32 protein-coding genes (1 of these 32 only partly in view) are annotated in these 47985 nt (G+C 47.8%); 13 read left to right on the forward strand and 19 right to left on the reverse strand.

Going from position 1 to position 47985, the window contains the following annotated elements:
• Positions 1-864, forward strand: the 3' portion of a protein-coding gene (locus LVQ76_RS16505; RefSeq protein WP_232922075.1) for a LacI family DNA-binding transcriptional regulator. It extends 165 nt beyond the left edge of the window; only the last 864 of its 1029 coding nucleotides appear in the window; its start codon lies off the left edge, out of view; its stop codon occupies positions 862-864.
• Here the strand turns inward: LVQ76_RS16505 and lysA are convergent.
• Complete coding sequence (lysA, locus tag LVQ76_RS16510) at positions 837-2096, reverse strand: diaminopimelate decarboxylase (protein WP_232922076.1); 1260 nt, start codon at positions 2094-2096, stop codon at positions 837-839. The two genes, LVQ76_RS16505 and lysA, sit on opposite strands and share 28 nt — an antisense overlap.
• Before the next feature lie 112 nt (positions 2097-2208).
• Here lysA and LVQ76_RS16515 point away from each other — a divergent pair, with 112 nt between their 5' ends.
• A complete protein-coding gene (locus tag LVQ76_RS16515; protein ID WP_232905192.1) occupies positions 2209-3132 on the forward strand; it encodes a LysR family transcriptional regulator in 924 nt (307 codons plus the stop codon).
• Between the two features lies 1 nt (position 3133).
• Here the strand turns inward: LVQ76_RS16515 and LVQ76_RS16520 are convergent, their stop codons facing one another.
• Together LVQ76_RS16520 and LVQ76_RS16525 are read right to left on the reverse strand one after the other, a co-directional pair.
• Positions 3134-4300: an MFS transporter gene (locus LVQ76_RS16520; protein WP_232922077.1), complete on the reverse strand. Its 1167-nt coding sequence runs from the start codon at positions 4298-4300 to the stop codon at positions 3134-3136.
• A 207-nt stretch (positions 4301-4507) separates the two neighbouring features.
• Positions 4508-5203, reverse strand: a complete 696-nt coding sequence (locus LVQ76_RS16525; protein WP_232922078.1) for an aspartate/glutamate racemase — start codon at positions 5201-5203, stop codon at positions 4508-4510.
• Positions 5204-5367: 164 nt separating this feature from the next.
• On the opposite strand from LVQ76_RS16525, the gene LVQ76_RS16530 reads away from it, so the two are divergent.
• Positions 5368-5691, forward strand: coding sequence for a cupin domain-containing protein (locus LVQ76_RS16530; RefSeq protein ID WP_232922079.1), 324 nt, complete (start codon positions 5368-5370; stop codon positions 5689-5691).
• 61 nt (positions 5692-5752) lie between these two features.
• On the opposite strand, the gene wzz(fepE) is transcribed toward LVQ76_RS16530, so the two are convergent.
• Positions 5753-6862 carry an LPS O-antigen length regulator Wzz(fepE) gene (gene wzz(fepE) / locus LVQ76_RS16535; RefSeq protein WP_232922080.1) on the reverse strand — a complete coding sequence of 370 codons (1110 nt, stop codon included), beginning with the start codon at positions 6860-6862 and terminating at the stop codon, positions 5753-5755.
• 690 nt (positions 6863-7552) lie between these two features.
• Between wzz(fepE) and LVQ76_RS16540 the strand changes: the two genes are divergently transcribed.
• Genes LVQ76_RS16540 through LVQ76_RS16555 form a run of 4 tightly spaced genes read left to right on the forward strand, consistent with a single transcriptional unit; the run spans position 7553 to position 11795 of the window.
• Positions 7553-8443, forward strand: coding sequence for a carbohydrate ABC transporter permease (locus tag LVQ76_RS16540; RefSeq protein WP_064560709.1), 891 nt, complete (start codon positions 7553-7555; stop codon positions 8441-8443).
• The gene (locus tag LVQ76_RS16545) at positions 8436-9350 is read left to right on the forward strand and encodes a carbohydrate ABC transporter permease (RefSeq protein WP_232865776.1); all 915 of its coding nucleotides are present in this window, start codon (positions 8436-8438) and stop codon (positions 9348-9350) included. The genes LVQ76_RS16540 and LVQ76_RS16545 overlap by 8 nt, the downstream gene beginning before the upstream one ends.
• A 13-nt stretch (positions 9351-9363) precedes the next feature.
• Positions 9364-10491: an ABC transporter ATP-binding protein gene (locus tag LVQ76_RS16550; RefSeq protein ID WP_232865777.1), complete on the forward strand. Its 1128-nt coding sequence runs from the start codon at positions 9364-9366 to the stop codon at positions 10489-10491.
• A 14-nt stretch (positions 10492-10505) separates the two neighbouring features.
• The gene (locus LVQ76_RS16555) at positions 10506-11795 is read left to right on the forward strand and encodes an ABC transporter substrate-binding protein (RefSeq protein WP_232865778.1); all 1290 of its coding nucleotides are present in this window, start codon (positions 10506-10508) and stop codon (positions 11793-11795) included.
• Positions 11796-12571: 776 nt separating this feature from the next.
• Here the strand turns inward: LVQ76_RS16555 and kduD are convergent.
• Complete coding sequence (gene kduD / locus LVQ76_RS16560; protein ID WP_232865780.1) at positions 12572-13333, reverse strand: 2-dehydro-3-deoxy-D-gluconate 5-dehydrogenase KduD; 762 nt, start codon at positions 13331-13333, stop codon at positions 12572-12574.
• A 426-nt stretch (positions 13334-13759) separates the two neighbouring features.
• On the opposite strand from kduD, the gene LVQ76_RS16565 reads away from it, so the two are divergent.
• On the forward strand, positions 13760-14935 hold the full coding sequence (locus LVQ76_RS16565) for an oligogalacturonate lyase family protein (RefSeq protein ID WP_232905190.1): 1176 nt from the start codon (positions 13760-13762) through the stop codon (positions 14933-14935).
• Positions 14936-15116: 181 nt separating this feature from the next.
• On the opposite strand, the gene LVQ76_RS16570 is transcribed toward LVQ76_RS16565, so the two are convergent.
• The 12 genes from LVQ76_RS16570 to LVQ76_RS16625 form a co-directional block, all read right to left on the reverse strand.
• The gene (locus tag LVQ76_RS16570) at positions 15117-15812 is read right to left on the reverse strand and encodes an oligogalacturonate-specific porin KdgM family protein (RefSeq protein ID WP_064513498.1); all 696 of its coding nucleotides are present in this window, start codon (positions 15810-15812) and stop codon (positions 15117-15119) included.
• A gap of 422 nt (positions 15813-16234) precedes the next feature.
• A complete protein-coding gene (locus LVQ76_RS16575; protein WP_151993235.1) occupies positions 16235-17416 on the reverse strand; it encodes an acetyl-CoA C-acetyltransferase in 1182 nt (393 codons plus the stop codon).
• 39 nt (positions 17417-17455) lie between these two features.
• Complete coding sequence (locus LVQ76_RS16580) at positions 17456-18466, reverse strand: sensor domain-containing diguanylate cyclase (RefSeq protein ID WP_151993234.1); 1011 nt, start codon at positions 18464-18466, stop codon at positions 17456-17458.
• Between the two features lie 218 nt (positions 18467-18684).
• Complete coding sequence (locus LVQ76_RS16585; protein WP_232905188.1) at positions 18685-19044, reverse strand: hypothetical protein; 360 nt, start codon at positions 19042-19044, stop codon at positions 18685-18687.
• Positions 19028-19552 carry a chemotaxis protein CheW gene (locus LVQ76_RS16590; protein ID WP_232865783.1) on the reverse strand — a complete coding sequence of 175 codons (525 nt, stop codon included), beginning with the start codon at positions 19550-19552 and terminating at the stop codon, positions 19028-19030. Before LVQ76_RS16590 ends, LVQ76_RS16585 begins: the two co-directional genes overlap by 17 nt.
• Entirely contained in the window at positions 19549-21207 is a 1659-nt protein-coding gene (locus LVQ76_RS16595) for a diguanylate cyclase (RefSeq protein ID WP_226811984.1), read from the reverse strand. The genes LVQ76_RS16590 and LVQ76_RS16595 overlap by 4 nt, the downstream gene beginning before the upstream one ends.
• Before the next feature lie 33 nt (positions 21208-21240).
• Positions 21241-21609 (reverse strand): response regulator, encoded by a 369-nt coding sequence (locus LVQ76_RS16600; protein ID WP_232922081.1) that lies wholly within the window; start codon positions 21607-21609, stop codon positions 21241-21243.
• Positions 21610-21632: 23 nt separating this feature from the next.
• Complete coding sequence (locus tag LVQ76_RS16605; protein WP_232865786.1) at positions 21633-23777, reverse strand: hybrid sensor histidine kinase/response regulator; 2145 nt, start codon at positions 23775-23777, stop codon at positions 21633-21635.
• A gap of 8 nt (positions 23778-23785) precedes the next feature.
• A complete protein-coding gene (locus LVQ76_RS16610; RefSeq protein ID WP_232865787.1) occupies positions 23786-25210 on the reverse strand; it encodes a CheR family methyltransferase in 1425 nt (474 codons plus the stop codon).
• On the reverse strand, positions 25207-26292 hold the full coding sequence (locus LVQ76_RS16615) for a chemotaxis protein CheB (RefSeq protein ID WP_232865788.1): 1086 nt from the start codon (positions 26290-26292) through the stop codon (positions 25207-25209). Before LVQ76_RS16615 ends, LVQ76_RS16610 begins: the two co-directional genes overlap by 4 nt.
• A complete protein-coding gene (locus LVQ76_RS16620) occupies positions 26279-28378 on the reverse strand; it encodes a methyl-accepting chemotaxis protein (protein ID WP_232865789.1) in 2100 nt (699 codons plus the stop codon). The genes LVQ76_RS16615 and LVQ76_RS16620 overlap by 14 nt, the downstream gene beginning before the upstream one ends.
• Positions 28379-28508: 130 nt before the next feature.
• Positions 28509-30701 carry a sensor domain-containing phosphodiesterase gene (locus LVQ76_RS16625; RefSeq protein WP_370639864.1) on the reverse strand — a complete coding sequence of 731 codons (2193 nt, stop codon included), beginning with the start codon at positions 30699-30701 and terminating at the stop codon, positions 28509-28511.
• Between the two features lie 755 nt (positions 30702-31456).
• Here LVQ76_RS16625 and LVQ76_RS22395 point away from each other — a divergent pair.
• From LVQ76_RS22395 to lapD, 5 genes are all read left to right on the forward strand, one after another.
• Positions 31457-33652: a putative bifunctional diguanylate cyclase/phosphodiesterase gene (locus tag LVQ76_RS22395; RefSeq protein WP_232865790.1), complete on the forward strand. Its 2196-nt coding sequence runs from the start codon at positions 31457-31459 to the stop codon at positions 33650-33652.
• Positions 33642-34556 (forward strand): transporter substrate-binding domain-containing protein, encoded by a 915-nt coding sequence (locus LVQ76_RS16635; RefSeq protein WP_232922082.1) that lies wholly within the window; start codon positions 33642-33644, stop codon positions 34554-34556. Before LVQ76_RS22395 ends, LVQ76_RS16635 begins: the two co-directional genes overlap by 11 nt.
• Before the next feature lies 1 nt (position 34557).
• Entirely contained in the window at positions 34558-35424 is an 867-nt protein-coding gene (locus tag LVQ76_RS16640) for an amino acid ABC transporter substrate-binding protein (protein ID WP_232922083.1), read from the forward strand.
• An 82-nt stretch (positions 35425-35506) separates the two neighbouring features.
• Positions 35507-36145, forward strand: a complete 639-nt coding sequence (lapG, locus tag LVQ76_RS16645; protein WP_232865800.1) for a cysteine protease LapG — start codon at positions 35507-35509, stop codon at positions 36143-36145.
• A gap of 10 nt (positions 36146-36155) precedes the next feature.
• Positions 36156-38096, forward strand: a complete 1941-nt coding sequence (lapD, locus tag LVQ76_RS16650; RefSeq protein WP_232905184.1) for a cyclic di-GMP receptor LapD — start codon at positions 36156-36158, stop codon at positions 38094-38096.
• 269 nt (positions 38097-38365) lie between these two features.
• Here lapD and LVQ76_RS16655 read toward each other — a convergent pair whose 3' ends face one another.
• Positions 38366-38716: a tryptophan synthase subunit beta gene (locus tag LVQ76_RS16655; protein WP_232865794.1), complete on the reverse strand. Its 351-nt coding sequence runs from the start codon at positions 38714-38716 to the stop codon at positions 38366-38368.
• A gap of 59 nt (positions 38717-38775) precedes the next feature.
• A complete protein-coding gene (locus LVQ76_RS16660; RefSeq protein WP_232922084.1) occupies positions 38776-47979 on the reverse strand; it encodes an Ig-like domain-containing protein in 9204 nt (3067 codons plus the stop codon).
• Positions 47980-47985: the final 6 nt, after the last annotated feature.

The raw sequence follows: 47985 nt of genomic DNA on the forward strand, positions 1-47985 counted from the left end.
AATCGCAGCAGTAATAGCGTGGGTCTGGTGGTGTCTACTTTTGATGGCTTCTACTTTGGACGCCTGCTCCAGCAAGCTTCACGCCAGACTGAAGCCTGGGGTAAACAGCTGATTGTCACTGATGGGCACGACACGCCGCAAAAGGAGCTGGAAGCCGTTCAAATGCTGGTGGACAGGCATTGCGACGCTATTGTGCTGTACACCCGCTTTATGAATGAACGTACATTACTTTCACTCATGAATAGCATCAAAGTGCCACTGGTCGTCATTAACCGTGATGTAAGCCAGGCTCGCGATCGTTGCGTGTTCTTCGAGCAACAGGATGCTGCATTTCAGGCGACTGAATACCTCATTCAGCAAGGGCATCGCGACATTGCATGCATTACGGTGCCGATTTCCACACCAACTGGCCAGGCGCGCCTGATGGGTTATCGAAAAGCGCTCCAAAAGCATGGTATTGCCTTTAGTGAAGAGCGGGTCAAATATGGTGATTCAAGCATGGTGCTAGGTCATAAACTGTGTCAGGAATTGCTAGAAAGTCCCGTAGCATTTACCGCACTATTTGCCTGCAACGATGATATGGCATTGGGTGCATCAAAAGCTCTTCATCAGGCTGGTGTGCGAATACCACAGGATATTTCGTTGTTTGGTTTCGATGATGCGCCGAGCGCTCAGTGGCTGGAACCTGCGCTATCCAGTGTATATTTGCCTATCGACAGCATGATTACTACAGCCATCGACCAGGCGATAAAACTGGCAAACGGCGAGTCGCTTGAAGCAATCCCACCGTTTGTTGGCAAGCTGGTATTACGTGATTCAGTCGGCCCGGGCCCGTATTACATTTCCAGCGCCAGCAATTCCTGAATAGTCTGGCGGCGGCGAATCAGTCGCGCCGCGCCATTATCAAATAACACTTCAGGCAACAACGGGCGGCTGTTGTAGTTAGACGACATCGACGCACCATACGCCCCGGTATCGTGCAGTACCAGATAATCCCCCACCTGTACTGGCGGCAGCGCCCGAGTTTCTACTTTTCCGCCTTCCTGTTGGGTAAATACATCCCCCGATTCACATAATGGACCGGCAACGACAGTTTCGACTAACGGGAGCTCAGTCAACTCACGTCCATCACCCGCCAAAGCCGAAATATGATGGTAGCTGCCGTACATCGACGGGCGCATGAGATCGTTAAACCCGGCATCAATCAGCACAAAGTGGCGTGAGCCCATGTTTTTAACCGAACGCACCTGAGCCACCAGCACACCTGACTCCGCTACCAGGAAACGGCCTGGTTCAATTTCAAGTTTCACCGGATGCCCCAGACGCTGAGCAATTTTTTCACGTGCAGCATTCCACAATCCGTAATAGTGGTTAGTGTCGATAGTCTCTTCACCTTCACGATACGGAATAGACAAGCCGCCTCCCGCGGAAATCGCTTCCAGATCCTGACCAAAATCAATCACCTGCTGTACCATCGCACCACAAACACGCTCAAGGTGACCATAATCAACACCAGAACCAATATGCATATGGATACCGACTAAATGCAGTTTGTAGCGCTGGATAACTTCCAGTGCCTGCGGTAAATCTGCGTGCCAAATACCGTGTTTGCTGTTTTCGCCACCGGTATTGGTTTTCTGGCTGTGGCCATGGCCGAAGCCCGGGTTAACACGCAACCAGACGCGATGGCCTGGAGAAACCTCACCAAGCTGTTGCAACATATCGACGGAACCGGCGTTCACCGGAATCTGTTGTTCGGCGACCAGTTGCAGCGTCGGCTGGTCAATCATATCGGCGGTGAATACGATATCGTCGTGATTTTCCAGTGGCTTGTAACCTGCAACCAGCGCACGTTCAATTTCGCCCTGCGAAACGGAATCCACCTTCACGCCCTGCTCGCGCATCAGACGCAAAATATGAATATTGGAGCACGCTTTTTGCGCGAAGCGAATCACATCAAACTGACGCAGTTGAGCAATCTGCTGGCGAATAATTTCAGCATCGTAAACCCAGACTGGGCAGCCAAATTCGGCTGGCAATGCCAGCAGGTTTTGCGCATTCAAAGCAGTGTCGGTGTTATTCAGTGGGCGTGGCATGGTGGGCTCCGGCAACAATTTGTTTTTTGTATTACGCCACAGAGTGATGTGAAGAAAAAATATCGCTTTAGCAAGAGTCTATGCAAAACTGATATAGACAAAGGAGACCATCATGCCCTCAATAACTCTGCGCCATATTGAAATTTTCCACGCGATAATGACCGCCGGTAACCTCACCGAAGCTGCAGGGTTGCTTCATACTTCGCAGCCTACCGTTAGCCGCGAACTGGCAAGACTTGAGAAATTAATTGGTCTGCAATTGTTCGAACGTAGTCGTGGGCGTTTGCACCCGACAGTGCAAGGTTTACGGTTATTTGAAGAGGTGCAGCGCTCCTGGTACGGGTTGGACAGAATTCTGAGTGCCGCTGAGAGCTTACGTGAATTCCGCCAGGGCGAGCTCTCCATAGCCTGTCTGCCGGTGTTTTCACAATCATTCTTGCCAATGTTGATTCAACCTTTTCTGGCACGCTACCCGGAATTAAGTCTGAATATTGTGCCGCAGGAATCACCGCTGTTAGAGGAGTGGCTATCAGCCCAGCGCCATGATTTAGGGTTAACCGAAAACACCACAACACCTGCCGGAACGGAGCGCCAGACGTTACTGACGCTCAATGAAGTGTGCGTGTTACCCGCAGGGCATCGCCTCGCCGATAAAAAAGTACTCACACCGCAAGATTTCGCTGGGGAAAACTACATTAGCCTTTCACGCACAGACAGCTATCGCCAGTTGTTGGATTCACTATTTCAGGAGCACGACGTTAAGCGAAGAATGGTGATGGAAACACACAGTGCAGCCTCAGTTTGCGCGATGGTACGTGCGGGGGTGGGTGTATCGGTGGTCAATCCGTTGACCGCTCTGGATTATGCTTCAAGTGGCGTGGTCGCCCGCCGATTTAGCGTGGCGGTGCCGTTTACGGTGAGCCTGATTCGCCCACTTCACCGCCCTGCTTCCGCGCTCGTCAGCGCGTTTAGCGACCATCTGCAAAACAGTATGCAGATTTACATCGAGCCGCTGAATCAGCTGCTCGACACCTGAATTACTGCTCGGTTACCGGCTGATGGTGACCCGTTCCACTGCTAAAGTTAATCAGGCAAATGATAAGCCCGACAGCCGCAAGCCCTGCTGCCGCGACCGGAACGGCAGTCAGGCCAAAGCCGTGAGCAATAACTGTGCCGCCAACCCATGCACCGAGCGCGTTGCCAACATTAAAGGCCGCAATATTCAGCGTCGAAACCAGGTTTGGTGCATCTTTACCGTGCAACACAACGTTGATTTGCAGCGCGGGGACGGTTGCAAAAGCCGCTATTGCCCAAAGGAATAAGGTAATTTCCGCAAGCCACATTCCGTGGCTGGTCCAGCGAAACAGCAGAGAGAAGATAGCAATCAGGCTAAAACTCAGTATCAAACTAAAGGAAACTTTCCAATCTGCCAGACGCCCACCAAGGATATTGCCAACCGTTAAACCGGCACCAATCAAGAACAGTGTCCAGCTTACGCCTTGATGAGTCACTCCCGTCACCTGTAACAACATTGGGGCAATGTAGCTAAATAAGGTGAACATCGCTGCGGCAAAAAACACCGTCATCGCCAAAGAAAGCCAAAGCTTGCCATTAGCCAGTGCGCTGACTTCACGTTTAAGGTCGGTCGGCGCTTCCTCTTTCTGTGATGGCAGGCTGACAATCAGCGCAATAAAGGCAACCACACCGATAATCGCCACACCCCAAAACGTCGAACGCCAACCGTACAATTGCCCAAACCAGGTGCCAATCGGCACGCCCAACACATTGGCCAGCGTCAGACCGGTGAACATAAGTGCCACCGCTGATGCTTTACGATTAGGGGCAACCAGACTTGCAGCTACCACCGCGCCAATGCCGAAGAAGGCACCGTGGCACAGCGCGGTAATTATGCGAGCCAGCATCAGGAATTGGTAATTCAGCGCTAAGGCACACAGGATGTTACCGACAATAAAAATCACCATCAGTAGTACCAGTGAGAGTTTGCGTGGCAATCGTGCCGTAAGCAAAGCCATGATAGGTGCGCCAATCGCCACACCTAGCGCATAGCCACTAATCAACCAACCGGCTGTGGGAATAGAGATCGCCAGATCTCCTGCCACATCGGGCAATAGGCCCATAATAACGAACTCCGTCGTGCCGATGGCAAATGCACTCATCGCCAGCGCGAGTAAGGAAATAGGCATGGAATAACTCCAGGTTGCAGAAATAACAAAAGGCGGGAGAACTGTGTTCGACCGCCAGATTACGAGGATGTCAGAGGTGCAGCTTGTTTGGAAAAATGTGCGCTGCTTAACAAATTAATAACACAAAAAACGCCGGGGGTGACCCGGCGTACGCTAAGGATACTCTTTTTTATGGTTTAACCATTTGAAATACGAAATAAAAAAATATTACTCAGCCAGCATGAAATTCACCGCGTCGGCGGCGTGAATCGCTGCAGTATCGAAGACCGGGAGCGGGCAATCCTGTTGGTTTAACAGCAACCCGATTTCAGTACAGCCAAAAATCACACCTTGTGCACCCTGCCCTTGTAGCTTTTCAATTACTTGCTGATAGTAGCGTTTCGATTCTTTGGTGATTTTCCCAAGGCAAAGCTCTTCGAAGATAATCTGGTTGATACGCAAACGTTGAGGCTCTTCAGGGATAAGAGATTCGATACCAAACTCAACGTTCAGGCGGCCACGATAGAAATCTTGTTCCATGGTGTAACGCGTGCCAAGCAGCGCAACACGCTGCACATTTTGCGCAGTAATCGCACGGCCAGTTGCATCAGCGATATGCAAAAACGGCAGCCCACAGCGCGATTCAATATGGTGCGCGACTTTGTGCATCGTGTTGGTGCACAACACAATACCTTCCGCTCCGGCCTTCTGTAACCCTAACGCTGCCTGCGCCAGCATATCGCCAGCTAAATCCCATTCGCCTTTTGACTGGCAAGCTTCAATCTCATGAAAATCAACACTGTGCAGAACAATTTTCGCTGAATGCAGGCCGCCTAATCGTTCCTTAATGCCTTCATTAATTAACCGATAATAAGGAATGGTCGACTCCCAACTCATCCCGCCCAGCAAACCCATTGTTTTCATGACGTTTCACCTGTTAACTTTTATTACTTTGGTTATATCAGAGAGATTACCCGGCAGGAAAGCGTGATCTGCCTTACAAAACGCTGGAGTGAACTATCGTAAAAGAACTTTTCAAGATACGATTAATTAAATGAAACAACGTTTCACATAGAAAAGGATCGCGAATGTTCACTTTTATTAAAGATACCAAACTGGAAGATTTAGGTGCTGGCGTGAGCCGTCGTATTCTGGCGCACGACGGTAAAATGATGGGTGTGCAGGTTAACTTTGAAGCTGGCGCAATAGGCCCGATGCATAACCATCCACATGAGCAGTTGACCTACGTACTGTCCGGCGAGTTTGAATTCACTATCGGTGATGAAACTCACCGCGTTACAGCAGGTGATACTCTCTATAAAGCACCGCATGTGATGCATGGCTGCGTGTGCCTGAAGGCCGGTACTCTACTGGACACCTTTACCCCAGTGCGCGAAGATTTCCTGAAGTAAGATATAAAAAAAGCGGTGCCTGGGAAGGCACCGCTTGTGACTAAATCTAATTTAGATGTCTTCAATCAATGTGCATACGAGATGTGAATGCACCACGTACTAACACCACGCCTGAAGCGACAATCAAACCCACCAGTGTCGCCAATATGATAATCAGCGCTTTACCTGGACCATCTTTTTTCAGTGGCAACGAAGGCTGCATCTGGAATTGGTAAGGTTTGAAATCGATTTCGCCAAGCTTTATTGCTTCTAAGGAATTAAGAATGTGATCGCGGTTTTGTATTGATGCATTCAATTGAGCCACATCTTTAATCGACTGCTCAATCTTTAACTTTTCCGTAAGCCCTTTAGCGCCGAGCGCAACAGAGTAATCAGGGTCATCTTTTACCGCCTGCCCATTACTATATACAGGGTCTGTCAGGCCTGCAGCATTTGCTACCTGCAACGAATACCCCAAGCGCTCGAGGTTAACATTGTGCTGATTCTCAAGCGCAGCACGGTCCAATGCCAGTCTGTTTTTTTCAAATGCAATTTTCAGCTCAAGAGCATTTTTTACATTCGCGATAACGTCTTTGTTCACTTCAGCAGCAATAAACTCAACGTAACTTTGCAGCACCTGTTGAGCTGTTTCTGCATCTGGGGCGGTAAAACTTAGCGTCCAGGAAGTATAAGGGGCATTATCAGTTTTTTTCGGATCGATATTGTTTACTGCCTTGAATTTTTCAGAAACATTGGATATTGCGCGATATAGCGCACTCTTATCCACATCAGCATTTTCCACCAATGTCTGTACATAAGGAGATTTTGCCAGAAATTGCTCACGAAGTTCTTGCGATTCAAATTTCTTCAAAAACATATTATAGAGGCTACCCCCATCAATATTCGCATCCACACCAAGCACAGTAATGTCAACCATCGCACGGCGCAGCCCAATAACGTTTCTTGTTTCAGGCGGGGTGATAATCGCTTCGCTAGTCCATTTTTGCGGCAGTAGAAAACTGACAGCCAGCCCACAAAAGGCAAACAGTAGTGTAATGGTAATTATCTGTTTTTTTGCCGCATAAAGAGTGGACATCAGGCCTAGTAAATCGATCTCTTCGTGGCGAGGAGCCATAAGTGGGTATGGAGACGTGTTCTCTAATTGATTGGTTTTCATTTCTATAGAAGACATAACTGGCCAGTTTTTAAGTTATTGAGAAAAATACCCGTCTAACTTCCAGGAGCAGGAAATTAAGCAGCGCTTATGCCAAAGAATGAGAAATAGGTTGGGTTTTAAACCATAAGAAAGGCTGTTTATCTTTTCCTTGTGCATGTCACTGTCGATATCAAAAACTGACTTTAAATAACATAATTACCATCTGGTAACGCACTGATAACAAAGCCTTAACTCTGTAACGAAACGTAACTCTCTTTAATGAGGGGTCATTATTCCTAAGAATCAACTGAAAAACAACCACCAACTATTGCAGTTTAAAAACTAAGAATTACCTCCTTTCATTTTTCATCCAGAGCAAAACCTCGTTCATTTCACATTATCGAAACAGTGTTTCGACTTTGATCACATTTCCATCATGAATTGAATGACTCAGTTACAAATCGTAATAGGATTAATTAAAACGCTGTTTTACTAATCGGGAACCATGGTTCGCATGTTTATGAAATCTGGATGTAAATACAGAACACGAACAAACGACATGGATTTTTAATCTTTATTTATCAATCAATTATCAGGGAATGAATATGACAGGCACGCCCACCTCTTTCCGACCCATCCGTTTGGTTTCACGGGTGAGGCAATGAGTTTCGAGAACGATTTTTGCAAAAAACAATTTTTAAACCATTGATCGCCAGGTAGGTATGTATGAATGAAAACAAAATGCTGGGATTGGCATGGATTTCGCCCTACATAATAGGGTTGTTAGTCTTTACTGCCTTCCCGTTTGTTTCATCTTTCTTCCTCAGTTTTACTGAGTACGATTTGATGAATCCCCCGGTATTCACCGGTATTGAGAACTATCGCTACATGTTGACCGAAGATTCACTCTTCTGGAAATCCATGGGTGTGACTTTTGCGTATGTGTTTTTAACCATCCCGTTAAAACTCGCATTCGCACTCGGCATCGCGTTTGTGCTGAACTTTAAACTACGCGGCATCGGTTTCTTCCGTACGGCGTATTACATTCCGTCAATTCTTGGTAGCTCTGTCGCCATTGCCGTTTTGTGGCGCGCACTGTTTGCTATCGACGGCCTGCTGAACAGCTTTATTGGTGTGTTTGGCCTCGACCCGGTGAACTGGCTGGGTGAGCCGTCTCTGGCGCTTATGTCCGTTACGCTCTTACGCGTCTGGCAGTTCGGCTCGGCGATGGTCATCTTCCTCGCAGCACTGCAAAACGTTCCGCAATCACAATATGAAGCGGCAATGATCGACGGCGCGTCTAAATGGCAGATGTTCATGAAAGTGACCGTGCCTTTGATTACGCCGGTCATCTTCTTCAACTTCATCATGCAGACCACGCAGGCGTTCCAGGAGTTTACCGCACCGTACATCATCACCGGCGGCGGCCCTACTCACTACACCTACTTGTTCTCACTGTATATCTACGACACCGCCTTCAAATACTTCGATATGGGTTATGGCGCGGCGCTGGCGTGGGTACTGTTCCTGGTCGTGGCGGTCTTTGCCTCCATCGCCTTTAAGTCATCGAAATACTGGGTGTTCTACTCCGCAGATAAGGGAGGCAAAAATGGCTGATATCCAACCAAGCCAGCTAGCGGCTAAAAATGCGACGGACCTTGCAGAAGAAGAGATCGCGCGTACGTTGCGCCGTGAAAAAATCAGCCGCACCATCCGTTATGTCGTGCTGATTATTGTCGGTCTGTTGATGCTCTACCCGCTGGTGTGGATGTTCTCTGCGGCGTTTAAACCGAACCATGAGATCTTCACAACCCTCGGCCTGTGGCCGTCAAACCCAACTAGCGATGGCTTCGTCAACGGCTGGAAAACCGGTACTGAGTACACCTTTGGCCACTATATGTGGAACACAATGCAGTATGTGATTCCAAAAGTACTGCTAACCATTATCTCTTCAACGATTGTCGCTTACGGCTTTGCGCGCTTCGACATCCCGTTCAAGAAGTTTTGGTTCGCGACGTTGATTACTACTATGTTGCTGCCAAGCACCGTACTGTTAATCCCGCAATACCTGATGTTCCGTGAAATGGGCATGTTGAATAGCTACCTGCCGCTGTGGCTGCCAATGGCATTCGCAACCCAGGGATTCTTTGTCTTCATGTTGATCCAGTTCCTGCGTGGTGTGCCACGCGATATGGAAGAAGCTGCGCAGATTGATGGCTGTAACTCCTTCCAGGTGCTGTGGTATGTGGTGGTGCCGATTCTGAAACCGGCCATTATCTCTGTCGCCCTGTTCCAGTTCATGTGGTCGATGAACGACTTTATCGGGCCGCTGATTTATGTGTACAGCGTAGACAAATACCCAATTGCACTGGCGCTCAAAATGTCTATCGACGTGACGGAAGGCGCTCCATGGAACGAAATTCTGGCAATGGCGAGCATCTCCATTCTGCCATCGATCATCATCTTCTTCCTGGCTCAACGCTACTTCGTACAAGGCGTGACCAGCAGCGGAATTAAAGGTTAAGTGAGGGAATATCATGGCTGAAGTTATTTTCAACAAATTGCAAAAAGTTTACTCCAACGGCTTCCAGGCGGTTCATGGTATCGACCTGAAGATTGAAGACGGTGAATTTATGGTTATCGTCGGCCCATCTGGCTGCGCGAAATCAACCACCCTGCGTATGCTCGCAGGTCTGGAAACCATCAGCGGCGGTGAAGTCAGAATTGGCGACCGCGTGGTGAATAACCTGGCACCGAAATCTCGCGGTATCGCGATGGTGTTCCAGAACTACGCGCTGTATCCGCACATGACCGTGCGTGAAAACCTGGCCTTTGGCCTGAAACTCAGCAAGCTGCCAAAACAGCAAATCGAGTCCCAGGTGAATGAAGCGGCCAAAATCCTTGAGCTCGATGAGCTGATGGACCGTCTGCCGCGCCAGTTATCCGGCGGCCAGGCACAGCGTGTGGCTGTAGGCCGTGCGATTGTGAAAAAGCCTGACGTGTTCTTGTTCGACGAACCGTTATCTAACCTTGATGCCAAGCTGCGTGCGTCGATGCGTATTCGTATCTCCGACCTGCATAAGCAACTGAAGAAGAGCGGCAAGCCTGCGACCACCGTTTACGTAACCCACGATCAGACCGAAGCGATGACCATGGGCGACCGTATTTGCGTCATGAAACTGGGTCATATCATGCAGGTGGATACGCCAGATAACCTCTATCACTTCCCGAAAAACATGTTCGTGGCAGGCTTTATTGGTGCGCCAGAAATGAACATTCGCCCGAGCAAGCTGATTGAGAAAGATGGCCGTCTGCAAATTAGCGTCGGTCACGACACACTGGCATTAAACGAGCGCCAGCAGAAGCGTTGTGCTGAATACAAAGATCAGGACATCTTCTTCGGCATCCGTCCTGAGTTTATTTCAATCTCTGATGAACCGTTCGCTGAAAGCCATTCCAGCGGTGAGATGGTGCGTGTAGAGAATATGGGTCATGAATTCTTCATCTACCTGAAAGTAGCTGATTTTGAAATGACCTGCCGCATCCCTTCCGATGAAGCTAAGCCGATGATTGAAAAGGGTCTTCACCGTAAGGTGTATTTCAAGTTTGACATGGAAAAATGTCATATTTTCGACGCTAAAACTGAACAGAACATCTCTCTCTAACAGGATCTATCATAATGAAAAAAGTGCTGTTAAGTACCCTGATTGCTTCTACTTTAGGAATGGCTGCCGGCTCGGCATTTGCGGCAGATGATGTTGATTTACGTATGTCCTGGTGGGGTGGCAACGGTCGCCATCAGGTCACACTGAAAGCGGTGGAAGAGTTCCAGAAGCAACACCCAAACATTAAGGTGAAGTCTGAATACACCGGTTGGGACGGCCACCTTTCGCGCCTGACTACGCAGATTGCGGGCGGTACCGAGCCTGATGTGATGCAGACAAACTGGAACTGGCTGCCAATTTTCTCCAAAACCGGCACCGGATTCTACGATCTAAATACCGTGAAAGGTGAGTTGGATCTGACGCAGTTTGATCCGAAAGAGCTGCAAACCACCACCGTTGACGGCAAGCTGAACGGCATTCCAATCTCCGTGACTGCGCGCGTGTTCTATTTCAACGATGAAACCTGGAAAAAAGCGGGTGTTGAATACCCGAAAACCTGGGATGAGTTGATGGCGGCGGGTAAAACCTTTGAATCCAAACTGGGCAAGCAATATTTCCCAGTAGTGCTTGAGCACCAGGATACGCTGTCCCTGCTGCGCTCTTACATGGTGCAGAAATACAATATTCCTGAAATCGATACCGCGAAAAAGCAATTCGGCTACTCCAAAGAACAGTGGGTTGAGTTCTTTGGCATGTACAAAAAACTTATCGACAGCCACGTAATGCCTGATACCAAATACTATGCGTCATTTGGTAAGAGCAATATGTATGAGATGAAGCCGTGGATTGAGGGCGAATGGGCCGGTACTTATATGTGGAACTCGACCATTAAAAAGTATTCCGACAACCTGAAGCCACCAGCGAAACTCGAGTTGGGTTCTTACCCAATGCTGCCAGGTGCAACAGATGCCGGTATGTTCTTTAAACCAGCACAGATGTTCTCTATCAGCAAAACGACCAAGCACCCGAAAGAAGCAGCGATGCTGATTAACTTCTTGCTGAACGAAAAAGCAGGCGTGGAAGCGCTGGGCCTTGAGCGAGGCGTTCCGTTGAGCAAAGCGGCTGTGACCCAACTGACTGCTGACGGCGTGATTAAAGATAACGACCCGGCGGTTGCGGGCTTGAAGCTGGCGCAATCTTTGCCAAACAAACTGCCAACATCGCCTTACTTTGATGACCCGCAGATTGTTTCCCTGTTCGGTACTTCTTTGCAGTACATCGACTATGGCCAGAAAACCGTAGAAGAAACCGCTGCTGAGTTTGAACGCCAGGGTAACCGTATTCTGAAACGCGCAATGCGTTAATTAGCCTAAGTTTTTGGATAGATACCCTGCCCCGCTTGCGGTGCTGTCTCTTAGTCACAACTCACCCTGGCAATTTTGTCAGGGTGAGATCTGTAAGCCTCGTTGATTTTCCGTTCACCCGTGCGTTCAGTTATCTCTTTCATTCCCGAAAACGGTGAACGTATCAAGGAGATTACGCCATCTCCTTGATAATCCTGTCGCCCGGTCATTAAATTGCCGCTGCGCGGTAAACCCCAGCTTATCCCCAACATCAGAGTCGTTCGCGACTCGCTCCCGGCAGCTCAACCCTGACTTATGGCGAACACTGGGGCAATTTATACCGGGAATAAGGTCAAAACCGGCTCGGTGCTGTCTTTGGGTTTTGACGTTGACCTTAGGTTCCGGCTTCAATCGCGCCGTTTTTCACCCTTCAGTCGGGGTCACGTGGCCGGGAGCCACGTGAGTGAGCGATCGTCGGGAACGAGTCGCGAACGACCGCGAATGTTGGGTGAAAAACGGTGTTTACCGCTTGCGGCGATTGATTTGCCGGGAGTCCGGGTTCTTAGGGTGACGACGGTGGTCACCCTAAGACGTTCACCGGTACAGTGGCTATATAAAACACTGAACTCCTAGTGAACGGAACAGTCTCGCGACTCACAGATTAAAAAAAAACCTCCTGGTTTCAGGAGGCTTCTCTATCGTTTGATGGTGTCGGGGGCGCTTCGCTTGCCCGACCTACAAACAGAATGGGTTTTGTAGGGTGGATAAGCGCAAGCGTCATCCACCGCTGACCCGAATTAACGCGCTAACCAGCCGCCATCAACTGCAACGGTGTAACCGTTGATGTAATCAGAAGCAGTAGATGCCAGGAACACGATTGGACCTTTCAGATCTTCTGGCAGACCCCAACGACCAGCAGGGATACGCTCCAGAATTGCAGCACTACGCTCTTCATCAGCACGCAGTTGTTGGGTGTTGTTGGTCGCCATGTAGCCCGGTGCGATAGCATTCACGTTGATACCGTGTTGTGCCCACTCGTTCGCCAGCAGACGAGTCACACCCATAACTGCGCTTTTAGAAGCGGTGTAAGACGGTACGCGGATACCACCCTGGTAAGAGAGCATAGAAGCGATGTTAATGATTTTGCCGCCTTTGCCTTGAGCAATGAACTGGCGAGCCACAGCCTGAGACATGAAGAATACGCTCTTGATGTTCAGGTTCATTACGTCGTCCCAGTCTTTTTCGCTGAAGTTGATGGCATCTTCACGACGAATCAGACCTGCGTTGTTAACCAGAATGTCGATTTGGCCGAACTCAGCAACAGCACGCTCTAGCAGAGCGGGGATACCATCAATCTGGCGCAGGTCAGCGGTCAGGCTCAGGAAGCGGCGACCCAGAGCATTTACACGCTCGATGGTTTCAGCCGGTTCAACGATGTTGATACCAACGATGTCACAACCAGCTTCTGCAAGACCGATAGCCATACCCTGGCCCAGACCTGTATCACAACCAGTAACAACAGCAACTTTACCTTCCAGGGAGAATGAATCCAGAATCATGTAGGTTTCCTTTTTTTATACGGGCCTGCTGTAAGCGCAAGCATTTTGGGGAAAAATTTGTTCACGCAAATTGCGCAACTCATAAATCACTTACGGTAAAAACGCTGTTCCGTAATCTTTGATGGATTCATAGTAATCTTGTTGAAATCGCTTTTCAATTATAAATGAAACGTTGTTTCAACTTTCGGAGAATACTTCTCAAATTTGATATTTCGATCACGTTCCCTCTGCACTTATCCCTTAAATGCATCTGTTTACTGAAAGTATTGATAGTGGTGTTGCCGTTTAGTGAATGCAATCACACATATTGAAACAATGTTTTGATAAATTAACACCAGAATTTTGAACATTGATTTCACCGGATATCCGTTAACATTCGAGTTGCAGGATGACGGGTATATGAATTGTCATTTAAAGGAGAGCATCATGGCTAAAGGTATGCGGGTTAAACTGGTTTATGAAGTGAGCCAGGACCCAGACACAGGCGTCGAAGTCACCCGCTTAACGCCACCAGAAGTAACGTGCCACCGCAATTACTTCTACCAAAAATGCTTTACCCAGGATGGCAGTAAGTTACTGTTCGCAGGCGAATTTGACGGTAACTGGAACTACTATCTGCTGGATATCGCCGCTGCCGAAGCCATACAGTTAACGGAAGGTACTGGCGACAATACCTTTGGTGGTTTCCTCTCCCCGGATGACAAATCTCTCTATTATGTGAAGAACGAGCGCACGCTGCTGGAAGTTAACCTTGAAACTCTGGTTGAGCGTGAAGTTTATCGTGTACCTGCTGACTGGGTTGGTTACGGTACCTGGGTTGCTAACAGCGATTGCACCAAATTAGTCGGTATTGAAATTTCCAAAGACGATTGGGTTCCACTGAACGACTGGAAAATCTTCCATGACTTCTTCCATAAAGGTCCAAACTGCCGCCTGCTGCGTGTGGATTTACAAACCGGCGAAAGTGCCGTTATCCACCAGGAGAAAAACTGGCTCGGCCACCCAATTTACCGCCCGTTCGATGACAACACCGTTGCGTTCTGTCACGAAGGTCCGCACGACCTGGTTGATGCACGCATGTGGATGGTTAACGAAGACGGTAGCAACGTGCGCAAAGTAAAGGAGCATGCTGAAGGCGAAAGCTGCACACATGAATTCTGGGTACCAAACGGTTCTTCGCTTATGTACGTTTCTTATTTGAAAGGTCAGCAAGGCCGCACCATTTATAGTTACAACCCGGATAACAGCGAAAATACCGAAGTCATGCAGATGCCAGCATGTTCACACCTGATGAGTAACTTCGATGGTTCGTTGCTGGTTGGAGACGGTTCCGGTACTCCGGTTGACGTTAAAGATACTAGCGGTTACACCATCGACAACGATCCATATTTATATGCCTTCGATGTAGCGAAAAAAGCTTATTTCCGCGTCGCTCGCCACGATACTTCCTGGGCAACTTTTGCTAATAGCCGCCAGGTTACGCATCCGCACCCTTCATTTACTCCGGATGACAGTGCCATTTTATTCAGCTCCGATAAAGATGGTAAGCCTGCACTGTATATTGCCAAAATGCCTGCTAACCCAGAATTAATTTCTGCCTGATAGATAAACATAGTGTGCCCTGTGTAGGCCTTGCCCTCTCTTTATGAGAGGGCTTTTTTATATCTATTTATTTAAGGTATTGGCTGTGTACTTAAAATTAATCACTTTATATCTTATTCAAATATAAAAAAGCCTCTGCTAATAGCAGAGGCTGGGAGAGGATTATTAAAGGATTAAACTATCAGAAGGAGTACGCAACACCGACACGTAAACGCGTCTGGCGATCGTCGCGATCATTTACCCCAACGTTACCGACTTCACCATATGGAGCCCAGTTTTTATCCAATTTATAAGCCAACTTCACGTTGTATTCCTGAGAATAAGGCTTGTTGTTATTACGAGCATTACCCTCTTCACTACGTGCGTAAACATAGTTTAGCTCGGTACGCCAGTCACCCATCACGAAGCCTGCCCATGCATCACCACGGTTGACTTTATCGTCATCTTTCTTAGCGTTAGCCGGGTAGCGGGTGTAATCATAACGGTAACGAGCAGCAACATAGAAGCCATTATCGAAGCTATATTGCACACGTAAGTTTGGCTTATAGATAGAACGGCTATCGTTACTTTCAATATTAAAACCAGGTGTTACAGAGAAATTTTTATCCGCTTTCCATTGCCAACTAATGGCTTCTTCATGGCCATTACCTACAAAGTCACTAAACGGCTGATCGGTATTATCACCACCTGATTTCCATTTCGCTTCGACAGAGAAACCAAAACCATTTGCAAAACGATGTGAAACTGAGACGCGGTCGGCGTTGGTTGAGTCCGTTTTACCACCGTCAATGAATTCATGGCGTAAGTCGACGGTTACAGCCTGGGCTGCAAAAGAAGCACCAATCAACATTGCCAGACCCAGAGTTTTCTTCAACATAAATAAATCCCTCATTGAAATATCGTTTCATTATTATGAAACTGGATTTTATTTTTAAATGAACATTATTTTAGTGATCGAGATCGTAAATATTTATGTCGAAATTAACATCTGGTAATCTTCGTGATGACTATCAACAAAACAACCAACAGCACCTGATATTTGGCGACAAACATCACATTAAAATAACCAAAAACTTCATTTGGTACACATTTCAATGATATTTAAATTTATTTACACAAGAAAAAGCTGAGGACTTAAATGAAATTAAAATGGGTGGACGCTTATCAATTAAAATGAGTAACAGGGGGGGTGTGACGCAGTTAAATAAAATGGAGTGAAAGTGTGACCTCTGTAAAAGAAAAAACACCGCCCATAAGGCGGTGTTCTTAAAAATCAATAATCAAAATTAATATAGGAAATTAGTCGCGTTCTATTGCCAGCGCCACGCCCTGCCCGCCGCCAATACACAACGTCGCCAGCCCTTTTTTGGCATCGCGCTTGATCATTTCATGCACCAGCGACACCAGAATCCGGCAGCCGGACGCGCCAATCGGGTGCCCTAGCGCCAGCGCACCGCCGTTAACATTCACTTTGCGCTCGTCCCATTCAAGCATTTTTCCCACCGAAAGTGCCTGCGCCGCAAAGGCTTCATTGGCTTCGATAAGATCAAGCTCCTCAAGCTTCCAGCCCGCGCGTTCAAGGCAACGCTGAGTCGCGGTGACTGGCGCAATGCCCATATAAGCGGGATCAACACCAACGCTTGCAAAAGCTTTGATACGAGCCAACACCGGCAGATTCAATTCTTCGGCTTTGCTGGCGCTCATCATTAATACTGCTGCGGCACCGTCATTAATAGAAGAGGCATTTCCCGCGGTTACGCTTCCTTGAATATCGAAGGTTGGGTGCAATTGCGCCAGAGCTTCGGCACTGGCATCGGTGCGTGGTTGTTCGTCGGTATCAACAATCACCAGTTTTCCACTGTTAGTCTCAAACGCCACCGGCACAATTTCATCTTTAAAACGCCCGGCATCAATCGCTGCCCGCGCTTTATGTTGTGATGCCAGAGCATAGGCATCCTGGCTTTCACGGCTGATACCATATTCACGCGCAAGGTTTTCAGCCGTCACGCCCATATGATAATCGTTGAAGGCATCCCACAATCCATCATGAACAAGGCTATCGATGAGCTGGCTATTCCCCAGGCCAGCACCGTTACGGCTATCGGCCAAAACGTGTGGAGCGCGACTCATATTCTCCTGTCCACCAGCAATCACTACGTCAGCTTCACCACATTGAATCGCCTGAGTCGCAAGATGAAGCGCTTTTAAGCCGGAGCCACAAACATCATTAATGGTGATAGCGGAAACAGACCACGGCAAACCACTGTTCAGTGCGGTTTGGCGCGCAGGGTTTTGCCCGGCTCCCGCAGTGAGAACCTGCCCCAGGATCACTTCATCAACTTCTTGCTCACTTACGCCGCTGCGTTCTAGTAGCGCTTTAACCACCGCACTCCCCAGCTCCGAAGCGCTACGTGGTGACAGAGCCCCCTGAAAGCAGCCAATGGGCGTTCGTGCAGCCCCCACTATCACGACATCTTTCATCATTATCTCCGCAACGTTGTGACTGCTTTTCTGGAAAGGTTATAAGCCCCGGCGACGATCTTTCTCGAGATACATCGCGGCATCAGCTTCGCGCAACGCCTGATCGTGATCGGTTAGCTCTGGGTTGATTGCAACAACACCAATACTGGGGCCTGCATAATTAATCACACTGGAATGTAGCTGATACTCGCCAGTCAGCAAGTTTGAGAGGCGAATTTTGAATGCCTGCGCTGCCTGTAGCGCCATGCCGTACTCTTTAGGACCAATACCGGCCACGATAAACTCATCACCACCGACTCGCCCTATTATATCGTCAGGCCGGGCACCTGCTTGCAAGCGCTGCCCAATGGAGCAGAGGAAGTCATCACCAGAATCGTGGCCATAAACATCATTAATTTCTTTGAAATCATCCAGATCGGCAAAAGCCAGCAACACAAAACGCGCATCCTGACGAGCCTGAGAAAAGAGTTTTGGTAACTTTTCAAATACTGCTCGACGGTTAGGCAGCCCAGTCAGCTCATCAGTATAGCTGGCGGTAGTGAGCGCGGCATTTGCCTGCTGGAGCTGCTGCAAAAGCTGTTCATTCTGAATTTGTTGCGCAATCAGCTGTGCAAAGAGTTGCAGCACTTGTTCGCTACGCTCGGTCAAAATGCGATGCTCGGAACTGGCTGCGCACAGCGTGCCATATAAAGAACCATCCGCAAGTGTTACCGGCGTGCTGACGTAAGTGGTAATGCCTAACGCTTTCGCGGCCTGCGAATCCCCCCAAACATTGGCCACATCGCAGGTGTAACGCTTTCCTTCGTCTAACGCGCGCTTGCAAAGCGTATCACCCCAAGGAACCGAAAGGCCTTCAGGGATCTGCATGTGATGGGTATTACGGGCAAAGAGGATATGCTGGAAACTGCCGTCCGGGTCAATACGAGTCAGGTAAGTTGACTCCATGTTGGTAACCAATTCGAGCATTTCCAGCAACTGTCGGACAAGCCCCTCAAGTGTGTATTCAGATTCTAACGCGGTGGAAATACGCTCGATAAGATTGTCAGACATAAAATCGGGTATACCTTTTTAATTAATCGCACAGATGTAAATCTCAGATGGGCATGTTTTTAACATATTTTGAGTACGACTTCCCCTGCCAAATATGACTATTGGGAGTCTGCCACTCGTTGGATGGATTCATTTTTCACAAGATTGAAGAAACGTAGCTCAGGGAGTTATCTGCGAATTTGACGTAGTGATAACGAAGAGAGCGGGCGGCGCAATATTCACCGCCAGCTTAATAACGGACTCAGGCTTTCATCCTGCACTAGCGCGCGCAGCCCGGGTAATTTGCAACATTGCTGCAATATCACGGGTAGCGGGAGTATTTCATTTGGCCGTAGTACCACATTTTCCAGCTCTCCCCAGAAGTACCAACCTTTTGCGACGTTACTTGCAGGCACTAATAAATGCAGATGCATACCGCTCTGTGGCTCATCCGGCAACCCTAGCCATTGGCTAAATTGCTGTATATCCGGTGTATCGGGTCCCGCCAGCACACAGCGCTGCACCTGCGATGATGGGATATAAAAATGCATCTTCCCGAGGGTGATTCGCACTGCCGCAAGACTAAGCGAGTGAGTCATAGCCACTGGTTTCCAGGTAACGCTCAAAGACTAAATTCAAATCCAGTAGCGCAAAATACTCGTGGCCTACAGGAACAATACCGACCACCACTTTTTGCATACCAGCAGATAAATTATCAGCGGCAGGAAGAATCAGGCTTTCAGCCACATCCAGCACATCTATTAATTTGTCGATAAGTATCCCGCTTTGCATTTTATTGCCCCGGCCAATAAAAATTGTGCGTTTGCCTGGCACATCCTGACCAGCGGCATCAATTAACTGATTAATGTTAATCACTGATTCAACGCGCCCACGATAATTAATCACCCCTTCAAGAGAAGGCGGGCAGCCCGGCACCCATGAAATAGGGCGCTCAGCCAAAATCTCTTTTATTTGCGAACCGTAAAAAGCAAAATTTTTGTCAGCCTGCTTAAACAAAACAAGGCTGCACTGCGGTTCATCAACGTTGGCAATTTCCCGATTTTCGTCCTGATAGAGACTGAGTATTTGCTCTAATGGCTCGCTCATGCAACTTCCTTATCATCGGCAATGCAATAACGGTTACGGCCATGCTGTTTTGCAGAATATAGAGCCTGGTCTGCACGTTCGCGGATAGTTTCTATTTTGTCTCCCGGCTGCCAGGAGGCAATTCCCGCACTGAAGGTATTGCTGAAGTTAGTCTGGTTGACTGAGAAGTGAATTTTTTCAAATCCCTGGCGCAGTCTTTCAACCACTGCGGCTGCCTGTTCTTGCGTGGTGCCCGGCATAATTATCGCAAACTCTTCGCCGCCATAGCGCCCAACAATATCGGTGCTGCGTAAACGGTGGGAAAACAGCTGTGAGATGCCCAGAATCACCTGATCGCCCGCGACATGACCGTAGGTATCATTGATATTTTTAAAGTGATCCAAATCGACCATTACCAGACTAAATGGAATACCGCTGTAGTTGGACTCTGTGATGGCGCTTTCCAGATAATGCGTCGTCGTTGAGTGGTTATAGAGGCCCGTCAAACTATCCTGAGACATGCGAGCACGCAGTGTACGCATTCTTTCTGCGCGAATCGAAACCGCATTAATTAACTCCTGCGGATCGGCCTGCTTAATAATAAAATCTTCAGCTCCGGTACTCATCGCCCCAAACTGGGTTTTCTTATTGGTTTCGCTTGAGAGATAGGCGATAGGCAAACCGATATGTTGTGGGATCTGACGAATCAGTTTTGTCAGTTCTTCGCCACTGTAGTCCGGCATGTGGAAATCCATCAGAACAATATCGATCGGATGAGTATTGAGAACATTCAGCAAGTGTGGAATCTGCGTAAGAACATGCACTTCCATCCCCGCCATACGCAGCATCTCGGCATTGTATTGCGCGACTTCAGGCTCATCATCAATCAGTAAAACCTGATACGGTTTTTTCAGTGACGGTTGCGTTAAGCGGTGCAACTCCTGAACTAAATCGGTGGTTGATGCGGGTTTTACATAGTAACCATCACAGCCGGCTTTAATCGCATTAATGCGAGCGTGGAAATGGCTATGGCAGGAAAGATAAAGCACCGGGAAAGGTGTGCCGACTTTCTCTCTCAGATCAGACATCGCAAGCGGGCCGCCATAAGCGTTATCCGGGAAGCTAACATCCATAATGACCACTGACGGAGGCTGTGATAAAACCGCCTTGGTAAAATCGGCCGTGTTGGTAAACACATAACAGATAAAGCCAAAACAGCGAAGTTGGGTTGCCAGTAATTCAGCCTGGTCGCATTCATCGTCACACAGATAAACAGGCTTAATGGTGCGATTAATCGCAACCTCTTCCTGAGTCGAAGCCGCTATCGGGAACTTAACTAAAGAGTCTGCTCCACGACGTGCGCTTTCCATCTGCTCTTCAGTCAATGCATATAGCTGGCGTAATATCTCGCCAAGCTTGCTGTATTTCGTATCCGAAACAGAATGACTCACTAACAGGTGCTCACCTTCAGCAGCCTGGCTGGCAATTTTCGTGAAACCAAACGACGCGCTGGTTCCGTGGATGCTATGCAACAAAAGGTGCAATTGCTTACTATCCACTTCGTTCGGTTCAGTGACTAATTTTGCCAGCAGAGCATCTGCCTGGCTCAGCATCACGGGAATACGTTGCAAAAAGCGCTGACGCAAGCGAGCGATTTTATCTTGGGCAGTATTCATCGTACTTTGCATAAATTCTTGTTTTATCATGATTTATAGTTGCTCTGCAGCAGCATCTGGCTTGAGTAATTTATTCACTACAGCCACCAGTCTTTCAGCCATATTCTCGTCTTTCTTCACCCAGCAATCCGGAATGATAGTGATGTCAGTCATCTCACTGGCGCTGAGTAAAATAAAAGGTTTTTTCCAGCCGTTGGCACGCAAAACCTCTAATAAATCCAGCCCGGTAATTTCCGGCATATGGAAATCGCTGATGACCAATTCGATTCCATCATCAGAATCAAGATTGGCTAATGCGGACATTGCACTTTCTGCAAGAACCACTTCATAGCCGTTCATTTCCAGAAATACCGAAGCCAGTTCAGCAGCAAACAAATCATCATCAACTAATAAAACACGCATCTCTTTTCTCACTTTTTAAGCCTTCAGCATAAAAGCATTTTTAATGTTTCTATGAGGCTATCCTGTTCGAAATCACCCTTGGCTATATATGCATCCGCACCCACCTGGATCCCTCGGCGGCGATCTTCTTCTTTAGCCCGTGAAGTCACGATAATAATCGGAATATGTTGGTAATTATCTTCGGCACGCAATGCTTTAGTGAGCGAGAATCCATCCATCACAGGCATTTCTACGTCCGTCAATACTGCGTCAAACTGTGTTAAACGCGCTTTTTGTAACCCCGAGAATCCATCTTCGGCGAGCGTGACCTGATAACCGTGTGCTTCCAGAACGTTTTTCTCAATTTCACGCGTATTCAATGAGTCATCGACGATCAGCACATGCCATGAGTTCTGTCGAACTTGTGGCTTAGGTGCAGCGGTCCGTGGCTGCCCTTGTTTTTGTGCCATCTCCATTAAAACTGGAACTTGCAAGATACTGACCAGTTGATTGTCGGGGCTTAGAACCATGCCAGAGACTAGCGACTGCTGCTGCATATGCTTCGGCAGAGGCTTAATCATCATGCTGCGTTCATCGAGCAAGCTGTCCACCAGCATCGCCATCTTGCCAAACTGGTTCTGAATGATAATAAGCAGCAAGTCATTCGCATTAGAGGCCGATGAGTTATGTACTCCAGGCCTGTCGTTGATACGCAGTATTTCAGCCGCGGAGATAACCGGGATAAATTCGTTGTGCAGAATAATTGCCGGTCTCCCGGCAATATCACGAATTTCATCACGAGAATATTTAACCACTTCAACGACGTACTGCGCAGCAACCCCAAAAAGATGGTTCTGCTGTTCAAACTGCAAAATGCGCATCATTGCCAGAGAAATGGGCAGCCTGATAATAAAGGTGGTGCCTTGCCCAGGACGGCTATGGACCTGAAGCGTGCCTTGTAAATCAGTCACAATAGTCTTGCGAACAATATCCAGGCCCACACCACGGCCGGATAATTCAGTGACAATCTTGCTGGTTGAGAAACCCGGGTGGAAAATAAGCTCGTTACATTCCAGCTCTGAAAGCTGATCAACCACAGCCGCATCAACCAAACCACGAGCCACCGCTTTAGCGCGAATCGCCGCGTAATCCAGGCCACGGCCATCATCTTCCACACGCAGCAAAATACCGCGCCCGTCTTGCTGAGTGGTCAGGGTGATGGTGCCACGCGCCGACTTTCCGGCAGCCAACCGTTCTGGTGCTTCGCAAAGACCATGATCAACGGCATTACGCAGCAAGTGGGTTAAAGGCTCAGAGAGTCTGTCGATTAATTGCCTGTCGATCTCTACTTCACCACCCAAAATACGGCAGTCCACCTGCTTATTCAGGGAGGATGCCAGTTCCCGCACCTGCATTGAGACCGGTTCAAACAGCATCGACACCGGAAGCATACGAATGGTGGTGGCAACATCATAAAGTTCATGCATCTGGAGATGTTGAACCTGGAAATCATCTTTTAGCTTGCGGCTGAATTGCAGAACCTGCTTGCGCAGTTGTTCGACATCCATTTGTGCCAGCCGCGGCCCAAGATTGACTAACGTGTGTACTTGCTGCTCGAGACGGTCATGACTGGCGACAACTTCACCGAGGATGTTAATCAGGTCATCGAGTTTTTCGAGCTTAACGCGAACCGAACCGGCCTGTTTTAAGCCACCATCTAATACTTCGAGCGATGGCAAAGTGGCCGGTTTTTCTAGCGGGGCTTTAACCACTTCATCAGCTTCTGTGCCCATTTCTCCACGGCTGGCGCGGGCTAACTGCTCGCACAATGCAACATCTGCCGGAGGCAACTGGTTATTACCTTCACTTGCCGACAGTTGTGCCAGTTGGTTTGAAATGTAGTCACAAGCCTGAAGAATTAATGTACCAAGGCTTTGGTTAGGCTCGAGTTTCTTATCTCGTAGCTCGCTTAATATCTCTTCAAGCTGATGGGTGACATCGGCGATGCTTTGCAATTTCAGCATTCGCGCGCCCCCTTTCAGGGTATGTGCCGCACGGAACATCTCTCCGATTTGTGCGTCGGTATTTTGACCAGATGAGAGCAGGAACGCCCCCTCTTTTACGGTATGTAAATGGCCGTTTGCTTCATCAATAAAGCGCAGCACAAATTTTTTAAGATCGATAGCCATACGGTTCTCTATTGCCCATCCTGAGTGGTGAACTGCGCCAGCTGATGTTCACAAAGAAAACGAAAAGAATTACTCGGAAATGACAGCGGCAGCCGCAATGCGGTGGCGTTGCCGGTATTGCTCATTTCGGCGTTGAGTAATTGAAGAGTAATGCGATAAGTCCGTTGAGCCGGGCGGTACAACTCGCTTTGTCGATACATTTCCGCCAGGTAGTAATGGGCAGGCCAGTAGCCAGGCTGTTGATAAACAACCTGTTTAAACCAGGCAATCGCCTGTTGGGTATGCTGCTGCCACATCATTGCCAAACCAAGTAGCATTTTCGCTTCCGCAGACCATTCATCCAGCTCAAGCACGTGTTTCGCACTTAAAGCCGTTTGCTCGAACTCACATTTCTCCAGTGCAATGGCACCTTTAATAACCAGCGCTTCCAGATTATGAATGTCGCTATTCAACACCTGACCTATCAGCTCTTCTGCTTCAGAAAAGCGTTTGTCAGCAACGCAGGCGAGTGCTTTTTTAATCCAGCTATCACACTGCTGCGCGGAAGGAACCGGAGCGTCAATGAAAGGTGCGGCGGCCGGAATAACCGGAGTAATAATACGTGGTCGTACATTGACTGCCGGAGTCTGAGTACGCGCCGCTTTAGGTTGGCAGAAGTAGAAATTCCCGAACTCTTGTTTAAGCTTCAGGATGCCAAAATTATTAGCCAGCGTTTCAGCGTTACCAAAAAACAGCGCCCCTTCCGGTTGCAGCATGTTCAGCAGGTTAAAATGCAGTGCTCGGCGCGTTTCGACATCAAAGTAGATGGAGACGTTACGCAGCAAAATAATATCGAATGTGGGTTGAAGCTGTTCTTTAACAATGTTCGCGCGGTGAAACTTCACCTTATTACGAATCACATCATGCAGTTGGAACTGGTTACCGTTGCGTGTGAAATAGCTTTGCTGCAATAAAGGATCGACACCACGGAAAGAGTAACTGGAGTAAATTGCTGCACGAGCCTTTTCCAGAATTTTGGTATCGATATCGCAGCCGTGAATCTCAACGTTGTCGATGAATTTATCGTGGTATTTCTGATGGAGCTTTATTGCCAGAGAGTAAGCTTCTTCGCCCGAAGAACAGCCTGCGCTTAAGATGCGCACCGGGCCACTGCGTTGCTCAAGAATGCGCGGCACCAGCTTATCGCAAATGATATCCAGCACATCCGGCTCACGGAAAAAGTACGTTTCGTTAATCGTCAGTAGGCTAAGAAGCTTATCGAATTCGTCAGTCGAGACGCAGAGGATCTCATAGTATTCTTCAAAGCTCTCTTTTCCGCGCTCAGAGATGCGCTGCTGCAATGCCGCATTAAGCAATCCTTCCATGCCATTAAAAAAATGCAGACCCACTCTATCCTTGATGAGTGTTTTAAAGGCCGCAATATTTGGGATCATGGCAGTTTGCCCTCAGATTGCCCAAGACGAGCCATAGCCAACAAAGCACCAGCAAGTTTTTCCAGCGGAAGTGTCTTATGAACGACGTTTTTGTCGATGGCGAATTTATTCATACCAAATACGACGGAAGAAACTTCATCCTGCGCCAGCGTTTTACCGCCATTATGGAAGATAGCCTCGATGCCACGGCATCCATCGCTACCCATGCCCGTCATGATGAGTCCTACCGCTTTTTCACCATAAACTTCAGCCACAGACTCCAGCAGCAAATTGCAGCTAGGATGGTAAACATCTGTCGCCTTGCGAGGAATAACAGCCAAACGATGATACTTTTTGACCACCAGATGGTGCTCAGGAGGCAGGATATAAACGTGGCCGGCACATAACACATCATTTTCCTGGGCTAACTGCACCTGGAGTTCAGTGACGCTATCCAGCCACTCAACCATGCTTTTGGCAAAGCCGTCAGCAATATGCTGCGCAATAATAATTGGGCATGGAAAATCTGCAGGCAGTGCCTGCAGTAATTTGCTAAGCGCCTGCGGCCCACCCGTTGAGCAGGCGATTGCTAGCACATAAGGCCACTGACGATGATACGTATCGGCAATGACTGACGCTGGCGTGCTATTTGTCAGAGTATTATTTGTCGACGCAGCCTCGGAATGCTGACGCAACCCCTGGATATGGCGAATAACCTTAACACCGACCAACATCTCAACCTGGCGATGCAACGCTTTAGTCGCCTGTGCCGACTCACCCTGGTTGTTTACCACAGCCAGGGCACCACGCGTGATGAACTCCGCATCCCACTGCGCATCGGGATAGTAACGCATCACCATAATAGGGATCGCGCAAGTGGCCATAATCGTTTCAACGGTTTCGACGTTTTCCGGACCTGGCGCACCTAACGTCAGCACCAGAAGTTGCGGAGCCATCTTTTGAACCAGGCTCGCCGCTTGTTCGCGATGCACAGCCTGGCCTACGACCACTATGTTTTTATTGCTCTCAAGCTGTCTAGTCAGATCATTGCGCGACACGCTGCCATGATCGACGATCAGCACCCGAATTTTAGGCCTGTTCATCAGGTCTATCCGTCAATTTGAAAGACCCTGAGGCCTGGTTCAACTCTTCGGATAACTGAGTCATATCCTGGCTGATGGACAGAATGTCTTTAATTGATTGAGAGGTGTAATTGCTGGCAACTACGATTTCGCGCAAAGCCATAACCACCTGATTACTTGCCGTTTTCTGTTGCTGAGTAGACAAAGAAATCTGCATGGCCGCGGTAGAGGTTTGTTCAGCAGTTGCTACTATGTCATGTAAGCGGTCGGCGCTGACTTTACAGGCTTTAGTGCCCGCTTTAATGCTATTGCTGCCCTTCTCTGCGTTAAGGACCAGGCGATTAATCGAGTTTTGGATTTCGCTGATTTTGTTCTCAATCTCAAAGGTCGATTCAGTCACTGAGTCTGCCAGACGGCGAATTTCTGCAGCAACCACTGAGAAACGTTTACCGGACTCGCCAGCACTAGAAGCTTCCAGAGCCGCGTTAAAGGCAATGAGTTTAGTCTGGTCAGCAACGTTGTTGATGATAACCATCACGCGGCTAATCTCTTTAGACTTGTTACCCAGCATCATAATTTCGCGCATGCTTTGCTGGTTGTCGTTGTCGATATCAGACATACGAGTGAGCAATTCACCCATCGAATCGGAGCCCTTGTTGCAGTCATCAAGAGTCACATTGGCAATGTCTACCACTGCGCGAGAATGCTCAGCAATCTGCGTAGAAGAAGCTGACAACTCTTCCATGGTCGAGGTGATTTCTGCTACCGAAGAAGAGGTTTCAACGCTAGTAGAAGCCTGGCCATCAACAGCCTCAGTAATTTTTAGTGCCGCTTCATGTACGTGATGGGCATGGGACACAACGCCGCCAACCAGTGCATGCAAAGAAGCCCGCATCTTTTCGTTGGCGCTCAGCAAATCACCGATTTCATCTTTATGATCGATACGAATATCAACGGTGAGATCACCCTGAGAAATCGCTTGTGAAATTTTCAATACGTTCTTCAAGCGCTTGGAAATCAGGATTCGGCTGGTTCCGGCAATCAACAGCAAAATCACTGGCATCAGCAGCAAGCTGAAAAGCAGCAGGCTATTGCGTACCAGGTTGCTGCTGCGAGCAACATCATCAACATAACTGGTAGTGGCGATGATCCAGTTAATCCCATCAATATATTCGAACACCGCGACTCTTTTGCGAGGAGCAGCACCATATCCACTGACGGTTTCGTAATAAATCGTGCCGTTTTTACGCGCTAAGATATCGGCGTAACGCTTATAACCATGGGCGTCGGTGAGGTTCTCAACATGCTGATTCACCAGAGTCGGGTGCGCGACCATCGTACCAGGACTAAATCCAGCATCCAGCACGTATGCGTAACCTCCCTCGCCGATGTGTACCGCTAACAGTTCTTTAATGACCGGCTGCAAAGCAAGTTTAACGTCAAAACCAATTGCCACCGCCCCAACAACCTGGCCGAATTTATCGGCAATCGGTTCGTAGTGGCTGATGAACTGTTTTCCGTAAATCACCACTACACCAGAGAAGGGTTTGTTTTTGATTAACGCAGCATATGCAGGGTTGTCATGGCTCAGAACGGTAGAAGTGGCAATCTTTCCTTCTTTACCCTGCAAGGTCGAAGAAACGCGCACAAACTGATCGCCTTCACGCACTAAGGTGGAAGCGAATACGCTGGTTAACTCAGTGAAGTGGGAATTAATATTGGTATCACTTAATAAAGCTTTAAGCGCAGTTTCATCCAGTGAACGCAGCGGAGCCGGGGACATATTCTGGTAATTGTTAATATATACGTTGCTATAACGCTCAGCGTCCCGCAGGACCCTTTTGTATTCAGTGTTGATGTTATTGTGGAAAATCCGTGTATTGGAACGCAGAACTTCCAGAGCATTATCTTGCAGCTGAGTCGCCAGGTAAGACGAAAGCAGGAAGGATGCACCAACCAACAACACAGCAATGCATGAAACCAGCATCAGGCCCAACTTCATGGCGACACCGATTTGCAACTTATGCAGCCATGATGTCAGAAATTTTTCCGTAGTAGCTAAGGCGTCAGCTTCCGCAGGTTGCTGCATGTTTAAGAATTTATGCATGAGATTCCAGTGATCTAGATAATGTGAAATTAATGCCGAATTAATATCTTGCTACGTGCAGTACTCACTGGACACGCGAGCGTAAGGGCCAGAAAAATCATTCCAAAGAAAGTGATTTTTCACAGCCATTTCATACCAACGTCAGTAAAGGCACAGGCTTACCTAAGTGATAGCCCTGTAGCCATTCAACGTTCATTTTTTCCAGGCACCGCTGAATTTTTTCATTTTCAACATATTCAGCAACGACCTGCATATTCTTCATTCTTGCTACATGACAAAACGACTCAACAATGTAGCGGCTGAGTTCGTTCTCGGTAATTTCACGAATGAAAGAACCATCTATTTTCAGAATGTCTGCGCTGACATCTCTTAAACGAGCATGGCTGGAAAAACCCGTGCCAAAGTCATCAATCGCTATCCGGCATCCCAGACTTTTGAGCGAGCGCACCGTATTTTGTGACTGCTCAGTATCAGACAATGCGTCCGCTTCGGTAATTTCAAAGATGATCCTATGTGGATCGACCCCGAACTGCGTTAGCAATAGCTGAACATTATTAACAAAGCTTGCGCGACAAATAGTTACCGGCGTCAGGTTGATTGAAAAACAGCGGTCAGGGTACAACTGCATATTTTTTAAGGTGTTCTTAATCACCCATAAATCAATTTCTGGTGCCAGGCCCGCCTCAGTTGCTACCGGCAGGAAGCGATCCGGCGGAATAAAGCGACCTTCTTCATCCAGCATTCGCAGCAGTATTTCGTGATACCGCTCTTCGCCACGGGTACTGACGATAGGCTGAGCCATTAAGACAAATGCATCGTTATCCAGCGTTCTCTGTAAGACTGTACGAATATCAGTTCGGCCAACAATATGGTTTTCAATTGCGCGACTGGTCTGTGCTTCGAGGTTTTCAGGCTTACCGCTCACCACCGATAGCCCGGAAACGATACCCAGCTTTCCTGTCAGGCTGTAAATGTCGTCGGAAAATTGTGTCGCACGGCAATAGCCAAGCCCACTACGAAAACCGAGTTGCTGGTTATTGTGGGAATAACGAAACGTATTCGCTGCTCTGTAAAGAATGCTGAGTCTTCCCCAGCTTGGCTGCTCGAGTTTCAGCAACAGACCATAGCCCGCGTGGTAGTACACCTTTTCGTTGGCATTGAGCTTTGTACGCAGCGTTTCGCCTAGTTTTTTCTGGTATCTGGCGCGAAAGTGCGTGCCATAGCGCCGGGCAAACAGATCCACTTCAGGAACTTGTATCAGGCAAACCGTAGAGTTCGGGGATTCTTTTACATCGGCTTTTAATGCCCGGAGATTAGGCATGTTAGTCATAGGGTCTGTGAGCCCCATATGTAGCAACTGCTCGAAGCGTAACGTATTGAATCTCGCCAGAACGCCCATAATGACAATAGTCAGGGTAAAGATAAAAATGACTGTTGAAACCAACATCTGATGAAGCATGAAGTCATCATTTAGCGCGATATAATTTGCGTTGTTCTTCGCCAGCACGATCATCATCACGGTCCAGACCGGTGCCGTGAAAACATAGCCGATACGAACAGAACTCCACAGCATGAGCGGGAAGATTAAAATCAGGCTATAAAACGTGAATAAGACCGAGCCCTGGTAAGGAGTGTTCAGGCAGTACATCAGAGCAATCAGCACTACCGACCACGCGGTAAAGTGGGAAAGACTCACGTCTGCAGAAAACTGAGCCTTCATCGTCCTTACGCAAGTAAACCAATACTTCGGACGGCAAATAATCCTTAACACTGTATAAAACAGGGGAATGCCGGTAACACACCCGTTCATCATCCCTTGTATTCTGACCAGAGTTTCCGCATTGAAAACATGATCAAAGACCATTTTTGTGCCGGTGTGATAGGTCGTAAATAGACAAATCACTTCACTCATAACGGTGTTTAGCAAAACATTACAAACACATAGCCAGATAATTCTTTTGGTAGTGAGTTTTATACGCCCAAAACTTGCCGCACTCCGCCAGCCTGTACTCTGTTTATAAAGGTAGTAACTGATCAGTGCTGCGGACTGATAGCAAAACAGGTCATAGATTTCAGGTTCTGGCCGGTATATCAATGTGTAAACGGCAAGCAGAGTAACCCCTGCAATGACTCTGTAGCCAAACAACACAAGCAAAGCCGTCAGAGCCGCTAATCTCAGGTCATACACTACCAATACCTGGTTTTCAAAAAACCGATGACTACTAAGTAGTTGCGCCAGTAAGTAAAGCAGACACGGGAGTACCAGCGGTAAAATCCACCGTTTATTGGTATACGCTGTACTATTGCTCGCTGTAGAGTCCAAGTGTTTAACCCGTTGAGTATGCTTTGTAAATTATTTATGTGGTTTGGTGAATGTATTGCTAAATGGGCAAGAATCTTGCGGTAGATATTATGAAATAAAACAAAAGCCGTAATTAATTAACATTTATACTAGCTAAAAATAACACGCACATTTTTATGCCAAAACCCGCACAAACAAATAATTAACAACCACCCTTAATAACTTTAATATTATTGGCGACTAGCGAAAGGTAAAACCATAACCACCCTCAAGCTACCCTTTAATTGTATTCACTTTTCGAACAAAAAAGAACAGCCATTTATATGTAAAAATGGACATCATGAGATATCAAAAAGCATCAAATTCAACAGTAAAAATGTAACATAACAGTATGAAATAATTGAAAATATAACTATTTATTATTAATAAGATAAAAGGTTATTATGTTGAATGAAGGACAATATCTCGCAGTGCTGAAAGTGTTTATTTAACTGGAATGTTAAAGAGGATCAATCAATACTTAAATTAGTGTTTAATGTACATTCTTTATGATTGACTTGACCTGTTGGGTTAACTATAGTCCCGGCGCGTCATTTTTCCTTTATAAATATAATCATCAATAATGTTACACAATAGTTCATTATTGTTGACGCAACGTCTGACACACTTCATAAAAAAACTCACATAAAAGCAACAACCAGACAATATATAGCAATGAGTTAATACCAAATCTTTAATTCATGAGTCATTCGCGTTCATTAGGAAACTAACAATCTGTGGCTAAAAATTTTTTCGCGCTTAAAAGCGTAAAAGGTTGGCACCATTCTATCGCGGGGAAAGTCACCCAATTCTTATTGGCTGGAGTTCTGATTGCGTTTGGTGCGGGTGCATGTGCTGGTTGGGGCCTGATTGATAGTTTCTCGTACCAGCAATGGGTTCACCAGGCTGAAGCGAATGCTCAGATAATGACTTACATTGTACGTAACGTGTATACCAATGTTGCTGTAGGAACGAGCCCTACGGGGCAAATCACGCGAATTGTCTCGGAGCACAAACTCGGTGATCCGGACTCTGTCATCCAGACCGGTTATAACCCAGTCGATGTGCTGGCGCTCGCCTCAGTACAAACCCGCAATCCAACATGGCTTTTCCTTTATACGCCGGAAAAAGGCTTTCAGGGCATCAGCAATAATTCGGAATCACCAGAATCAAAAATCACCTTCAAAGGGCAAAGAGCCACAGACGTTCTGGTGAACTATTACATTGGCTTTGCCACTATTAATGGAAAAGAGTGCTTTATTAGCGCCGTTCCAATCCTTGCGCCATCAGGTGAAATACTTGGCAGCTTAATCAGCAGTATTGGTAATAAAAGCCAATTGTATGCGGCTTATGACGCCATGCTGAAGAAGACCTTTGTCATTCTGGCATTGATTTTATTGTGCACTCTGGCGCTTGTGACCATCTTTATGCGCCGCCTGTTCCGCCCGGTACCAGTGCTTATAAACTCATTGACCCGCATTGCACACGAACAAACCGATCTGATTACTCCATACCTGGACCAGGATGACGAAATCGGGAGGCTTGCTTCAGCAATTGAAAAACTGCGCGTAGCGATGGTTGAACGAGATTACCTGCAAAAAATGCAGGAGATGTCGCAAAAAATGGAGTACATGGCTCACCATGATTCACTGACCGGCTTCCCGAACCGCGCCTCCTTTAGCCAGGCTCTTGATAAGTGCATCCGCGAAGTGAATCAGAATGGTCAACTATTCAACCTTCTGCTTATTGACCTTGATAACTTTAAACCGGTAAACGATACCTTCGGCCACTCGGCAGGGGATGAAGTACTTATTGGCGTGGCGCAACGTCTATCACTGCTGTTAGGGCCAATGGATTTTGCTGCCCGCTTGGGCGGTGATGAGTTCGCAATTCTGCAAAGCGTGAAGTCTGACAATAATCAGGAAGCCGCCGCGCTGTCGCAAAAAATTGTCCGTGCATTAAGCATTCCATTTACCTACGGCACCAACTCTTTTGCGATCAGTTGCAGCGTCGGTATTGTCACGGCCCCTTCTCAGGGTAATAGCGCGACAACATTAATGATTAATGCCGATTTGGCCTTGTATGCCTCAAAACACAGTGGCCGTGGCTGCTACCACTTCTTTGAAGATGGCATGATGATGAAGCACACCAACAGTGTGTTTGTGAACCAGGAAATCATTAATAGCATCGATAACAATGAGTTTGTGCTGCACTACCAGCCGATTGTCGATTTGGAAAATGAAACTGTTTGTGGTTATGAATCGCTTATTCGTTGGAATCATCCAACCAAAGGTCTGATATACCCTGATTACTTCATTAATATTGCTGAAGAATCAGGTCTGATTATACGCTTGGGCGAGTGGATTATTCGCCAATCGTGTATGGCTGCGGCCAAATGGCCGGAATCAATAAAAGTTGCGGTCAATATCTCGGCCTATCAACTTCATAGCCCAGGCTTGCTGGATATTATTGTTGATGCGCTGAAACAAAGTGGCCTTTCGGCAAACCGCCTTGAAATCGAAGTCACTGAATCCGAAAAACTGGATCAGTCTATCGCACTACCCGTCTTTAATAGCATTCGCGAGATGGGCATCTCAATTGCAATGGATGACCTTGGTACCGGGTACGCAGCATTGGATTACCTGCTTATTTATCCATTCACACGCATAAAAATCGCCCGCACGCTGATTATGAAACTGGAACAAGAAAGTGCCAGTCAATATCTGGTCGTGATGCTGATTCAGTTTGCCCAGAAATATGGCATGAGTGTGACGGCTGAAGGTGTCGAAACCGAACAGCAGCGGACTATTTTACGACGTATTTCCTGCCAAAACGTACAAGGGTACTATTACAGTCGACCGTTGCCAGAAAAAGATCTGGAGCCAACCTTTGGTAATAAAGTCATTGATGGCGAGGTTTGCAATGCTGAATAAGCCATGGTTTTGTAGAAACTCGTATCTGGCCATTGCTCTATTGCTTTTGATAAGCCCGCTGTGCCGGGCGCATAACATTCATAGTAAACCAACCCTGGACAGGATAGCCGAGACAAAAACCATCACGCTCGGCTATCAAGATGATGCTTTCCCATTTTCGTATGTTGAGTCCCAGCATCCAGCGGGTTACTCCATAGATATTTGTAATAAAATCGTTGATGCACTTAAAGTAAAATTAAAACTAAAAGATCTGAAAGTTCGCTGGGTCAAAAGTAGCACTGCCTCACAATTTGTTTTAATCAAAAACCACGCGACGGATATGATGTGCATTCCGGCATTTTATTCAGAGTTACGCCACCAACAAGCAGAGTTTACCCTCCCCTTCTTCTTTTCCAGCACACGCTTTATCACACGAAAAAATAATCACACCGACACAATCGAAGATTTAGCCGGCCACAGTGTGCTAGTGAAAAGTGGCACAATCTATGTTGAGCAACTGCATCAACTTAATAATGTGAACGAACTCAATCTCAATATAGAGCTAGAAAATAATAACAATGCAGCATTTCAGAGCCTTGAATCGGGGGAATTACCTGCATTAATTTCAAGCTACGTGCTACTTAAAGGTATGATGACCCAATCCCCTAATCCTGATGAGTTCGAAATATCGGATGAGGTGTTTAGCCAGCCGATACCTGCAGGCTTGCTCCTGCCGTTAAATGACCGGGAATTTAAAAACTTTATCGATGATGCCATGCGTTCAATTCTCATCAGTAAAGACTTTCCGCGTTTTTATCAACACTGGTTTATGTCCCCCATACCGCCTAAGTCGATAAATCTCAATATTCCCATGTCGGATGCGCTAAAAGCATTAATTGTATCAACATCAACCCATGCGAACTAAAATGAAAAATTCATTTAATCTTAAGATTAAGTATCTGTTCAGCGCGTTGATCTTGTTACCATTTTCCATGGTATCCCAGCAACTATCCGCAGAACAAAAATCGGTTACGCTGGATCATATTAAATCGAGCAGTACGATAAACATAGGCTATCGCCAGCTTGAGCCGTTTTCATTCCGCGATAGCGATGGCAAAGTCACGGGGTACACCATTGAACTGTGTAATATGATTGCTGATCAATTACGAGTAAGTCTGGGTATCAAAAAACTTGCTATTCATTATATTCCCATTTTATTTACCGAGCGTGTCTCTGCACTAAACTCCAGTAAGATTGATTTAGATTGCAGCGTTAACACTGTTGCACCTGAGCGCCAAAACAGCGTCTCTTTTTCGGTTGATTACTTTGTTGCAAACATGCGAATCATCTCCCTCCGCACTAATAATATTAAATCTCTTAATGATTTAAAAGGCAGAGCCATTGCTGTGCCGCGCGGCTCTAAAGACCTATTAGAATTGAACAGGATTAATCGCGAAAAAAATCTTAGCCTTTCGATTGTGACTTCAGATACTGTGGAAGATGCTTTCGATATGATGATGCAAAAACGTACAGCCGCATTAATATTAGATGATATTCTGGCTTATCCGTATATCAACCAAAGTGAACACCCTGAAGATTTCACCGTTTCGTCTGAGGTTGTTGGTGATAAAATGAAATATGCCCTTATGATGAGAAAAGAAGACCCACTGTTTGTGGCTTTTGTCGACAAAACACTGGGCCAAATATTCGAATCACCACTCAATGCTCAACTAACCAGTAAATGGCTGGCGCAAAAAGTGGTCATGAAAAACACGCAGAATACTCAACATTAAGCGCCTCGATGTGGACGTGTAATTGAACTCAGTCAGGAAATTTTTGCATACCAGACTCGCTACGCATTTCATATTTTCTGGCATGCTGTTGTTGTTATTGGCGGGAAACTCGCTACGTGCTGCATGGGATTTCACCACCATTCAACAACGCACCGACAAACTGTATGGCCCTGCACCTATTGACGCCGGGCAGCGAATTGATGACTGGCAGCAGTTGCTGCTTGAGCAGCGAAACAAAAGTGAGTCTGAACAATTAAGTGCAGTGAATCACTTTTTTAACCAGAAGCTGCACTATCGTGAAGATATTGATATCTGGCACGTAATTGACTACTGGGCGACACCGATAGAATCCCTTCGAAAAGGGGAAGCAGATTGCGAAGACTACGCCATCGCTAAATATTTCACATTACGTCAGCTAGGTGTTTCAGGAGAAAAGCTGCGTATTACCTACGTTAAAGCCTTACGACTTGATAAAGCCCATATGGTATTAACCTGGTACGAAACACCCGATGCAATACCGATAGTACTTGATAGTTTGACGGATAACATTTTACCTGCAACCAAGCGTACGGATTTATTACCTGTGTATTCCTTCAATGATAACGGTCTGTGGTTACCAGGAAGTCAGAATAATAAACGTGTCGGGGATAGTAAGCGCCTTTCTCGCTGGCAGGATGTGTTGAAAAAAATGCGGGAAGAGGGTTTCCCGATTGATGAATAGGAAATAGCCTGTGTCTCTTTTCAAACAGCTTCTTATAGCTATCTTTCTTTTTATGCTGATTATATTCAGCGGCAGTTTTATTGTTAATCTCGAAAGTTCTCGAGAGCAGTACAATAATCAGCTGCTTTCACATGCGCAGGATGCTGCAACCGCACTGGGCCTATCACTCACTCCGCACGTTGACGATCCCGCGATGATCGAACTGATGGTCAGCTCGATTTTTGATAGCGGTTATTACGATGCTATCCGTGTTATCGATCAAGCTAGCGGCAAAACTATTCTTGAGCGCACCGCCTCTTTGTCCGTACCTGAGGTTCCAGCCTGGTTTGTCTCGTTGGTCAATGTCTCTCCGCAACCCGCAGAAGCAACCATTATGCGCGGCTGGCAACAAGCAGCCCGTGTTGAGGTGATAAGCAACCCAGTGTTTGCGATTAAGCGTTTGTGGCAAAGCACGCTGGCGAACCTTCTGTGGATGCTGGCCTGTAGCGTCGTGTGTATTCTGGCAGGTGCTGCACTATTACGCCGCCAGTTACGCCCGCTCAATTACATGGTTAAACAATCGCAAGCTATTACTCGTCGTGAATATCTGACTCAGATCGACTTACCGAAAACCCCAGAACTGCGCCGTGTAGTTGAAGCCATGAACCTGATGGTCACCAAACTCAAAACGCTATTTGAAGATCAAGCTGAGCACAGTGAACGCCTGCACAATGAAGCCTATATCGACAGCCAGACAGGTATTGCTAACCGCCGTGCTTTCGATATGCAGATGCAAACACGTTTAAGCGACGAAGAAACCGCATCAGGATATTTACTGTTACTGCGTATTCAGGATCTGGGTGGCTTGAACCAACGTTTTGGCGGCCCGCATACTGACAACCTGCTCAAACATGTTGCCGATATGATGAATGTGGTGAGAAACCAATACGCCGGTTCAGACAGTATTCTTGCGCGTATCCGTGGTGGTGAATTCGCCCTGCTCTGCCCGGGTGTCACACATAATGAAATGCTGAATTTGCAAAACTCGCTCAATCAGCAGCTTGCCGCATTCTATGCCACCGGTATGTCAGACATGAACCCTGTCGCACATACAGGAATGGTGCCGTTTAGCTACGGCGATTCAGCACAGTCGCTGATTGTTCAGGCTGACCGCGCGCTGACGGAATCAGAAACGCATACCACGCATCAGACTAACTTCCTGCCTGTGGTACAAACTGACGCCGCCCTGGAAGACCAACATCTGTGGTTTACTCGCCTTGAAAATGCGTTGAGTAAAGAGCAGTTCCAGTTATTCTTCCAGCCGGTTGTCGATTGTAAAAATACACAGAAAATTATTCATTACAAAGTGTTGTCGCGCATCGTGGATGAAAACGGCAACAGCATTACCGCCGGCCGCTTCCTGCCATGGATTCACCGCTTTGGCTGGAGCCAACGTCTTGACCAGGTGATGTTGAGCCTGACCCTGAAGCAGTTGAAAAGCTACCCAGGCTATCTGGCGCTCAGCTTGTCCGGAAATTCACTGGCGAATGAAGCGAGTATCAAACAGCTCCTTAGCCCACTGAAGCAAAGCCCGCAGCTTGCCAACCGCTTAATTCTGGAGCTGGATGAAAACCAGTTGCCAGAACCTGAGCAGATGGAAGTATTTATCAAGTCGCTGAATCATTATGGCTGTGGCCTGGGCCTGCAACACTTCGGTAGTCGCTTCGATATGATTGGCCACCTGTCACAATGGGGCCTGGCTTATCTGAAAATCGACTCCAGCTATATCCGCCATATTGATATTGAAAACGATAAGCGATTGTTTATTGACGTGTTACACGGTGCGACAAACAACATTGATCTACCATTGATTGCCGAGCGAGTAGAAACCGAAGGTGAACTGCGAGTGCTGCAAGAGGTGGGGATTTATGGTGCGATGGGGCAGTTGTTGGGTGAACCAGCTCCGTTTTAAGCAGTAAAAAAATGGTGGATGACGCTTCGCTTATCCACCCTACAAACCATTAAACGCGTTCACTAATGCGTAGCCTAAATAGTTCGAGTTGCATCAAGGCGGCAAGAGAGCAACAAATTTGTCTGGAACAAATTTGAACGCTGCTTGCAGCGTCCCCAAAGGGGTAAGGCCCATGGATGGGCCGCATAATCCCCAGGAGCTTACAAAAGTAAGTGACTGGGGTTTGTGAACGCAGTCAACGCAGAAGCAGCTCGAAATATGACGGCTATTTAGAAGATGCCCTGGTCGTCAGAGTTTAATAAATCCTCTAACCCACCCAATCCCTGGCGCGCCTGCGCACGATTCATCAGCTTAACCTGTGCCATTGCTGGCAAATCAGTAATGGTTATCACGCCTTTTTGAATCAGCAAAAAAATCAGATCGTCCAGAACGCGGACCATTTCCAGGTCGCTTCGCTGAAGCAACTCTCGATTCTGTAAAGTCCCATCAACCACATCACGGGCGCTGTTCCAGGCTGCAATCTCCGGAGTCTGTGAGAAAATCTCACCCGTCATGCCGCTAAACGGCTCGCTTTCAACCCGTGTTAACTGGCCTTCTTCATTACGTTGAACGTAATACATTTTCAATACCTTTTAAGTGCATGTGATATCACCGCCCGGTAAAGGGCGGTGACTCTCAATTATGAGTGGAACTGCTCAGGCTTTGGGATTAAGTGATCCAGTGAATGGGTCGCAGAACCAGCTGAGTCATAGCCGGCATGATGTGCATCGCCGGTATGCCCAGGAACAGCCGGCGCTGGAGCAACTGCATCGGCAGCGCTGCCCTTGCCATGCTCAACAACCTTAATCATCTGCGCAATATCCGTGCCTTCGTGCAGCTCATGAGCCAAATCGCTGAGATCAACTTTGTCGAAATGAGCACTCTCTTTGCCAGTAAAGACCTTCAGACCTTCATCGCCGTGATGACCTTTCGAATCATGGGCAAGATTAAAGGAGAACGAGTCATTGTCATCACCAAACAAGTTGCTTAATCCATGATCGTGAGAAGGTGCATTAGCAGCATGGAGTGATTTGTCAGCAATATCCACGTCATGCTTGCCGTGATGGGATGGAGCATCCATCGTAATATCAGCCTTTTGATGGAACACGTTGGTGTTGCCATGCTCATCGTGAGCAGCAACGGAAACATCCACGTTATTTTTACCAGCATGAAGTTCGGCGGTATTTACCGGAATGTCGTAGGTCAAGTGCCCATTATCTTCGTGCAATGTCACGTCATAATGTTTGCCATTGATAGTGGCGTTCATATGATCGTTGGCATTTACATCAGAACTATCAACCTGGCCGGTAATATGAGTCACATGATGATGCGCTTCATGCGAGTCTATGTGGTTATCACCTGTCACTTTATCGATAGTGATCTTAGCGTCAGCGTGGGTATCCACCAGTACATCATGTGAGTCATGAACGGTGATTGCGTTACCAGCTTTATCCGTCGCAGAGACGCTCACATCAAAGGTATTTTTCCCTTCGTGCAAGTACCCTTTGTCTACATGAATGTCGTAACCCAGATGGCCATTAATTACTTTAATCTCACCGGTGAACGACTTGCCGTTGACAGTCACTGTCACTTCATTGCCCAGTTGTGCATCGACATCCCTGCCAACCGTGCCGGTGACAGAAACATGGTCAGACTCTGCGGCATTGATAACATTGTTGCCTGACACCGTGTCCAGGGTGATGGTGGCGTTGAGATGGGTATCCATCAGCACTTCATGACCAGCATGAACGGTGATGTCGTTTCCGGCACCGTCAGTCGATTTGATACTCACATCAAAGGTGTTGCTCCCTTCGTGCAGGTATCCTTTATCCACATGAATGTCGTAACCCGGATGACCATTAATATCCTGAACCACACCCGTGAACGACTTGCCGTTCACCGTCACCGTGACTTCATCACCCAGTTTTGCATCTGAATCCGTACTAACCACGCCTTTAACAGAAACATGATCAGACTCTGCGGCATTGATGACATCGTTCCCTGCCACTGGCTCAAGCGTGATGGTGGCACCAAGCTGTGTATCGACATGCACATCGTGCCCGGCATGAACGGTGATTTCGTTTCCGGTACCGTCAGTCGCTTTGATACTCACATCAAAGGTATTTGTCCCTTCGTGCAGGTATCCTTTATCCACATGAATGTCGTAACCCGGATGCCCATTAATATCCTGGACCACACCCGTGAACGACTTGCCGTTCACCGTCACCGTGACTTCATCACCCAGCTTCGCATCGGAATCCGTACCCACCGTGCCGGTCACCGAAACATGGTCTGCAGCGGCGGCGTTGATGACATCGTTCGCCGCAACCGGCTCGAGCGTGATGGTGGCACCAAGCTGCGTATCCACATGCACATCGTGTGAGTCATGTACGGTGATTGCGTTACCGGCAGCATCTGTCGCAGAGACGCTCACATCAAAGGTGTTTGTCCCTTCGTGCAGGTACCCTTTGTCCACATGAATGTCGTAACCCGGATGACCATTAATATCCTGAACCACACCCGTGAACGACTTGCCGTTGACCGTCACCGTGACTTCATCACCCAGCTTCGCATCGGAATCCGTACTAACCACACCTTTAACCGAAACATGGTCAGCAGCGGCGGCGTTGATGACATCGTTCGCCGCAACCGGCTCGAGCGTGATGGTGGCACCAATCTGTGTATCCACATGCACATCGTGCCCGGCATGAACGGTGATTGCGTTTCCGGCACCATCTGTCGCTTTAATACTCACATCAAAAGTATTTGTCCCTTCATGCAGGTACCCTTTATCCACATGAATGTCGTAACCAGGGTGGCCATTAATCTCTTTAACTTCACCCGTAAACGACTTGCCGTTCACCGTCACCGTGACTTCATCACCCAGCTTCGCATCGGAATCCGTACCCACCGTACCGGTCACCGAAACATGGTCAGCAGCGGCGGCGTTGATGACATCGTTCGCCGCAACCGGCTCGAGCGTGATGGTGGCACCAAGCTGCGTATCCACATGCACATCGTGTGAGTCATGTACGGTGATTGCGTTACCGGCAGCATCTGTCGCAGAGACGCTCACATCAAAGGTGTTTGTCCCTTCGTGCAGGTACCCTTTGTCTACATGAATGTCGTAACCCAGATGACCATTAATAACTTTAATCTCACCTGTAAACGACTTGCCGTTGACCGTCACCGTCACTTCATTGCCTAGCTGTGCATCTGTATCCCTACCCACCGCGCCGGTGACAGAAACATGGTCAGACTCTGCAGCATTGATGACATTGTTTCCAGCCACCGTGTCCAGAGTGATGGAGGCGTTGAGTTGCGTATCCATCAGCACCTCATGTCCCGCATGAACAGTGATTTCGTTTCCAGCACCATCCGTTGCTTTGATACTCACATCAAAGGTGTTGCTCCCTTCGTGCAGATACCCTTTATCCACATGAATGTCGTAACCCGGATGACCATTAATATCCTGAACCACACCCGTGAACGACTTGCCGTTCACCGTCACTGTGACTTCATCACCCAGCTTCGCATCGGAATCCGTACTAACCACGCCTTTAACAGAAACAGAGTCAGACTCTGCGGCATTGATAACATCGTTGCCTGCTACCGGATCAAGAGTGATAGAAGCATGAATTTGTGTATCAAGCGTAATGGTGTGGGTATCAGTTGAAGTTGCGATGTTACCCGGAGCATCATGACCCGTTACTGTCACAACAACGGTATTATCCCCTTCATGTAACACGCTGGTCGAAACAGGAATTTCGTAGGTCAGCTTACCATTAACCTCGGCGACAACGCCGCCAGGTACAGACACACCGTTGACTGTCAAAGTAACAGGGTCGCCCGCATGTGCATCCCCCGTCACGACCCCAGTGACCAGAGTGGTACCCGCATCATGCTCGACAATATTCACTTTATCGTCACCCGAAATGGTGCCGATATTGATTTTGTTTGAAGCAACCTGATCAATGGTAACGGTGTTTTCTCCGGTGATAGTCACCGTGTTACCCACCTCATCAACACCGGTTACTGAATAAGTAATTTTCTGGTCCTGAAGGAGGTCAACAGTGTCGACCTGAATCGTAAAGGCTAAGCTACCGCCCCCAGTTTCATGAAGCGTCGCGGGAATGGTATTGCCATTAACGGTCACCATCACATTGTCGCCAGCATGAACATCGCCCCTGACCGTACCGGTAATTTCGGTTTTGGGCTGATTGCTTTCGACGGCATTCAGTACGTTGTCGCCTGAAACATTATTGATATTTAGGCTGACATTCGCATGGTCATCAATTGTCAGCAACTTATCACTATGCGCTTCGAAACTGTTATGCGCGCCATCTTCCCCACTGACCGAGACATGAATATTTGGATTGGCTTGCAGATCGGAAGTATTAACTTGAGCGATGTAGCCCAATTGGCCGTTCATATTTGGTAACTCAATGACGGTGACTTGAGTCGGTACATGGTTGACTGTAATGGTTACTACATCACCTTTAGCCACATCACCACCCACCACACCGCTCACTTCAGTTTTACCTGACTGAAGATCCTTCGCGCTGAGGATATTGTCACCCGAAACCGTGTTAATTGTGACGGTGGCACTGGCGCTGGTATCAACACTAACACCGTGAGTCTCTTGTGTGGTGATGACATTCCCAACCGCATCATGCCCTGTGACTTCGACTGTTACCGACTTGCCTTGCATCAGATCACTGGTTAAGACATCAACCTTGTAGCTGAGATTTTGATCCACTTCCACATCAGTATATTCATGCCCATTAACTGTCAGCGTGACATGATCGCCAGGATTTACATCACCCGAAACCTTACCGGTGACGGCAGTGGTGGCATTTTTGCTCTCGTTCAAGTTGATGATGTTGTCATCAGTGATGTTATCGACGGTGATATGGGCTGAAACTTCGGTGTCAACGGCAACAGTTTTGCCGTCCGTAACCGTAATAGCGTTACCGTGCTCATCACGTCCAGTCACACTCACGCTGACATTCGGATCCTGACGCAGATCGTCAATGCTCACTTCCTGGCTAAATACCAATTTATGAGTGGTCGGATCTTCGCTTACCTGAGTCGTAATTTGGTGGTTGTTAACCATCAGAGTTACGTTACTACCGGCATGTATATTATCGCCAGATACTGTTCCGCTGATGGTGGTCGTCCCACCTTGCGACTCCACAATATTAATCGTGTTATCACCCGCAATATCATTTAGATGAATTTGGGCGGAGACGTCGGTATCAAAAATAACCATGCCCTCAGCGTGGCTTGTTCCACCGAACATTGTGACGCTGAAGCCTGGGTGGTTCTGGAGCTCATCGGTATCAACCTTAATTGCATAACCATACTCTCCAGGAAGATTAGGGCGCTCGAAGACTTCACCGTGATAAGGCCGGGTTCCGAGATAGATAATGACCTGGTCACCTACATGTACATCGCCTGATACGGTTCCGCGAATCACTGTCTGACCATTGTCAGATTTAGATTCAGTGTTGTTTATCCAGTTGTCGCCTGCGACCGGACTCACGGTAATGTTAACGTGAGGCACCGTCGGCGTAGTGGTGTGACCATTGTTGCCATCATGTGGAGGCGTAGTCGTATTGCCATGGTTAGGGTCGGTAACAACGGTAGGCGGCCACGGCAGGTTGGCATGCATGTGATCGCTGGCCGTTTCGGTATTACCGTATCTGTCTGTGGTAGTAATCTTGACGGTAATGTCGGCATTGGCATCTAAATCATGAGGGTTGATATACGCCTTTCCACCCGTCGTCGGGTCAATTAAGTGGTCGCCATTGAACACGAGATGACCAAGATTATCTTTAATGACATGCGTATTGTAAGTTTTACCGCCAGCAGTAATTTCTATCAGATCGCCTTCTTTAGCATCACCGCCAACCGTTCCTTCCATGATCCAAAAATCGTGGGAGCTATTTAATTCTAAAGATCCCGGAGTTATATGAATTTCAGCATCAGCTCGCGTATCGATATTCACCACACGGTCAAAGTCTGCCCTAATGGTATTCCCGGCTGCATCTGAGCCTGTCACCTCAGCATGAATAACCGGTTTACTGCCACCGGAGATCAAATCATCGGAACTGACGTCAATGCTATAACCCAGACCATTAGATTGATTGCTTACGGCACCATAATAATGTTGGCCATTTACAGTGAGATCAACGACATCGCCGAGGTGAACGTCACCAGTAACGTGCCCAGTAATAGTGGTATGCGGTAAGTGCGCCTCTGCATTGTTGATTGTGTTGTCATCAGTAACACGATCAATGGTGACGGTTGCAGACGCATGGTCATCGCTAGAAACATCACGCGTCGCACCCACCGTCGCAGTATTACCCGCTGCATCATCCATGGAGATGGTTGCCGTGATATGAGGATTATGCACCAGACCTTGAGTCGGCACTTCCAGGGTGTAACCCAAACCACCTCCGAGGAATGTCTGCGGCCCTACTGTGGCATGATAAACCACGCCATCAACAGTCACATCGACGATATCCCCGTCTGTCACTTCACCACCGACGCGACCATTGATTATCGTGTTCGGAGATTGTTGATCGAGTCCATTTAGCACATCGTCACCCGAAACAATATTAATCGTCACGGACGCTTCAGCATGGTCGTCTATGCCAACGTTGTGATCGGCTGTGGCAACAGTGTGGTTTTTTGCCGTATCGGTAACGTCGATACTGGCGTGGATATTTGGATTTGCCTGGATATCAGTAGTGACCACCGGGATGTGATAACCCATGATGACTTTGCCCTGATCATCGACACCAAGGTTTTCCACAACTCCATTATAGGTGTGATTATTCACCTTCAGAGTCAGTGGATCACCAGGCTGCATTTCACCTGTAACCTTACCACTCACCAGTGTGTAGCCATGCTTCAGTTCGTCGCCGTTAAGAGTATTATCGGCAGTCACATTATCAACGGAGATAGTGGCTTCAACCTTAGTATCAACAACGATATCCTGCTTCGCTTCTGCTGATGCTCTGTTATTAGCCTCATCAGTAACGGTTACCGTTGCGGTGAAGCTTGGATCCGCCATCAGATCATGGGTACTGACCTCTTTGGTCCACACCAGGTGACCACTGCTGTCGCGAGTCACTTTTGCCGTCAGATCCATGTTGTTAATGTGCAGAGTAACCAGATCGCCTTCTTTAGCATCACCGCCTACAGTTCCTGAAACCGTAGTGAAATCATGCTGCGACTCTTCACCGTTGATCATGTTGTCGCCGGTCACTTTATTGATAGTGATGCTCGCTTCGGCTTGTAGATCAACCTTTAAGTCTGTCGTGACCTCTGCTGGCTGGTAGTTTAAGGCGCCATCATGACCGACAATATGTGCCGTCACCTTCGGATCGGCCATAATGTCCCGAGTACTGACATCCACGCTGTAACCCAGCGCGCCATGGAGATGCGGCTGGTGCTCAACGGTCGTTTCATAAGTATTGTTATTCACCGTTATGAGAACTTTGTCGCCCTCATGCACATCTTCACCGCTCACCGTACCGCTGACTTTAGTGGTGTGCTGCTGTTTGGATTCCTGCTGGTTGATAATGTTATCGCCGGACACGGTATCCATAGTGATATGTGCTTCGGCGTGGTTATCCAGAATAACTGTGTGATCGGTGCTCACGGTGACCACGTTGTGCAATTCATCGTGCGAGGTGACCGATACAGTAAAGGTGACTTTACCGTCGACTTTGCCTTGGTTATCGCTAAACGCAGTGGAATCAACCGGGATCTGGTAGCCCAGTTTGCCGCCTAAATCGATAACGTTGCCGCTAAAGTGGTGATTGTTAATATCGATATTCACCACATCGCCCACTCTGGCATCGCCGCCAACCACACCAGTTATCAGCTGACTATGGGTATCCAGTTCGTCATGGTTAAGAACGTTATCTTCGGTGACCTTATCAATTGAGATAGTGGCATCCGCGTGGGTATCGACCGCAATATCATGCGTGTGTGAAGTAGTGACAGTGTTGCCAGCCAAATCGTGGCTGGTGATAGACACTTTAACCGTGTCGAGCCCCTCATAAAGCCCGCCTGGTGGCACTGGCACTGAGTAAAACAGATGCCCGTTAGGATCAGTACTCACATGACCTGAATAATCATGATGTACAGGATGACCAGAAGCATCAACCCCTGACACACGAACGGTTACAGCATCGCCAGCTTTTGCATCATCACCAGTGACTGCACCACGGATAATGGTATTTCTGTTGGACTCTATTTTGCTGACCCAATCATCGCCCGCCACAGTATCAATAGTCAGATCGTTTACGGCGAAGTTATCAACATGAACAGTATGTTCAGTCACAACGATGGCTTCGTTACCCGCCGCATCATGTGAAATGACTTTAGCAGTGAACGTCACATCTTTTTCAACCTGCCCTTTGTTATCACTGAACTCAGCCGAAGGAACGTCAATTTTATAACCCAACTGGCCGTTAATCGTCTCAACATGGCCGCCGTAATACTTGTCGTTAATCTCGATCGTTACTTCATCGCCGACTTTAGCATCGCCGCCTACCACACCGGTGATGGTCTGAGTATGGTTGCCCAACTCAGTGTGGTTCAGGGTGTTGTCGGTGGTGACTTTATCGATTGTGGCGGTGTTTTCAGCGTGCGTATCAACCGTGACCGTTTTTTGATGTTCAGTAACAGCCTCGTTCCCCAGCTTATCGTGGCTGGTCAATTTCACATGAACGTCGTTGGTGCCTTCTTTGAACTGGCTGGATGGCACCGCCACGTTGTAGTACAGATGGCCTGGGTTGCCGACCACGTTGCCTGTATAGGTCTGACCGTTTACGCTGACTTCAACCACATCACCCGCTTTTGCATCACCGCTCGCAGTACCGCTGATAAACGTTGGCATGCGCGACTCAGTCATGTTGATGACGTTATCGCCTGCAACTTCATCAATGGTGAAACCATTGGTCGCGAAGTTATCAACATGAACAGTGTGCGTGGTGGTCTGGGTGACTTCGTTGTTTACCGCATCGTGTGATGTCACAGACGCCGTAAATGTCACATCCTTATTAATGTGAGCGTTATTGTCGCCGAATGCCGAGGAATCTACTGGAATCTGGTAACCCAGCTTGCCGCCGCCTAAATCGATAACTTTCCCACCAAAATGGTTGCCATTGATTTCAATAGAAACTTTATCGCCCACTCTCGCATCACCACCCACTTCTCCGGTGATCAACTGTTTCGGCGTTTCCAGTTCAGCATGACTCAGTTTGTTATCTTCGGTAACGCCGTTAACCGTAATCGTCGCTTCAGCGTGCAGGTCGACGGAGAAGTCATGTGTATGGGTGGCAATTGCTGTATTGCCGGCATTGTCTTGACTAGTAATCGTCACCTGCGCGTGGGTATCGCCCTCAACCAGTGTGTCGCGCGGGATGGCGACGTCATAGTATAGGTGGCCTTGTGAATCAGCATAAACAGTGCCGCTGAAATGATGCCCCTGCACCATTACATCCACAAGATCTCCTGACTGCGCATCTTTGCCGCTAACCTGGCCCGTGATATGCACGTTTCGCTCAGATTCAGCGTGGTTAACGATGTCATCTCGCGCTACGGTATCGATGGTTAAATCATTGTGCGCATGAATGTCCAGCACCACCGTTTTGTGCTCAATTGCCGTGGTGGCGTTACCCGCGCTGTCGGTGCCGGTCACCATCACCTGCACGTCATTGCTGCCTTCGGAGAGTGCCGCAGTCGCCACCGGTACGGTATAGCGCAACTGGCCGTTTTCATCGGTCACCGTGCCATAGAAATTCTGGCCGTTGACGCTGACCACCACATG

The sequence above is a fragment of the Buttiauxella cochleicola genome, from assembly GCF_021283185.1.
Classification (GTDB): domain Bacteria; phylum Pseudomonadota; class Gammaproteobacteria; order Enterobacterales; family Enterobacteriaceae; genus Buttiauxella; species Buttiauxella massiliensis.

Bases quoted from the DNA above. Each gene is read 5' to 3' on its own strand.
- LVQ76_RS16590 (WP_232865783.1), bottom strand. From the start codon at position 19,552: ATGAGCGAGCCATTAGAGCAAATACTCAGTCTCTATCAGGACGAAAAT.
- LVQ76_RS16655 (WP_232865794.1), bottom strand. From the start codon at position 38,716: ATGTATTACGTTCAACGTAATGAAGAAGGCCAGTTAACACGGGTTGAA.
- lapG (WP_232865800.1), top strand. From the start codon at position 35,507: ATGCTGTTGTTGTTATTGGCGGGAAACTCGCTACGTGCTGCATGGGAT.
- LVQ76_RS16640 (WP_232922083.1), top strand. From the start codon at position 34,558: ATGAAAAATTCATTTAATCTTAAGATTAAGTATCTGTTCAGCGCGTTG.
- LVQ76_RS16520 (WP_232922077.1), bottom strand. From the start codon at position 4,300: ATGCCTATTTCCTTACTCGCGCTGGCGATGAGTGCATTTGCCATCGGC.
- LVQ76_RS16515 (WP_232905192.1), top strand. From the start codon at position 2,209: ATGCCCTCAATAACTCTGCGCCATATTGAAATTTTCCACGCGATAATG.
- LVQ76_RS16550 (WP_232865777.1), top strand. From the start codon at position 9,364: ATGGCTGAAGTTATTTTCAACAAATTGCAAAAAGTTTACTCCAACGGC.
- LVQ76_RS16580 (WP_151993234.1), bottom strand. From the start codon at position 18,466: ATGTCTGACAATCTTATCGAGCGTATTTCCACCGCGTTAGAATCTGAA.
- LVQ76_RS16595 (WP_226811984.1), bottom strand. From the start codon at position 21,207: ATGAATACTGCCCAAGATAAAATCGCTCGCTTGCGTCAGCGCTTTTTG.
- LVQ76_RS16565 (WP_232905190.1), top strand. From the start codon at position 13,760: ATGGCTAAAGGTATGCGGGTTAAACTGGTTTATGAAGTGAGCCAGGAC.
- LVQ76_RS16605 (WP_232865786.1), bottom strand. From the start codon at position 23,777: ATGGCTATCGATCTTAAAAAATTTGTGCTGCGCTTTATTGATGAAGCA.
- LVQ76_RS16635 (WP_232922082.1), top strand. From the start codon at position 33,642: ATGCTGAATAAGCCATGGTTTTGTAGAAACTCGTATCTGGCCATTGCT.
- LVQ76_RS16620 (WP_232865789.1), bottom strand. From the start codon at position 28,378: ATGCATAAATTCTTAAACATGCAGCAACCTGCGGAAGCTGACGCCTTA.
- LVQ76_RS16545 (WP_232865776.1), top strand. From the start codon at position 8,436: ATGGCTGATATCCAACCAAGCCAGCTAGCGGCTAAAAATGCGACGGAC.
- LVQ76_RS16610 (WP_232865787.1), bottom strand. From the start codon at position 25,210: ATGATCCCAAATATTGCGGCCTTTAAAACACTCATCAAGGATAGAGTG.
- LVQ76_RS16530 (WP_232922079.1), top strand. From the start codon at position 5,368: ATGTTCACTTTTATTAAAGATACCAAACTGGAAGATTTAGGTGCTGGC.
- LVQ76_RS16575 (WP_151993235.1), bottom strand. From the start codon at position 17,416: ATGAAAGATGTCGTGATAGTGGGGGCTGCACGAACGCCCATTGGCTGC.
- LVQ76_RS16540 (WP_064560709.1), top strand. From the start codon at position 7,553: ATGAATGAAAACAAAATGCTGGGATTGGCATGGATTTCGCCCTACATA.
- LVQ76_RS16600 (WP_232922081.1), bottom strand. From the start codon at position 21,609: ATGCGTGTTTTATTAGTTGATGATGATTTGTTTGCTGCTGAACTGGCT.
- LVQ76_RS16570 (WP_064513498.1), bottom strand. From the start codon at position 15,812: ATGTTGAAGAAAACTCTGGGTCTGGCAATGTTGATTGGTGCTTCTTTT.
- LVQ76_RS16555 (WP_232865778.1), top strand. From the start codon at position 10,506: ATGAAAAAAGTGCTGTTAAGTACCCTGATTGCTTCTACTTTAGGAATG.
- lysA (WP_232922076.1), bottom strand. From the start codon at position 2,096: ATGCCACGCCCACTGAATAACACCGACACTGCTTTGAATGCGCAAAAC.
- LVQ76_RS16615 (WP_232865788.1), bottom strand. From the start codon at position 26,292: ATGAACAGGCCTAAAATTCGGGTGCTGATCGTCGATCATGGCAGCGTG.
- LVQ76_RS16585 (WP_232905188.1), bottom strand. From the start codon at position 19,044: ATGACTCACTCGCTTAGTCTTGCGGCAGTGCGAATCACCCTCGGGAAG.
- kduD (WP_232865780.1), bottom strand. From the start codon at position 13,333: ATGATTCTGGATTCATTCTCCCTGGAAGGTAAAGTTGCTGTTGTTACT.
- LVQ76_RS16525 (WP_232922078.1), bottom strand. From the start codon at position 5,203: ATGAAAACAATGGGTTTGCTGGGCGGGATGAGTTGGGAGTCGACCATT.